The organism is Lysinibacillus alkalisoli, from assembly GCF_014643595.1.
Taxonomy (GTDB): domain Bacteria; phylum Bacillota; class Bacilli; order Bacillales_A; family Planococcaceae; genus Metalysinibacillus; species Metalysinibacillus alkalisoli.
On the sequence record NZ_BMJT01000003.1, the window covers coordinates 173,015 to 230,685 of the forward strand.

Genomic DNA, 57,671 nt, shown 5'->3' on the forward strand with positions numbered 1-57,671 from the left:
AGATCCACAGCGCTTACTGCGAGAGCCTATACAACAATTAGCCCAATTGGAGTCGCGTTTGCCACAAGTATTACATATGAAAAATATGCAATATACTCAGCAAATGGAAAGATTGCAATATCGTTTGCAACAACATGGTCCAAAAGCTAAACTAGAACAGGTGAGTCAACAACTCGTTACATTAGGTGAGCGTTTACAGCGCAATATACTTCAGCAAGAAAGTAATGCTAAACAGCGCTTTGACGGTGCAGTGCGTGCTTTAACGACATTGAACCCTATGCAAACCTTGACGAGAGGTTTTCAAGTCACATATAAAGATGAAGCAATTGTGTCCTCTGTGACAAAATTACAAAAACATGATACAGTACACATTCAATTTAAAGATGGAAAAGCGACAGCACAAATTATAAATATAGAGGTGGAAGATAAATTATGACAACGTCATTAACGTTTTCTGAAGCGATTGAAGCACTTGAAAAAGTCGTTGCACAACTTGAAAGTGGCGAGGCAACATTAGAGGAAGCTGTTGACTTGTACACACAAGGCATGAAGTTATCTAAAATCTGTCAAGAAAAGCTACAAGTAGCCGAAAAGAAGATTGCTTCTATTATTGATGAAAATGGTAACGAACAACCGTTTGTGGAAGGGGAATAAGCATGACAACATTACAATCTTTTATGACGCAACACATCCCAATGATTGAAGAGACGATGTACGGGGAAGTAAAAAGACTAGATATACCAAAAAATTTAAAAGAAGCGATGCTTTATTCTTTAGAAGCAGGCGGCAAGCGAGTGCGACCATTATTTGTGTTAGCGGTTTTAGACTTGTTTAATAAAACATATAAAACCGGCTACACAGTAGGTGCTGCATTAGAAATGGTACACACATATTCGTTAATTCATGATGATTTGCCAAGTATGGATAACGACGATTATCGCCGAGGTAAATTAACGAATCATAAAGTATTTGGCGAAGCATTAGCTATTTTAGCAGGTGATGCGTTGAATACGTTAAGTTTTGGTGTGATTGCCCGCATGCCAGAGTTGACACCGCAGCAAAAGGTAGAGCTTATTCATCTATTTAGTGAGGCAGCGGGTGCTGAAGGTATGGTAGGTGGTCAAGTACTTGATATTGAAGGCGAACAAAAACAGCTAACATTAGCAGAACTTGAACAAGTGCATATTCATAAAACAGGTGCTCTATTACGTTTTGGCATTGAAGCGGGTGCTATTTTAGCAGATGCCACAGCAGAAGAACGCAGTCACCTTGTTGATTTTGCATATCATATTGGATTAGCCTTCCAAATTAAAGATGATATTTTAGATGTGGAAGGTACTACAGAAGAGTTAGGCAAAACAGCAGGTAAAGATGAAGCTAGTGATAAGAGCACATACCCTGCTTTATTAACGTTAGCAGGAGCTAAAGAAAAATTAATAGAGCATTACGAGGCTGCTCTGCAAGCATTAGCACAAATTAACAAAGATGCAGTTGTATTGGAAGAATTAACAAATTATATTGTGAAACGTAACAAATAATTCAAGACATTAATACGTGTTTCAAAGCAATACTATGCTAAAATATGTGAGTATCCTATCAATATGAGGGTTTTATTTTGTACCAATCAATAACGCTGTTATAATGTTGAAAACGGTGAATACATTTATGAAAAGGTGTGTGAGGAAGGTGGATTTAACGACAATTACGAGTCCATCCTTTTTAAAAAGTTTATCGAAATCAGAGCTAGAAACATTGGCACAAGATATTCGTACTTTTTTAATTGAAAAGTGTTCAATAACGGGTGGTCATATTGGGCCAAACTTAGGTGTTGTTGAACTTACGATTATGTTGCATAAAATGTTTGATAGCCCAAAAGATAAATTTTTATGGGATGTGGGCCACCAAGCTTACGTGCATAAAATTTTAACAGGTCGTGCGAGTCAATTTGATACACTACGTCAGTTCAAAGGGCTTTGTGGTTTCCCAAAGCTTGTGGAGAGTGAACATGATGAGTGGGAAACAGGTCATAGCTCGACGTCTCTTTCTGCCGCAATGGGTATGGCAGCTGCACGTGATATAAAGAAAGAAGACAATTATGTTATTCCAATCATTGGTGATGGTGCATTAACAGGTGGTATGGCGTTAGAAGCGTTAAATCATATTGGACATGCTAAAACAAATATGATTGTGATTTTAAATGATAATGAAATGTCAATTGCGCCAAATGTTGGTGCACTGCATAGTATTCTAGGCCGTTTACGTACAGCTAAAGAATATGCTAAGGCAAAGGAAGAGATGGAATCTTTAATCCATAAAATCCCTGTTGTAGGTGGTAAATTAGCACAAACAGCTGAACGTGTAAAAGACAGCTTAAAATATCTAGTGGTATCAGGTGTGTTCTTTGAGGAGATGGGCTTTAAATATCTAGGCCCGATTGATGGGCATGATTTTGAGGCATTAGAAACGACATTGAACTATGCAAAAAATGTAGAAGGCCCCGTATTAGTACACGTACTAACGAAAAAGGGTAAAGGGTATAAACCAGCTGAAGAAGATACGATTGGTACATGGCATGGTACAGGTCCTTATAAGATGGAAACAGGTGATTTTGTAAAATCAGCTGTCAAAGGTCCTGCTTGGAGTAGTTTAATTGCAGATACTGTGACGAAAATAGCAACAGATGATAATCGTATTGCTACGATTACACCAGCAATGCCGGTTGGTTCTAAATTAGAAGGGTTTGCGAAAGCGTTCCCAAATCGTTTCTTTGATGTAGGGATTGCTGAGCAACATGCCGCAACAATGGCAGCAGGTTTAGCCACACAGAAAATGAAACCGTTTTTAGCGATCTATTCTACTTTTTTACAACGCGCATATGATCAAGTATTGCATGATATTGCACGACCTAATTTAAATGTGTTTATCGGAATTGACCGAGCAGGTTTAGTTGGGGCAGATGGAGAGACTCATCAAGGTGTCTTTGATATTTCATTTTTGCGTGCGTTACCAAATATGGTTATTATGATGCCTAAAGACGAAAACGAAGGACAACATATGGTAAAAACAGCAATTGATTACGATGGTGGTCCTATCGCTTTGCGTTATCCGAGAGGTAATGGTTTAGGTGTACCTATGGATAAAGAGCTTAAAGCTTTGCCAATCGGCAGTTGGGAAGTATTGCGTGAAGGTAAAGATGCCGTTATCTTAACCTTTGGCACTACAATTCCGATGGCGCTTGAGGCCGCAACACAATTAGCTACTGAAGGCATTGATGTTGAAATAGTGAATGCACGCTTTATTAAACCATTAGATGAAGAGATGCTGCATCGTATTATGCGTGAACAAAAGCCTGTTATTACGTTAGAAGAAGCGGTTTTAGCAGGTGGCTTTGGCAGTGCTGTACTAGAGTTTGCTGCTGATCATCATTACACGGCGACAATAGATCGCATCGGGATTCCTGATGAGTTCATTGAGCATGGTAATGTGAATCAATTATTAGAAGAAATTAATGTAACAACAGATGAAACAATGGCACGAGTACGTAAACTTGTACCATTAAAGAAGTAGGATGACTATGACAAAACAACCAAAGGAACGTGTGGATGTTTTACTAGTAGAACGTGGCTTGTGTGAAACACGTGAAAAAGCAAAGCGTCATATTATGGCAGGTCTCGTTTTCTCCAATGAAGTGCGCATTGATAAAGCAGGTGAAAAAATAGCGATTGATGCGCCACTTCAAGTAAAAGGTTCAACATTAAAATATGTGAGCCGCGGTGGTTTGAAACTAGAAAAAGCGTTAACGTATTTTGATGTTACTGTACAAAATAAGCTAATGCTAGATATTGGTTCATCCACAGGTGGCTTTACAGATTGCGCATTACAAAACGGTGCCAGTCATTGTTATGCTTTAGATGTTGGCTCTAATCAACTTGCGTGGAAGATACGGTCAGATGAGCGAGTTACTGTGATGGAACGCACGAACTTTCGCTATACAACACCGAGTGATTTAACAGAAGGGCTCCCGCATTTTGCTACAATAGATGTCTCATTTATTTCATTATCGCTTATTTTACCTGTGTTGTATCAAATTTTACTACCGCAAGGCGATGTGATTGCTTTGGTAAAACCACAATTTGAAGCAGGTAAAGAACATGTAGGAAAAAAGGGCATTGTACGAGATGCTGCTGTGCATCTTATGGTATTAGAAAAAACAGCACAAATGGCAGCTGAAGTTGGCTTTGTTGTAAAGAATGCCACCTATTCACCGATTACAGGTGGTGAAGGTAACATTGAATTTTTATTCCATTTAGTGAAACCTAATGAAGCGCAAAATATCACAGCCTTTACTGACTTTAATATGCTAGTTAAAGAGGCTCATCAACAACTAAAGTAAAACACGTTCAGTACGCTGAACGTGTTTTTTCTTGTACTTTTATGCATAAAGTGTTAGTGTATTTATACAAATCATTAATTATTTATAAGAGGTGGATAATATGAATAAAGGCCAACGTCATATCCGGATTCGGGATATTATTGCTAATCACGAGGTTGAAACACAAGACGACCTAGTCGAACATTTGAAAAATGCCGGCTATAATGTGACGCAAGCAACCGTGTCGCGTGATATTAAAGAATTGCATTTAGTGAAGGTACCGCTACAAGATGGGCGTTATAAATATAGTTTACCTGCTGACCAACGTTTTAATCCTATCCAAAAACTACACCGTGCATTAGCTGATGCATTTGTGAGTATTGATGGGGCAACGCATTTTTTACTAATGAAAACATTGCCTGGTAACGCCAATGCCATTGCCTCTTTACTCGATCATTTAGACTGGGAAGAGATTATGGGGACCATTTCAGGGGATGACACAATCCTTATTATTTGTCACAATGAAGAAGAGAGAGAACGTATTAAAGAACGTTTACTAGAAATGCTTTAACTTTGAGGTGATGGATTTTGTTAAGAGAGCTTAGTATTCGCAACTTCGCGATTATTGAAGATTTAACCGTTAGTTTTGCTAATGGTTTAACCGTATTAACAGGAGAAACAGGAGCGGGTAAATCAATTATTATTGATGCTGTTCATTTATTAGCAGGTGGTAGAGGCTCACAAGAGTTTATTCGACATGGTGCTAGAAAAGCAGAATTGGGTGGTTTATTTCAAATCACATCACAATCTCATCCTGTTTTTACAAAACTAGAAGAAGCTGGTATTGAAGTTGAAGAAGGCACGATTATTTTACGGCGTGATTTAACAGACGCAGGGAAAAGCATTTGTCGCATTAATGGCAAGTTAGTACCGCTCTCTGTTTTGCGTCATATTGGCGCTTATCTGATAGATATTCACGGGCAACATGAGAATCAAGAATTAATGGATGAAAAACGCCATATTGAATTACTTGATTATTTTGCTGGGGATATGATACAGCCTTTAAAACAAAACTATGTGACGGCTTATGAAAAATATCGGGAGTTGCGACGAGAGCTTGAGGCAGTATCTATTGATGAACAACGTATTGCACAACGTATTGATTTATATCAATTTCAATTAAATGAACTAGAGTCTGCCGCCTTACAACAAGGTGAGGAAGAAATATTACATGAAGAACGAAAAAAACTGATGAATTTTAATAAAATTTATGAGTCTGCTAATATTGCATATGAAGCATTGTCTGGAGAGCAACACGGTCTAGATTTTATTCGGCATGCGATGCAAGCCTTACAAGATGTCGCTAATCTTGACGACCAATTTAAAGAGGCAGCAGAAGCAGTTTCATCTGCATTTTATGCTTTGGAGGATGCAAGTTATCAAACGCAAAGTAATTTAGATACGTTAGAGTTTGACCCCATGCGATTAAATGAGGTTGAAGAGCGTTTAACAACGATCCAAACAATGAAACGCAAATACGGCGCTACTATTGAAGAAATTTTAACCTATGAAGCTCGAATCTCAGAAGAACTACATGAATTATTGCACCATGATGAAACATTGCATAAAAAAGAACAACAAGTGATTGAGATGAAGGAGACATTAACAGAGCTCGCACAAGGTCTTTCTCTTATTCGTAAACAAGCAGCTGGGCAGTTAAGTGAGGCCATTATGAAAGAGCTACGCTTATTACATATGGAGAAGGCTAAATTTGTTGTGCATATTAATGAAGCCGTACAATTTGACCAAAATGGTCTAGATGAAATTGCTTTTTATATTTCCACCAACGTAGGTGAACCACCTAAATCATTGCCTAAAATTGCTTCAGGTGGTGAGTTGTCACGTATGATGCTAGCATTGAAAACGATTTTTTCTTCCAATAATGGTGTGACATCTATTATTTTTGATGAAGTAGATACAGGAGTTAGCGGGCGAGTTGCACAAGCGATTGCTGAGAAGATTGCAGCTATTGCTGTTAACTCACAAGTGCTTTGTATTTCACATTTGCCACAAGTTGCAGCTATGGCAGACCATCATTATTTTATTAAAAAAGAAGTAGAGCAAAATCGTACCTATACATCATTAACGGAAATTGATGAGCAAGCACGAATTGAAGAATTATCCCGCATGATGAGCGGTGCAGAGATTACAGACTTGACACTACAACATGCCAAAGAATTAAGAGAGATGGCAGATGAGCGCAAAAAACAATTGCATATGTAAAAAATCTCCTTTGTTGAAAAATGGGGAATTAGTAAAAAAATGAGGAATTTAAGCTGAAGCGCTGTATTTCTCGTTTTTTTATCGTGATTGAAAGTGTATTACGAGGTGAAAAGTTAGCACTGAACATAGTATAATGAAGATATAACGATTAACGTTATATCGAAAGTTATAGAAAGTGACCATACGTATCTTTATGTCACAATACTCATAGTACCGTTAAATTTAGCCCATTTCTATACAAGCTTTTGTTTGAAAAGACGAAAAATAGGGTATATGGTATGAGAAGGGTTTTGTCATTTTTAGCTATAACATAATTGTTATAGTGAAGGGGGAAATGGATGTGGATCAAATTAAAGTAGTTGTTGCAGATGATAGCAACGAGATAATTGAAGTCTTACAAGAACACTTTCACTCACATCCAATAATTAAAATTGTGGCAACAGCAGCTAATGGCAGAGAGTGTGTGTCGATGATTGAGCAGCATCGTCCACACGTTGTCTTATTAGATAATGTGATGCCCCAACTTGATGGCATGGGTGTGTTAGAGCATATTGCAAACTCTGATGTTACACAAATAGATGAAGTTAAAATCATTATGTGTACAGCGTTTGCTAAAGATGAAATTATCAAACGAGCAGCAAATTATGGCGCGCATTATTTCATTTCTAAACCATTTGATTTGGCGCAACTAGAAAAAGAAATTATCCATAGTATGCAAACTGAAGCGACATCACAACTACTAGATGAACAACAAGTAATGACTTTGTTAAAAAATTTAAGTATCCCATCGCATTTAAAAGGATTTACGTATTTAGTCGAAGCTATTTTACTCGTTTATAAGCATCATCAAATTATTAATGCAATAACGAGAGAAGTTTATCCTAAAGTTGCACTTGCACATAATGCTTCAAGTGATAGTGTTGAACGAGCGATTCGAACTGCTATTACGCAATCTTGGAGCAAACCTACTACAGCAACAAAAAAAGAGATTTTTGGGGACGAAGAGAAACCTTCCAATGCGCAATTTATTGCCAAAGTTAGTACGTATTTAAAATGAAAAAATGCTAATTACGCATCCACACGTAATTAGCATTTTTTAGTATAATATGTAGAAAAATAAATATATAGATAGTCCTAAAGTAGTTTTATATAAAAGAGTGATGGGTATATAAGACTTAAACAAATGATAACGACTAAACAAACAGTCATAGATTGATTATACTAAGAGAAAAGAGGAAAGGAGTGTACATATGACAATAATAGAAAATGATTATTTTACTTTAGCAGAACAAAATGAAAAGGTGCAAATTAAAGTAAAAGTAAGTGGTTTTTCACTTAAGCAATTTGATGTCATACTGCGTGCTAATCCGCGTGTGAAATTGACTAATTTTTCGATTTTAAAAAATGCATTAGAGCAAGCAAAAGATGAATGGCTAGATGTTGGCACATGGTTACCTAATATCGAAGTAGATGTGGCGCGTGACAAAATGTCTGCGACCATTACTGTGCACGAAACGCTGCAAACGCTAATAGAAGAAGAAACCCGCATTCAACAGCAAATTACAACTGCTCTTCAACAACATAAAATTACATATGGTATTAAACAAGTTCCGATGTCCATGATTGTACCAAGTAAAGCGGTACTCATTGCACAAGGAATAGAGCCAATTAATGGCAAAGACGCTAAGATTACATATTTACCTAAACCAGAGCGTAAACCCGTAATTAAAGAAGATGGAAAAGCAGACTATTATGATATGAACTTTATTATGGAAATTACAGAAGGTAGCTGGTTAGGTGAGAAGGAGTTAGCTACGGAAGGTGAACCAGGTTACAACGTATTTGGTGACGCTATCCCTGCAAAAAAGGGGCGCGACTTACCAATACGTTATGATAAAAAATCTTCTTATGAGGTAGAAGAAGACGGGAAAATTGTTATACGCTCTAAAATTTCGGGTATTTTAGATGATGAGAAGGGTATGATTAAGGTGAGTCATCACCTGCCAATCGCTGGTGATGTTGGTGTTGAAACAGGCAACCTTCAATTTGATGGTTCAATTGCGATTCGCGGCACAGTGAGTTCGGGTTATCGAGTAATTGCGAAAGGTGATATTTCAATTGAAGCAGCAGAAGGCGTGAGCGGAGCTGAATTAATCAAATCACTAGAAGGAGATATTTATATTCGAGGTGGTATTTTTGGCCTAGGTAAAACACAGATAGAAGCAGGTGGCAGTATTTTTGTTAAACATGTGAATGAAGCTAACTTAATAGCAGGTGAAGAAATTAATATTGGCGCTTATGCTTTAGGTTCCAATCTGAAAGCGCATACGATTACAATGAATGAGCATAAAGGCAAAATTATGGGTGGTGAAGCCATTGCTAAAAGTAGCATTATCACAGCAATTTCTGGTAATCATCTTGAAAGACGTACCAATTTGATTATTGATAGTGTCAATAAAAAAGAAGTGTATGCCAAAATTCAAGAACACGCACAACATTATAAAGAGCAACAACAAAAATTAGCAGAATATGAAAAAATCCTGATTAATTTTGAAGCGATGCCAGCTAAAGATGCTTCTCAACAACAAACATATCAAGAAGTGCAATCTGCTCACGAAGAAATGTTAGATGAGATGATGAGGCAAGATTTTGAAATTAAAGAGATGATGGATAAAGTACGTCAAACTGGTAAAGAAGAAATCACAGTGACAAAAATTGCACATCCCGGCACTTATATACAGATTGGTAAAAAATCATCCCTTTTCACTAAAGAGAAAAAGGGGCGCTTTAAATTGGAATTTGGTGAGTTAAATGTCTAAAAATTTAGATGTCTTTGCACATCGTGGAGGCTCTCAAACGGCGGTTGAAAATACGATGGCAGCTTTTGAAGAGGCAAGGATAATTGGCGCGACGGGTGTTGAATTAGATATACAATTTTCAAAAGATGGGATTCCAGTCGTTTTTCATGATGATACGTTATATCGTATGACAGGAAAACGTATGGCTGTTAATGCGTTAACCGTTCAACAACTACTCGCATTAAAGCAAGGAGGCTGCTTGACCCGGCGTTTTGTGGGGGATCGCATTACAACATTTAAAGAAGTGCAAGAGTGGGCTATACAATATGCATATCCATTAAATGTTGAATTGAAGAAAGAAACATTACTACAAGAATCAGCGCTGAGAGCGTTAGTTCGAGAGATGGTGTTGCCAAGAGGAAGTCATATTTCTACATTTAGTGAAGAAATCGTGCATATCGTTCACGATGAACGACCAGATATTGACTTAGCTTTACTTGTCGTAAAAGATACGGATTGGTCAACCCTTCACACATTGCCAATTCGTTATGTACATGCACACCGAAAATATTATAAAGATGATTTATTAAATCAAGCAGCAGATGCTTCTTTAGGTGTGCGTTTGTATCACATTACAGGAGATGAAACCTACCTTGCTCGTCCACATCGTGCTATCATTGGCTATATTACAGATTATCCAGAAAAGGTAGGACAACGAATTTTATGAAGATTGCATTATTTGGTGTAGGTCGCACAGGTCGACAAGTAATAGCACAAGCAAGTGAAAAGCATACTATACAGGCGCTTGTGCGTTCTGAGCGTGCAGGAAATGCCCATATGATTATAGGAGATGCTACAGATTCAAAAGCCGTTAATGAAGTAATACAAGGTTGTGACGTTGTGATTAGCGCACTAGGTACAGATCAAAATAATGTATTGCAAAAAAACATGGCACTTGTTGTCCAGGCGATGACAGCAACAAATGTACAGAGAATTATTGTTGTAAGTACAGCCGCTATTTTAAACAGTAAAGAAAGTCCGCAATTATTACGTTATCAAACTGGTGAATCCAAACGTAGGAGTACAACAGCGGCTGAGGACCATCACACGATGTTTACGATTTTGCAAGAGAGTACATTAGATTGGACATTAGTGTGTCCGACAGCATTAATAGATGGGGATGCATTAACTTATCGAATGGCGACCGACTATTTGCCTGAAAATCCAGAAAAAATTACTCGTGCAGCTGTAGCGAGTTGTGTGTTGAATATTATGGAAAGCAATGCCTATCAACAAAAGCGAATCGGTATTGCGCGATAACGAGCAAATAAAAAGAAGGAGGCTTAGCCCCCTTCTTTTTATTTTTTTTGAAAGCGCTGTGCCACTTTACCATTTTTTCGGTCTCTGTGAAGTAAAAAGCCAGCGAAGAAACCAAAACCAATCACAAATAAAATAACGCCAATAATAAATTGCAACCATAAGAATGGTAGTGGTGCAATTAATTTTCCAAATAATGTGTCACGCATCAATTTAATGCCACCTGCAGCCATTACTCCAGGGACTAATAAAACGAGAAATGCGGCAAAACGAGCCATTTCCTCTCCTCCTCTAACCTATGCTTAAATTTTACCTGTCATTGTGACAAAGTCAAGAAGACGGCTTGAAGTGTCATAGAAAATTCGGATGCATGAAAGAGGGTTTAAAATATTTCAGTATAATAAAAATACTACATAATGTAGCGATGAAGCGCATGAATACAATAATTAAAAGAATTTTCAGTAAATTTAAAAAAGTATTATTTACATAAAAATAAGCAGAAAAGAGTTGCGTTTATACGTAAATATCAGTAATGTAAAAATTAGAGATACAGTATCGTAAGCGCTTACGAAATGCTGTATATACTAAAAATGAATAATAATAAGCATGAATTAAAGGGGATGTCGTTATGAAAATTTTTGAGTATATGAACAAGTATGACTATGAACAGCTGATTTTTTGTAATGATGAGGCATCAGGTTTAAAAGCAATTATTGCCATTCATGATACAACATTAGGGCCTGCACTAGGTGGAGCACGTATGTGGTCTTATGCAACAGAAGATGAAGCTATTGAAGATGCATTGCGTTTAGCAAGGGGTATGACGTATAAAAATGCAGCAGCAGGTTTAAATCTTGGTGGCGGAAAGACAGTAATTATTGGAGACCCATTCCAAGACAAAAATGAAGAAATGTTCCGAGCATTAGGTCGTTTTATTCAAAGTTTAAATGGTCGTTATATTACAGCAGAAGATGTGGGTACAACTGTGAGTGATATGGATACTATACATGAAGAAACAGATTATGTAACAGGGATCTCACCTGCGTTTGGTTCGTCAGGAAATCCATCACCTGTAACAGCATATGGCGTCTATTTAGGGATTAAAGCTGCAGCGAAAGAAGCGTTTGGCACAGATATGCTAAAAGATCGCACAGTAGCTGTCCAAGGATTAGGTAATGTAGCGTCTCATTTATGTGATTATTTACATAAAGACGGGGCAAAGTTAATTGTGACAGATATTAATCAAGATGCGGTAAAACGTATTGTTGAAGCATATGATGCCACTGCCGTAGCACCTGATGAAATTTACGCACAAGAGGTTGATATTTTTGCACCTTGCGCACTAGGTGGTATTATTAATGATGAGACATTAGAAATGTTACAAGCAAAAGTTGTCGCTGGCTCAGCTAATAATCAATTAAAAGATTCTAAACATGGTGACAAATTACATGAGCTTGGTATTGTATACGCACCCGACTATGTCATTAATGCAGGTGGCGTTATTAATGTAGCAGACGAATTATATGGTTATAACAGAGAGCGTGCCATGAAACGAGTAGAAACGATTTATACAAGTTTAGAAAAAATCTTCGCTATTTCAAAAGAGAAAAACGTGCCAACTTATGTAGCAGCTAACCATTTAGCAGAAGATCGTATTGCACGTATGGCAAAGTCTCGCAGCCAATTCGTGAAAAACGAAAAAAATATTTTACACAAACGTTAATGAACAAAGCTACCCTTACAAACGAATAGCATTCGCGTGAGAGGTAGCTTTTTTAGAAAGGAGAATGGCAATGACAAATGAGTATGATTTAGTCATTATTGGTGGAGGTGCTGGCGGTTATGTCGCAGCAATTCGTGCGGCACAGAGTGGTTTGAAAACAGCGATTGTAGAACATGTAGCAATGGGAGGCACATGTCTTCATCGAGGTTGTATTCCAAGTAAAGCCATGTTAAGAAGTGCAGAAGTTTACCGCACACTTAAGCAAGATGCAGCAGGTTACGGTGTAGAAGCAACAGGTGTATTTTTACATTTCAATCGTGTGCAAGAACGTAAACGTGCTATCGTTCAACAATTATATTCAGGTGTACAAGGTTTAATGCAAAAAGGTCATATTGATGTATATGAAGGTTTTGGGCGTATACTAGGCCCTTCTATTTTCTCACCAATGCCAGGGACTGTCTCAGTTGAAATGGTGGATGGCTCTGAAAATGCGATTTTGATTCCAAAGAACGTAATTATTGCTACTGGCACAACACCACGTGTATTACCAGGCATTCCCGTAGACGGTGAGTATGTGATGACATCGGATCATGCATTAAACATTCAAGAGTTGCCTAAATCTATTTTAATTATTGGTGGCGGTGTTATTGGTGTAGAGTGGGCTTCCATGTTTATTGATTTTGGTGTTGAAGTAACAGTTTTAGAGCAAGGTGACCGCTTATTGCCACAAGAAGATACAGAGATCTCGAAAACATTATCAGCTGAACTTAGAAAGCGTGGGGTTAATTTAATTACTGATGCAGTCGTTAAAACAGACTCATTTACACGCGAGGGCGAACATATGACATTACTAGCTGAAGTAAACGGCGAGGTACAGTCATTTGAAGGCGAGCGTATTTTCTTAAGTATTGGTCGCACGGGTAATGTTAATGATATTGGCTTGCAAAACACAGAAATTGAAGTGGAGCATGGGTTTATTAAGGTGAATGAAAACTACCAAACAAAAGAGTCACATATTTATGCGATTGGCGATGTCATTGGTGGCGTTCAATTAGCACATGTTGCTTCTAATGAAGGTATGGCAGCTGTTGAGCATATTATTAAAGGTGAAACGACATATATTAATGGATTAGATGTACCACGTTGCATATATTCGTACCCAGAAGCAGCAAGTATTGGTTACTCCGAATCACAAGCTAAAGAGGCAGGCTTTGATATTAAGGTAGGTAAATTCCCATTCCAAGCGAATGGTAAGGCTTTAGTTTATGGTGAGTCAGTTGGTTTTGTAAAAGTGATTGCAGATAAAAATACGAATGATTTATTAGGTGTGCATATGGTAGGGCCTCATGTGACAGATATGATTTCAGAAGCGGCATTAGCCAAGGTGCTAGACGCTACGCCATGGGAAATTAGCTTAGCCATCCATCCACATCCAACGTTAAGTGAGGTTTTTGCAGAAGCTTCAATGGCGATTGATGGATTAGCGATTCACAAGTAAGGGGGATTTGGGATGAAAGAACATATTGACTATAAAGCGTTAGGACTTACAAAAGAAGATGTACTAGCCATGTACGAAACAATGCTGATGGCTAGACGATTAGATGAGCGCATGTGGCTTTTAAACCGCGCAGGTAAAATACCATTTGTTATTTCATGTCAAGGGCAAGAAGCAGCGCAAGTAGGAGCAGCATTTGCACTTAATCAACAAAAGGACTATGTGGCACCTTATTACCGTGACTTAGGTGTTGTGTTGCATTTCGGTATGACAGCTAAAGATTTAATGCTATCTGCTTTTGCTAAAGCCGAAGACCCTAACTCTGGTGGGCGTCAAATGCCAGGGCATTTTGGTCAAAAGAAAAACCGTATTTTATCAGGTTCTTCACCTGTAACTACTCAAGTACCACATGCTGTAGGTGTAGCGCTAGCAGGTAAGATGAATAAAGAAGACTTTGTATCGTTTGTTACATTAGGCGAAGGGTCATCTAACCAAGGCGATTTCCATGAAGGGGCTAACTTTGCTGGTGTGCATAAATTACCAGTCATTATTATGGTTGAAAATAACCAATACGCGATTTCTGTACCACTTGATTTACAACTTGCTTGTGAGAATGTATCCGACCGTGCAGTAGGCTATGGTATGCCAGGTGTTACAGTAGATGGCAAAAATCCATTAGCTGTTTACCAAGTAGTGAAAGAGGCAGCAGATCGTGCGCGTAATGGCGAAGGGCCAAGTTTAATTGAAACAAAGACGTATCGTTTAACAGCACATTCTTCAGATGATGACCAACGTCAATACCGCACCAAAGAAGATATTGAGGAAGGTTTTATTAAAGACCCCATTCATTTATTTGAAAATTATTTGCGTGACGAACAACTTGCAACAGATGAAGATTTAACAGCAATCAATGAGCGCGTAATGGCAGAGGTTAATGAGGCAACAGAATATGCCGAAGCCGCTCCTTATGCTAAAGCAGAAGACTTATATACCTATGTTTATGCAGAGGAGGGGGAAGCATAATGGCTGTAATGTCTTATTTAGATGCTATTACATTAGCAATGAAGGAAGAAATGCAACGTGACGAGCGCGTTTTTATTTTAGGTGAGGATGTAGGGCGTAAAGGTGGCGTGTTTAAAGCAACTGCTGGTTTATTTGATGAATTTGGACATGATCGTGTATTAGATACACCACTTGCTGAGAGTGCTATTGCGGGTGTTGGTATTGGTGCTGCTATGTATGGCATGCGACCTATTGCAGAGATGCAGTTTGCCGACTTTATTATGCCTGCTGTCAACCAAATTGTATCAGAGGCTGCAAAAATGCGATTCCGCTCTAACAATGATTGGTCGTGTCCAATGGTAATACGTGCCCCATTCGGTGGTGGCGTACACGGAGCCTTATACCACTCTCAATCAGTTGAAGCTTTATTTGCAGGGACGCCTGGTTTAAAGATTGTGATTCCTTCAACGCCTTACGATGCAAAAGGCCTGTTGAAAGCCGCTATTCGCGACCCCGACCCTGTGTTGTTTTTTGAACATAAGCGAGCATATCGTTTAATTAAAGGTGAAGTGCCGGCAGATGACTACACATTACCTTTAGGTAAAGCAGATATTAAGCGTGAAGGTGAAGATTTAACGGTGATTACGTACGGTTTAGCTGTGCATTTTGCACTGCAAGCTGCCGACCGTTTGGCGAGTGATGGGATTGATGCTGAGGTGGTTGATTTACGCACAGTATATCCACTCGATAAGGAGACGATTATTCAATCTGCTAGTAAAACAGGCAAAGTATTACTTGTTACAGAAGATAATAAGGAAGGCAGTATTATTAGTGATATTGCTGCGATTATTGCAGAAGAATGTTTATTTGATTTGGATGCGCCAATTAAACGTTTAGCAGGACCTGATGTACCTGCGATGCCATATGCACCAACGATGGAAAAAGAATTTATGATTAGTCCAGAAAAAGTAGAACGCGCTATGCGTGAACTAGCGGCGTTTTAAGGGGGATACTCATGACACAAAATATTTTAATGCCACAACTCGGTGAGAGTGTTACAGAAGGTACAATTGACCGCTGGCTAGTAAAACCTGGCGACAAAGTAAATAAATACGATGCACTAGCTGAAGTAACAACAGATAAGGTAACCGCTGAAATTCCATCTTCTTTTACAGGCGTTATTGGTAAACTAGTAGCAGAAGAAGGCGAAACATTGCCTGTTGGTGCTGTTGTATGTACAATTGAGGCAGAAGATGTACCTGCACCGCCAGAAGAGAAAAGTTCCGCGGTGAGCGCAGCGATTTTAAATGCAGGTACAAAAACTACAGAGCAAGCACCAGCGCCTCAAAAGATTGAACAGCCAAAAGGCGAAGGCATGAAGGCACGTTATTCGCCAGCTGTGTTACGTTTAGCACAAGAACATGATATTGACTTAACATTACTTACAGGTTCAGGAGCGGCAGGGCGTATTACACGAAAAGACGTCCAAGCGGTTATTGATGGTAAATTTACAGTGACAGCATCAACACCAGCGCCAACACCAGCACCAGCTGCGTCAACATCAGGTACGAATGTTGAAAAGACAACAACAGCGCCCGTAGAGGAAGTTACAACTGCAGAAGGTGATGTAGTAATCCCTGTCTCTAAAGTACGCAGTGCCATTGCTAAAAATATGCAACGTAGCGTAACAGAAATCCCGCATGCCTGGATGATGATGGAAGTAGATGTCACAGACTTAGTAGCCTATCGCGATAGTTTAAAAGCAGAATTTAAAGCACGTGAAGGTTTTTCATTAACGTATTTTGCCTTCTTTGTTAAAGCTGTAGCACAAGCTTTAAAGGAATATCCAATGTTGAATTCAACATGGGCAGGGGACAATATTATTCAAAAGAAAGCTATTAATTTATCCATTGCTGTAGCAACAGACGATGCACTATTCGTCCCTGTCATCAAAAATGCAGACGATAAGTCTGTAAAAGGGATTGCCAAAGATATTTGGGAGCTTTCTCAAAAAACAAAAGCAGGTAAATTAAAAATGGATGATATGACAGGCGGTACATTTACAGTCAATAACACAGGTTCGTTTGGCTCAATGCAATCGATGGGAATTATTAATCATCCTCAAGCTGCTATTTTACAAATAGAAAATATTGTTAAAAAACCTGTGATTTTAGAAGGTGGAATGATTGCTGCACGTGATTGTGTAAATTTATGTTTATCACTTGATCATAGAATTTTAGACGGTTTAGTATGTGGTAAATTCTTAAGTAGAGTCAAAGAAATTCTCGAAAATACAAATAAATCAACAATGTCCGTATATTAGTAAAACGATGAGAAGCCTGTTATAACAGGGCTTCTCATTTTTTGTACTTTTCGCAAAGTGCTTTGTAAGGTAGAATAGTTGTAGAAACTACTAAGGGGGGAAGCTGTTTAGCGTCCACATGTCAAAAAACATGAAAGATATTCAATTCGACACTGTCACTTATGACAGCTGGAAAGAGCAGGCAATAAAGGCGCTCAAAGGTAAACCATTTGAGTCACTATTTACTAAAATTAGTGAAGGTATTACGTTAGAGCCGCTTTACACAAAGGAAATGCTTTTTGAAAAATTGGGAGAGCAGCTCGACAAACAAGTGTCTACGATTCGTTCCCTACGTGAAGACACCACGTTTAAAATTGCTCAACAAACGTATGCAACAAGTAGTGAACAATTTTTAGCAAGTATAAAAGATAGTTTATCCCGTGGTAATGAAGTGATTACAATTGATAGCCGTATGAGTTTTGATTGGGATGAAACGACATTGCGTGAGCTAGCGCAATATTTTACTGAATATTCATTTAAAATCACGGTACAAAATGAACAAGACCCATTATTGCGAGTATTTGAATTTGCATCAAAGGATAGTAAAGGTTGTATTATTAGCCCTGTGCCTATTACGTTAGCAAATTTTGATCAAGTGCGTACTATTTGTGCTAATACGATTCATTATCACAATGAAGGAGCCAATGCAGTACAAGAGTTAGCATTAGCATTAGCATTAGCAGCAAAATATGCAGATGAGGCAGATTGCTTTGATACATTCGTTAAGAAATTCTTTGTTACATTTGCAGTTGATACACAATTCTTCATTGAAATCGCTAAAATTCGTGCTTTCAGAGTATTATGGAAAGCGTTCACATCAGCATATGGTGTGACAGACGATGTAATTGTGCCAATTGTGGCAGAAACATCTATTCGCAGTAATTCAAAATTAGATGTTTATGTTAACTTATTGCGTTCAGGTAATGAGGCATTATCGGCAGCAATAGGTGGCGCTGACTATTTCACTGTACACCCGCATGATGTTTTAACTTCGCCGACCGAGCAGTCGGTTAGGATTGCACGTAACGTATCATTAGTATTAAAAGAAGAGACACATGTATTACGTGTGACAGACCCAGCAGGTGGTTCATATTTTATTGAGTCACTTACAGCTGATTTTGTAAATGAGGCATGGGCATTATTCTTAACGATACAAGACCAAGGTGGTTTTGATACTTTTGAACAAAATGGTCAACTCAAAGCGATGCTTACAGCGTCTTATGAGGCACGTATTACAGAAGTAGCAACACGTAAAACATCACTGATTGGTACAAACATCTATGCCAATCCAGAAGATGAATTACCAACAGTTGAAAATGAAATTTATGCTACTGTTAAACGTTTAGCGTTGCCATTTGAGCAATTACGTGAGCAATACGTTACAGCACAACCAAAAATCGCTATTTTAACATATGGTGCTTTAAAGGACTTTAAGCCGCGCGCAGATTTCGTATCTGGCTTTGTTAATACAGTCGGAATTGTTGCTACACAAAGTGGTGCTATAGAAAGTATCGAAGAAGCTAAAAAATGGCTTGCAGAAACAGATGCACAGTATGTAGTGTTAGCTGCAACAAATGAAGCAACAGCCGAACTCGTACCAGCATTATTAACGGTGAAGCCCGCTCATGTGTTACTAGATGTAGCAGGAAAATTCACACAACAAGAGGACTGGATCACGAGTGGATTGAATGGTGCTGTGTATGCAGGGCAAAATATTATTGATAAATTACAAGCTGTTTTACAAAGCATAAAGGAGGTTCACTAATTATGAAACCTAATTTTAATGCCGTTAATATTGCCGATATTTTAGCAACACAACAACCACAGGCTTCGGAAGAAACATTTTTAACAAATGAAGGCATACCTGTGAAAGATGTCTATGTAAAAGAAGATGTTGCACAAGCGAAACATTTAAACGACGTTTCAGGTATTGCACCAAATACGCGTGGACCATATCCTACCATGTATGTAGCAAGACCTTGGACAGTGCGTCAATATGCAGGTTTCTCTACAGCGGAAGAATCGAATGCCTTTTATAAACGTAACTTAGCGATGGGGCAAAAGGGATTATCTGTTGCCTTTGACTTAGCGACTCACCGTGGTTATGATTCCGATCACCCACGTGTGACAGGTGATGTTGGTAAAGCAGGTGTAGCTATTGATTCAATTGAAGATATGAAAATTTTATTTGATTCTATCCCACTAGATCAAATGTCTGTATCTATGACGATGAACGGTGCTGTTTTACCTGTTTTAGCCTTTTATATTATTGCAGCTGAAGAGCAAGGTGTAACACCAGATAAATTAGCAGGTACTATTCAAAATGATATTTTAAAAGAATATATGGTGCGTAACACTTATATTTACCCACCAGCGATGTCCATGCAAATTATTGCGGATATTTTCGAATATACAAGTAAATTTATGCCAAAGTTCAACTCGATTTCTATTTCTGGTTATCATATTCAAGAAGCAGGTGCTACTAATGATATTGAGTTGGCCTATACATTGGCAGATGGGCTGGAGTATGTGCGTACGGGCTTAAAGGCAGGCATTGATATTGACTCGTTTGCGCCACGTTTATCTTTCTTCTGGGCAATTGGGATGAACTATTACATGGAAGTAGCTAAAATGCGTGCCGCACGCCGTATCTGGGCACAAATGATGTCAACATTTAATCCGAAAAATTCTAAAACATTAGCATTGCGTACACACTCGCAAACATCGGGCTGGTCATTGACAGAGCAAGACCCATTCAACAATGTGGCACGAACATTATTTGAGGCAAATGCTTCTTCTATGGGGCATACTCAATCCCTTCACACGAATGCACTTGACGAAGCGATTGCTCTCCCGACGGACTTCTCTGCTCGTATTGCACGTAATACACAATTATTCTTGCAAGAAGAAACAGGCATGACAAAAGTGATTGACCCATGGGGTGGTTCGTATTATGTTGAGAAGTTAACAGAAGAAATTACAAACTCTGCTTGGGAACTGATTGAGGAAATTGAAGATTTAGGTGGTATGGCTAAAGCGATTGACACAGGTCTACCAAAAATGAAAGTAGAAGAAGCTGCGGCAAAACGTCAAGCTAAAATTGACTCTAAAACAGAAACGATTGTTGGTGTGAACAAGTACCGCTTAGATGTGGAAGAACCGATTGACATTTTAGATATTGATAATACATTAGTACGTCAAAAACAAATTGAACGTTTAGATAAGATGAAAGCAGAACGTGATGAAGCAGAAGTACAAAAACATTTAGCACGTTTAACAGAAGCGGCAAAAACAGGCAAAGAAAATTTATTAGCAGTAGCTGTAGATGCTGCACGCGCGCGTGCTTCGTTAGGGGAGATTTCAGACGCAGTGGAAGAAGTTTCAGGTCGCCATAAAGCAGTGATACGCTCAATTTCTGGTGTGTATTCTTCTAACTTCTCAGATGAGGAGCAACTGGAAGAAATTAAACAGATGACAAAAGAATTTGAAGAAAATGAAGGTCGCCGCCCACGTATTTTAGTAGCTAAAATGGGACAAGATGGACATGACCGCGGGGCTAAGGTAATTTCAACAGCTTATGCTGATATGGGCTTTGATGTGGATATCTCACCATTATTTATGACGCCTGCAGAGACAGCGCAAATGGCAGTAGAAAATGACGTTCACGTAGTAGGTGTATCATCACTGGCAGCAGGTCATAAAACGTTAGTGCCTGAGCTTTACGGTGAGTTAGATAAGTTGGGTAGAAGTGATATTGTCATTGTTTGTGGTGGGGTAATACCCGCACAGGACTATGATTTCCTTTACCAAGCAGGCGCTTCAGCCATTTTTGGACCAGGTACTGTAATACCAGTATCCGCACAAAAAACATTAGAGGAAGTTTATCGTCGCCTAGGCTACGAGGAAGTGTCTCAATAATGAAAAAGGATAAAAGTGCATTATACGTTATGGACGGGGTTAGTATTAACCACGATGGCATGCAAGCGAGTGCACCGAAACAATTCCGCAAGAAAAAACAACAAGCGCTTGATATACCTGCATTAGCAGAAAAAGTACGTTCGGGTTCACGTTTAGAGTTGGCGAAAGCGATCACATTAATTGAAAGTTCAAATGCCACACATAAAGTACAAGCACAAGCTTTATTACAAGAGTTGTTACCTCATACAGGAAATAGTATCCGTATAGGGATTACAGGTGTGCCTGGAGCGGGGAAAAGTTCTTTTATTGAAGCATTTGGTACGATGTTGACTGATATGGGTAAAAAAGTGGCAGTATTAGCTATTGATCCAAGTTCTTCTTTATCAGGTGGGAGTATTTTAGGAGATAAAACACGTATGGAAGAGCTTGTAAAGCAGCCTAATGCTTTTGTTCGACCTTCACCATCAGCAGGGACATTAGGTGGTGTGCATAAGAAAACCCGTGAAACTATGCTAATTTGCGAATCCGCAGGTTATGATGTCATTTTAATTGAAACAGTCGGCGTAGGGCAGAGCGAAACATATGTGAGAGGTATGGTTGACTTCTTCCTTCTGCTTGTATTAACAGGTGCAGGGGACGAGTTACAAGGCATGAAGAAAGGTATTATGGAGTTGGCAGACGCTATAATCGTACACAAGGCAGATGGCGATAACGTACGTCTTGCCAAACGTACAGTAGCAGAGTATAAACAAATTTTACACTTCTTGCAGCCAGCGACACCAGGTTGGATTACGACAGCAATGCCTGTTAGCTCTTATGAAAAGAAGGGGCTTGATACAACTTGGGAGACCATTCAAGACTTCCAAAAAACTGTGCAAGCTAATGATGTATGGTATACAAGACGTCAAGTTCAAACAAGAGATTGGTTCCGCTCTATGATTACGGATCATCTCATTGATACGTTTTATGGAGACGCAGAGCGAAAATCAACTGTAGAGCAGTTAGAAAGACAAATTTTACAAGGTAAATTAACAGTGACACAAGGTGTAGATACACTGTTTAATAAAAACGAAAACTTTTAAGCATTCACTAGGCAAATTCATAGTAGAACTGCTATGATAAAGTGGAACTTGAAAGGAGCTAATACAAAGATGAACATGGATTATAATTTAATTATGCAAGAAATTACAGCTACAGCACGCGCTGAAATGGAGGCGGCTGGTTATGAACAACTAACCACACCAGAAGCGGTTGAAGAAGCATTTGCACGCAAAGGGACAACATTAGTGATGATTAACTCTGTTTGTGGCTGTGCGGGTAGTATTGCACGTCCAGCAGCGGCACAAGCGGTACATTATGACCGACGTCCTGACCATTTAGTAACTGTATTTGCAGGGCAAGATAAAGAGGCAACGGCAGCAGCACGTTACCACTTTGGTGAAGATCATTTACCATCATCACCATCATTTGTCTTATTAAAAGATGGTGAAGTCATTGCAGATGTAGGTCGTTATGAAATTGAAGGACACGCTGTTGTATCAGTAGTGACAAACCTTCAAGGCAATTTTGAAGAGTTTTGTGAAGAACTGTAAAACCTAATACCCCGAAAATTTTCGGGGTATTCCTTTCATTAAATGCAGTTAGAATTTTTGCAATTTTAACGCTTTATCTTAGGAGGCTTAACAGTGAAACGCTTTTCAATAGGCTATCGTACGTTAAAGACAGCGATTGGTGCAGCCCTTGCGATTGCATTGGCATCCTATTTTTCATTAGATTATTATGTATCTGCTGGTATATTAACCATACTCTGTGTTCAACAAACAAGAAAGAAATCTCTACATGCAGTATATACGCGCTTTGTAGCAAGTATAGTAGGCATGTTATTTGGTTATATGTTTTTTGAGGGGATTGCATATCATCCAATTGTATTAGCAATTATGTTACTTGTATTTATTCCCACTCTTGTATCATTACGTGTTTCGGCAGGTTTTGTCTCGAGTGCGGTTATTATATTGCATCTTTTTGATGCTAAAAACTTTACATTCGCTCTCTTGCAAAATGAGTTAGCTTTAATGGCGATTGGCTTTGGCACAGGACTTGCCGTTAATATGTATATGGGAGATATCACGAAAGAATTAGAACGTTATCGCCTACGCATTGAGGCGCTATATGCTACAATCTTCAAAGAAATCGCCAAGTATTTAAGAGAAGGTGATTCACTATGGGATGGTAAAGAATTGTTAGAAGCAGAGAAAATGCTAGCACAAGCTAAAGCACTTGCTTATAAGGATGTCGAAAATCACCTAACACGCCGAGAAAACGATTATTATAAATATTTTGATATGCGAGAGAAGCAGCTCGAGATTATTGAGCGAGTTTTACCAAAAATCACAACGCTTCCTGTTATAGTACAAGAAGCTCAACTTGTGGCAAATTTTTTAGATGAGCTGTCACAAAATGTTCATTCGGGGAATACCGCAAGTTTATATCGCTCGCAGTTAGATGCTGTGCGACGAGATTTTGCTAAGTTGCCATTGCCTAAAAATCATAATCAATTTTTAGCGCAAGCCGCGTTATATCAATTTATTGAGGAAATGGACGTCTATTTAGCGATTAAAATGGGGTTTAAGGGGTTAAAGATAAAAAAATAACACCTGATGAGTCAGGTGTTAGAGAATCATAGCAAGGCCCATGCCAATTGTAGACAACAGCATAATAGCTACCATAGAATAAATAACGACTTTTTGGAATTTTTTATTACTCATATGCTCGTTCGCTCCTTCTTTTCTTACTTATTAGTTTATCAAATTTGAAAAAATTCGCAAGGAGTAGAATTTTCGTAAAAAAATAGGTACTATAGTAGATGTACCATAACAGAAGGAGATGTCTCGATGGAGAAAGTAGATCACATTGGTATTGCGGTGCGCAACCTAGATGAAAGCGTTACATATTACACTGAAACATTAGGGTTAACTCTACTAAAAATTGAAGAAGTTGAGTCTCAAAAAGTACGTGTTGCTTTCATTGATGCAGGCAATGTCAAAATAGAATTATTAGAGCCAATGGCTGAAACAAGCGCAATTCACGGTTTTATTGAAAAACGTGGCGAAGGTATTCATCATGTTGCTTTTGGGGTAACAGGGATTCGTGAAAGAATGTCGGAATTGCGTGAAAAAGGGGTACGTCTTCTTTCTGAAGAGCCAGGACCAGGTGCAGGCGGAGCAGAGGTAGCATTTTTACATCCGAAAAGCTCTTACGGTGTGTTATATGAGTTATGTGATAAAAGTGGAAAAGGGGAATAGGGATAATTATGGATATGTTTGATAAAATTCACGAATTATATGATCGTAAAACAGAGATTGAGCTTGGTGGCGGTTATGACCGTATTGAGCGTCAACATGATAAAGGGAAATTAACGGCGCGTGAGCGTATTGATTTATTATTAGATGAGGGTACTTTCTTTGAGATTAACCCATTCATTACACATAGAACAGTCGATTTTGGTATGGAGAATATGGAAGGGCCAGGAGATGGTGTAGTTACAGGTTACGGCAAAATTAAAGGTCGTCCCGTTTACTTATTCTCTCAAGACTTTACCGTTTTTGGTGGGGCATTAGGTGAGATGCATGCTAAAAAAATTGCTACAGTAATGGATTTAGCAGCAAAAAATGGCACACCATTTATTGGTATCAATGATTCAGGTGGTGCACGTATTCAAGAAGGTGTATTATCATTAGATGGGTATGGACATATTTTCTATCGTAACTCCATTTATTCAGGTGTGATCCCACAAATTTCTGTAATTATGGGGCCATGTGCGGGTGGTGCAGTTTATTCACCAGCCATTACAGACTTTATTTTAATGGTGGATAAAACATCTCAAATGTTTATTACAGGACCAAAAGTAATTGAAACGGTGACAGGAGAGAAGATTTCCGCCGAAGATTTAGGTGGTTCTAAAGTGAATAATGCAGTGAGTGGTAATGCACATTTCCGTGCACCTAATGAGGAGACAGCTATTCAACAAATCCATCAATTATTAAGTTATTTACCACAAAACAATAAAGAGAAAACACCGCGTCAACCAGCGCCAAAAGGTGATGATTACCGCGCTGAGATTATTGATGCATTACCAATCGACCCAACGCGTCCATATGATGTACGTAAAGTATTAGAGCATGTTGTAGATCCAGATACTTTCATGGAAGTACATGCAGAGTTTGCGAAAAATGTTGTTGTTGGCTTTGCACGTATTGCAGGTGAGACAGTTGGTTTAGTTTGTAACCAACCTAAAGTATTAGCAGGTGGTTTGGATATTGACTCATCTGACAAAGCAGCACGTTTTATCCGTACATGTGATGCTTACAACATTCCAATCATTACATTTGAAGATGTTTCTGGTTTCTTCCCAGGGGTTAAGCAGGAGCACGGCGGTATCATTCGACATGGTGCTAAAATTCTTTATGCTTACTCAGAAGCAACAGTACCAAAAATTACTGTAATTCTACGTAAAGCTTATGGTGGAGCGTATGTGGCATTAAACTCGAAAGCGATTGGTGCAGACCTTGTATTCTCTTGGCCAAATGCAGAAATTGCAGTAATGGGTGCAGCTGGTGCAGCTAACATTATTTTTGCGCGCGAAATTGCAAAGTCTGATGACCCTGAAGCAACGCGTGCAGCACGTATTGAAGAGTACAAGGAGAAATTTGCTAACCCTTACGTAGCAGCATCGCGCGGTATGGTTGACGATGTTATTGACCCACGTGAGACACGTATTAAATTAATGCAAGCACTTGAAATGTTACAAAATAAACACGAGGATCGACCAGCTAAAAAGCACGGCAATATTCCTCTATAATAAGTATTGGGCAAATTCGTATATTACGGATTTGTCCTTTTTTATTATAAGTCATACATTTTGCAGTGAATTAACTATGTTACTTGGAGCAGTCATAGTTGCATTTTTACTATACTATTTGCGATAAGTAAGCATTTACAAGTTATTGCGCGGTTTTATTTGTGTTTTTGTTTAAAAATGGTAATATATAAGTGTAAGAAAATTGCAGTGAGAGGATGATAATAATGTTTGGATGCAGTAGTTTAACGTTACAATCAAAAGACCAGAAACACTTCTTCGCACGTACGATGGATTTTACTAAAACGTTAGGAAACGATATTGTATTTGTACCAAGGAATTATACCATTGTGGCTACCGAAAAAAATCCTCAACCAACACAAACAACATATGCTATGTTAGGGATGGGTAACACTGAGACACCTATGCCAGCTTTATTTGATGGTCTCAATGAAGTTGGTTTGATGGGGGCGGTATTGTATTATCGCGACCATGCTCGTTATTTTGACGAAGTAGAAGAGGGTAAGACAGCAATCAATCCATTATTTGCGATTACAAATATTTTAGCGAGTTGCAAAACAGTAGATGATGTTGTTCAATTTTTTGAGAGCCATACTTTAATTAATGAGATGGTTAGTGTGATTGACTTTATCCCACCACTTCATTTTACATTCTCAGACCGTACAGGTGAATCTATTATCATTGAGCCTAATTTACATGGGATTACAGTACATCGTAAAACAGTAGGCGTTATGACAAATAGTCCTAATTATGAGTGGCAAGAAAAAAACCTATGGAATTATGTAGGAATTAGCCCTTATGATGTTAAAGGTATTGTAATGAACGGGGTAGAGTTAAAACCGCTCTCTTTAGGGACAGGTGGCTTAGGTTTACCAGGGGACTTTACACCACCATCACGGTTTGTACGTGTAGCGATGGTAAGACAATATATTGAAGAGGCACAAAATGAAGATGAAGCTATTCGTAATATTTTTCATATTTTATCGTTAGTAAATGTGCCTAAAGGTATGGTCATTAATGATGAAGGCTTAGTGGATTATACATGTTATACAGCAGCGATGTGTAGCGAGTCTTTAACATATTATTGTCATACATATGAAGACCGTCAAATTGCTGTCATTAAATTAGAAAATGAAAACTATGATGCCACAACATTGAAAACATATCCTATTAGTACGAAGCAAAGCTATAACATGATAAATGAATAAGGTAAAGCCACATTGAAATTACGATTCAATGTGGCTTTTTTTGAGCCAATGTTCAGCGATGCCTGAGCCAAAGATTACACCTGCAATGACGAGTAGTAAGCCAAGGTAATGTGGCCAACCAACAGGCTCACCTAATAAAATGGCAGCACTCGCGAGTGCAAAAAATGTATTTAAATTAATAAAGATAGCCGCCTTTGTGGGTCCAACTTGTCCAACTGCATAATTATATAACATATGACCTAATGCTGTTGCCACTGCGCCTGAGCCAATTAACACAGCAACAAATGTTAGATTGTTAAAAGGAATGGTGGCAAATCCATTAGGTTCTAAAATAACACCAGAAATCGCTAGCATAATAGCACCTACTAAAAACATATATGCGGTTAATAAGCGCGGGTCGATTGTCCGTTTAGCTTTTAAAATCACAATAAAGCTTAATGCTTGAGATGTGATAGAGAAAAAGATAAAGGCATCTCCCCAAGATAAATGCTGTGTACCGTCTCCAGAGAAAATAACAGCAATCGCAATACCAGATAACCCTAAAACTAAACCAATCCACTGCAAGGCATTTGGTACGGTGCGTAATAAAAAGCTACTCAACACAGCTGTAACCAGTGGCGTTGTACCAATAATTAAACTTGTATTTGCCCCAGAGGTTAAACTGAGACCAGAAGACATAAGCGCATGATGTAATGCTACATTAAGTAATCCGCCTAACCAGACATACCCCCATTCTTTTGTAGTAAGCCTACGCACTAAGCCAAAAGGTTTAAGCAGTAAGAATACAACGATAGAGGCTAATAAAATACGGATGGCTGACATCGAGATGGGGGCAGCATCCATCGTTAAATACTTCATTGCCGAAACATTAACACCCCAAACAAACATGACAAAAAGTAAAATACCATAAATTTTTGACGATTTCATTGGCGATACACTCCAACTTCTACGATTAGTTAGTATCTATTCATTATCGCCAATAATCGCATTAAAGCCAACACTATTATGACATAATGTCAGATTGATGCCATGCTGTTATGAAATCAGGGTCTTTTATTTTCAATTGTTCAAGTAATTGAATGTACTTAAAGCTTTGAATCGCCTGCGTGACTAGCGCAGGATGCACAGATTCTACAGCGGACGGTATAACATGTTCATCTAAGCTACCTGTAATGATTTTCCGATGATCAATAATGATCGTGAATGTTCTAATCGCACCATGATTTAAAGGATGCAACGTGACATGTTGTAATGTCGTAGCGAGCTGCTCATCTGTTTGTAATGTAACTTGAATGCCTTCTGTTTGAATGTATTCTAAAGTTGGTAAAAAATAAGTGATATCAGCCTTGGCAATTTGCACAAGCACATGATGGTGTGCTCTTGCTATGCTGCGTTTGACGATAGACATCACACTATCGAAACCTTCTGTATTAAACACACGGTATTGTTTTTTTTCACGATTTTGAATGGCACGTTTTAAGAAGATAGCTGATTCTCGAAACTCTAATTTTTGTTTGGCAATAAAATCGTCAATAGAAATGGCGGAATAGGTTGTGCTTGAACCTTCAGCTGACTGACAAATCCCTTTTTGATGCATCGTTTTTAGCGCAGCATACACATTAGAGCGAGATGCCCCTAACATTTTGGCAACTTCATAGCCTGTTTGGTCAGGTTTTTCGTTTAGCGCAATATAACATCTTGCTTCTAGTTCGGTTAAACCTAGCTTTTTTAAATGTTCAATCATGAAAATCTCTCCTCTACATTAAGCGAATTGTGCCTCATATAAAGTATGATAATTACCTTTTCGTGCCATAAGTTCTTTATGTGAGCCAGACTCGATAATTTCACCTTTATCCATTACATGAATCATATCAGCATGATGAATCGTAGACAATCGATGGGCAATGACTAATGTTGTTTTCTCCGCCATTAAATGTTGAAGTGAGCTTTGAATAAATCTTTCTGAGCTATTATCAAGTGCTGCAGTTGCTTCATCTAGAATTAAAATAGGAGCATCCTTTAAAAACACACGCGCAATAGAAATACGTTGCTTTTGTCCACCTGATAATTTAATTCCACGCTCGCCAACTTGTGTTTGGAAACCATTAGGTAAGTCTTGGATAAAATCTAAAAGTTTTGCTTTTCGAGCAGCTTCATAAATCTCTGCTTGTGAAGCTTGCGGTGAGCCGTATTGAATATTCTCTTCAATCGTGCCATCTATTAATTCAACATCTTGTGAGACAATCCCAATTTGATGTCTAAAATCAGTTAAATGAAATTGGTGTATAGGGGTATCATCCCATAAAATCTCTCCTATTGAGGGGTCATACATGCGAGCTAACATACGAGTGATAGTCGTCTTACCAGAACCAGATTCACCAACTAATGCTGTGACTTTACCCTTTGGCAACGTCACATTTATAGCCTGTAAGACATCCTGTTCAGCGAAATAATGAAAGCTGACATTACTAAAGGTAATGCCTTTTGTTAAAGGTGCAATCGGTTTCGGATTTTCAGGTGAGACCACAGTTGGCGCTACCTCATACACATCCATAATGCGCTCATATGAGACAATCGCTTGTTGTAAACGACTGACAATTGCGCTAAAAGAGCGAATGGGATTTTGCAATAATTTTAAATACGCTAAGTACGTCATAATTTCCCCTATGGTCACTTGCCCTTTCATAGCTTGAGTTGCGCTATAACCAAGCACAATAATCATCCCTACATAGTTGATGAATTCAATAGATGGTGAAAAGCCTGCTTGTAACTTAGTCGCAGCAATCACATTATTTTTATTGACTTCGTTAACCTCTTCAAATTTTTTCTCTTCAAAACGCTCTGTAATAAAATTTTTAATTAATAAAATAGACGTTAAGCTAGTTTGTAAATGATTATTAATTTGAGCTGTCGATTGTCTGACACGTCGGAAAGCTTGTTTAATATGTTTACTAAAATAACGATTTAAGAAGTATAAAGCAGGGAAGGTTAATGCGATTAATACTGTTAGCTTCCAATCTGTCACAAACATAAAAATAAAGATAAATATAAAGGTAAGTACATTGCCAATAAGATTAAGCGTATTCGGTGAAATTAAGTCTTGGATTGTTCGGATATCCGAACTAAAGCGCGTCATCAAGTCACCTGTCTTTTGATCCTCAAAAAAACGATAATCTTGTTTTAAGACATGTTTGAAAAAGTCTACACGCAAATCTACAATCGCAGTTTGGCTAACTTTACTAATTAAATACGTCGAAAAATAATTAAATACACTTAATAAAATGGCGAGCGCTAAAATCCCGCCTAAATAAGTGAATAATAACGACATGGATTGTTGCGGAATGGCAATATCAATAACACGTTGGATCAGTTGTGGAATACTAAATTGAATAGCGGCCACAATGGCAAGCAACGCCATACTACATAACAAAATCCCTTTTTGATGGGCAACACGTCGGTACATAAAAAGTAACATATCAGAAATAGTACGGTTCATATCCTCACACTTTCTTTATAGTAGTTCTTTAAAAAACTACTATAAATCAAAAATATGATTTTTGTCAAATTGAAAAACTTGCGTAAGGCAAATGATTTTAAAATGCCAATTTACCACTAATATTAGGTTTAAATTTAAAATATTGGTTTTAAAATAGGGTATTTTTGCTACAATAGAAAGATAAAGGAGGCATTAATGTGGCCATTTGTATTCCAGAAACGATCCCAGCAAAAGCAATGCCTGGAGAACGTTTATTATTTACAACATTAAAAAAATATTTGAATGATGACTATATTGTTTATTATGAACCGCAAATTAAAGGGAGTAGGCCAGATTTCGTTATTATTGGTCCTATGTTAGGGATTGTGGTGCTTGAGGTAAAAGATTATTTAGAGCAAACCATCATGTATTTAAACGCTAATGATTGTCAATTGTTAACGAAAGAGGGTAAGCAAATTACTCAGAAAAATCCTTTATTACAGGCGCGTGAATATGCTTTTACAATAATAAATATGTTAAAGAGAGACAGCGATTTAACGCAGCGTGAAGGGGCATATAAAGGAGGGTTACTATTTCCAGTAGGTTATGGTTGCGTTTTTACACGTATGCACCAAAAATATTTTGTGGAGCAAGGTTTTTACAATATTATTGAACCTCAATTTTGTTTAATGCGTGATGAAATTGATGCTAAACATGACAACTTCGAGCAAGATATTTTAATAGAGAAATTAAATAATATGTTTAATATGGGATTTAGATTAAGAGAGCCATTGACGACTGAGCAAATTAATCGTATTCGGTTCCATCTGTTTCCAGAAGTAAGAATTAGTGCTGATATGGCAACGCCCTATAACGAAAATACCTTACTTAATTTACGTAATATTAAAACAATGGATTTACATCAAGAGAATTTAGCTAAGCAATTGGGAGATAAACACCGTCTAATTAGGGGCGTTGCAGGTAGCGGTAAAACATTAATATTAGCAAGCCGTGCTAAGTTATTAAGTAAGGCGCATCCAGAATGGCGTATTTTAGTATTATGTTATAATATTGCGCTTAAACAATTTTTAGAACAAATGATCGAACGTATGATGAATGAGCCAGATGAATATGGAAAAGAAGTAAATAAAAAAGCACATAATATTACAGTGAAAACCTTTAATTCTTTGTTGTACTGGGACTTTAAGACTCAGGATGTGGCAGCCATACTCAACGAAATTCGTGCAGGAAAGCGTGACGTGCCACAATATGACGCGATATTAATTGATGAGGGGCAAGATTTTGAGGATAGTTGGTATCAATTGATTACGTATTTATTAAATCCTAATACAGCTTCCCTTTTATTAGTAGAAGATGGTGCACAAAATATTTATGAGAGACCGCGCTCATATATCGAGGCGACCGGTTTGGATTTTAGGGGGCGTTCTAAAGTATTAACGATTAATTATCGTAATTCAGCGCCTATAGTGTCTTATGCATGGGACTTTTATAGTCATTTTTTATTGCAACAGCCCAATGAGACAACAGCTAAAGATATTTTAGTGCCACAAAAGACATTGCGTCAAGGCAGAGAACCAGTAATTGTGCAATCAAAAAATGATAAAGAAGAAATGCAACAAGTTATAGCTATGATTAGAAACTTACATGATAACTATAAAGTGCCATATGCAGAAATAGCAGTCTTACATTATACGCATAGAAGTGCAACATCTTTTTGTGCAGCCTTAAAGCGTACAAAAATCCCTCATTATGATGTAACTGAAAGTTCAACAGCGAAAAGAAATTATCAACGTTCTGCTGATGAAGTTACAGTCTCGACGATTCATAGTAGTAAAGGATTGGACTTTCAAGCTGTAATTATTAGGGGGGTGGAATATTTATCTATTTATAAGATCGAGGATTCAAAAGCTTCATTATTGTACATTGCTATGACACGGGCAAGAGACTATTTATATTTATCTCATTGTAAGGAGTCTGCTTATACCAATTATTTTAAAAAATTAAACGAAGTGTAAAGACACTTCGTTTTTATACGTGGTAGTAATGGTAAAAGGAAATAGATGATTTTATCAACATTTTTATCACAACAAAGCTATTATCTTATTGTAAGATTATTTTGTATTAAATGTCTCGATTCTGATTAATCATATATCATGATTTCCATTTCTAAAATGTTAATTGATTTATAATGTAATGCATCTTTACCAAGAGATGTCATACCAAAAAGTTATTATTTTAGCGTTAACAGGCTGTTTAAGCCTGTTTTTTATGAAGGGGTTGGATGGATATTGCGCATGAATGGGAGGATAATTATGGGGAAATATCTTAAAAAAAGATATAAAAATTATGTAAGCATAGCTTTAGGATTATTAATAGGGTTTATAGGAGCAGCCATTTTATTTGATAAACCCGATTATAAGACTGGGGTTTTCTTCATTTTACTAGGATTAATCGTGGGAGAAATAATCCTCTTTACAAAATGGTTTAAAGAACAGAAGGAATAGATAACCCATCATTAAGTGTGTTAAATTGGAAGTCATTTTTAATGAATTTTTAGATAATCGAAAGAAAACCATGTATTTGTTTGTGGAAAGGTATAGGAAGGAAGTCGAGATATGGATAGATAAAATTTTATGTTTAAAAAGATTCATATTATGGGCGCTATAGGGAGCGGCAAAACTACTTTAGCGAAAAGGCTTCATGAACAATTAAATATTCCTTATTTTGAATTGGACAATATTGTTTGGGAAAGGCTAGATAGTGATGATATTCGACGAAATAAATAAGAAAGAGACAAGTATTTAAGTGAGATAATAAGTACTGAATGTTGGATTATCGAAGGAGTTCATTATAAGTAGGCTATGCCTTGCCTACAAAATGCTGACCTAATCATATTTCTTGATATTAATCTTTTAACAAGAAGGGTTAGGATAATGGAAAGGTTACTAATGCAAAAAATAGGAATTGAAAAAACAAATTATAAACCAACATTATTTATGAAAGTTATTCCAGTTTCCTTTCTCTTTATTGTTATCGCGGAGCAATGGCTTAAAGATGCATTTTACTTAAAGAATATACTGTATCAATGGACAAAAGTGCCGATGATCGAATTATATGCAGCGCTATGTTTATTAGTTATCAGCATTAGTTTACCGATTGTTTATTGTATGCGTCAGCAAAATAAAGATCTGTTGAGATAATTGTCTTTGTCTAAAGCTGTATGCTATTTTGAAGGGTAAAAAACCTTGATTAATGTATTTCTTCTTGCATCAAAAAAACGCTAGACCGACGATTTATTTCGGTCTAGCGTTTTTATTTTAATACTCGTCAAGGCTTAGTTCGGCTTGATAGGTTTGTTGTAAGATCGCAATGGCTTCTTCTTCACTTGTTACAATAGGGAAAACTTTGTCGCATTGTGAGATGGTGAAGAGTTTTTGGATGAAGTCATCTACAATAATAATCGCTACCTTTTTTTGTTGTAGTGCGACTTTTTTGGCTAAGTTAACCATCATGCCAAAGCCTGTGCTATCAACATTTTTGACATGTGTTGTGTTGATAATACAGTGCTTATTGGCAAGTAAGACGTTATCTTGTAATTCTTTTTTTAAAGATTCAATTAGTCCGTATTCTAAATAACCCGTAAAATGAATGATTGCATACTGTGTTTGATCAATGATTTGCATTGATGCACTTTTCTGCTCCATGCTGTCGACACTCCTTTATGATAATTTAAATTTATTGACCTCTTGTTTTAATGTAGTGGCTATTTCAGCAAGTTGCTGTGCATTATTGGAAATATCGGCGACTGTTGCGTATTGTTCTTCAGAGGCAGCGGCAATTTCTTCAGCTGATGCAGCAGATAACTCAATAATAGCAGCAATTTCTTGTGTCGCTTGTTGTACGTCCGTAGCTGTTACATTAACAGTCTGGAATCCTTCGCGCATATGATGTACACCGTCCTCTGTATCTTGGGCTTGATTGACGATAATTTTTAATGCCTCGCCACCTTTATTGATGATAATCACTTGTTCTTTCACAGCGGCTAAATTGCTTTCCATCGTGCGGACGGTAACGGATGTTTCGGCTTGTATATCATTAATTAAATCTGTGATTTGTTGGGCGGCTTGTTGTGATTGCTCGGCTAAGTTACGCACCTCAGAGGCTACAATGGAGAAGCCTTGTCCATGTTCACCAGCCCTTGCTGCCTCAATTGCAGCATTTAATGCAAGTAAATTTGTTTGCTCAGCAATTTCAGTGATTACAGTGATAATGCCACCAATCTCTTCAGAACGCATACCTAATTTTTGTATAGAATCTGTGGCATAACTGACAGTGTCTGTGACATTGCCTAAATGTTGAATAGCCTCATTGATGGCTTGTTCGCCTTCGCGAGCTGTTATAGTAGAATGTTCAGCTACGGTTAAACAGTCTTGTGCTTGAATTAAATTCGTATTAACTTGTTCTTTTGTATTATTCATCATTGTTACAACTTGCTCCACTTGCTCAGCTTGTGTTGTAATGCCACTTGCCATATCATTCATAGTTGTAGCAATTTGACTCGCCACTTCATTCGTTTGAGAGGATGACGTAGCTAATAGTTGAGAGGCATTTGCAATCTCTTTAGCATTGTCTGCAACGTTTGACACTGTAGCAATTAATTTATCTCGCATTTCTTGAAAGGCGGTAGCTAGTTCAGCAATTTCATCGTTTCCTTTAGCATGTAATAATTTTGTTTGCAATTGTAATTGAGAGAGGGCGCGGGCATTGTCTCGTAAAATATGAATCGGTGTAATCAATTGTCTTTGCATGAAAAAACTAATTAAAATAATGATAAATATTGTAATAATCAAGGAGTATATCATGGTTTTAATGGCGGCATCCGTGGCGATTGCTGTATAAGGCGCAGTCGGCACAGCCACTGCCCAAATGCCAATCACATCCCCATTTTTATCGAAGATGGGGTCATAAGCGGCTTGATGTTTTTTACCTAATACTTCGGCAGTTCCGAGAAATTGCTGTTTATCTTGTAGCACAACTTTGACCACTTCATCTGACACTTTGGTGCCTAACATGTACTCGCCATTTTCTTTAATATTAGTTGAAATTCGTGTGTCATTTTGAAAGATTGACATAGCATTGCCGTTTGTTAATTCGCCAATCTCATTAGGGATGGTAAAGTTGTCTGCCATGTTTTCATTGCCTTTATGTAAAGTATTCTCTTTGATTTGCCACTCACCAGGGTGCAGTGCGTCTAAAGCATATAAACTCATTTGCACATCCGATAATAACTTCTCGTTTGCGCTTTTTAATAAATCACGCTCTGTCATATAAAAATTAATCCCACTTAAAATAACTGCTAATAATAAAATACATGAAAAAAGCACAAGATTGACTTTTTTACGTATGGTCCACTTCATGATGACAACTCCTCACTCTAAATTCTTTGTAATACCTACTAAAAATTGTTGTGATTGTAATTGCTCAAACCACAAATCATCCACCATATGTTGAATAAAATAAAAGCCATGCCCACGTTCTTCAAGTGATGGTTCTCTATGTGTATTTTGTAAAATCAGTTGCTGTTGGTGTTTGGAGATACCAACACCATCATTAATCACCATAATGTGTAAGGATGTATGCTCAAGGATTAGCTTAAATTCAATGAGGGCATTTTGGATAGGAGCAGCCTCAACCGCATTAATCAGCAGTTCATGCGTTACGAAACAAATTTCTTTTGCACAGGAGAGCTGATAATCCTCAACAAATTGTTGCATCATATGGTCTATAAAGTGAATACTTTGCGTTGTTGGTTGAACATGTAAGTGAATCTTCATTACTAAACACCACACTTATAAAGTAATTGTAATGGAAACAATGGTGACGTCATCTTCAAAATATTGATAAGATAATTCGTATTTTTCCGAAAATTTACGCAATGCATAATGATTAGGTAAGGATGCATATTGATAAAAGAATGAAAAAATAGCATGTTTATTTTGTTGGATATGTAACAAACCATCTGTATATAAAATAATGCGATGCCAACCCGTTAATCGAATGGTTTTGGCTTGCGTTTTAATGGTAGGGAATAGACCGAGAATAGCTGTATTTGATGTTAATGTAACAGTCTCTCCATATTTACCAAATAAAATACCAGTTGTGTGAGAGGCATTGACATATTGTAAAGTTTGATTTTTACGGTCAATTAATAAGTAAATTGCGGTGACTAAAAAATCATCAATATCATCCGTTGTGAATAATTCGTGAATTTGCCGATTTAACTCGTTAATAACAGCGACGGGGTCAATGAGCTTAGTCATAATGCCCTTTAACAAAGAACGAATAGACATGGTGACTAAGGCAGCGGCAACGCCATGTCCCATAACGTCATATAACATAATGGCTGTTAAGTCGTCATTAATCCGATACCAACAATACATATCACCACCCAAAGATTGAGAAGTGACGTACATTCCGTGGCACTCTACCACATTGTTAACAAGCGGTGGTGTTAGGGCATTTTTTTGTATGTCTTTGGCGATAGCTAAATCTTGTTTTAATTTATGTTCATGTTGTTTACGTAAAGCAGCTTCTTTAGCATATTGTAATGCCACTTGTACGCGAATTTTAACATGCATATAATCAAACGGCTTTAAGAGGACATCAAAAATACCAAATTCAAATATGCGGTCTAATAAAATAGGTTGATGATACGTTGTTGATAATAAAATAGGTGCTTGAAAATGAGCGATGAGACGTTCGATTTCTCTGCCGTGTTGTTCTAAATTTCTTGTATGTAGGTTAGCATCATAAACAATAAGTTGAACAGATGCATAAAACGATGTTGTATGTTGGGTGAATAACTCATCACAATCTATGTAGTAGTGAACGCCTGTTAGTGTCATTCTTTTAAAAAATTGCTGTAGTCGCCACGTATCATTGTTGATTGAGCCAATTAATAATACCGTCATATGTGCTTACACTCCTGCGCATTAGATAAAAAGAAAGGACTTTTAGATGATAATTTATTTTGTTACATAATTAATTTTTACCATGTTAAGCGAAAATATACAAGATTTTTTCTTTATTTAGCGAAAAATGCGCATTTCGTTAAGTGCGATAAAATAAAAAGAAGTGGTAAGGGAAAGTTAGCTACCTCCCTACACCACTTTTTCATCATGACAATTAAGTGCGATTACGACGTCCAGCGCTAAGCAAAATCTCTTCGGCGGTAAGAAAGGAAAGCAAAAAGTAATAAAAGAACACTCGCAAAAAATAGCAGGCTAACAGGATACCAGTTCATCTTTTCAAGTGGCAGCGCTGGCAAGTAATAAAAGAGTGAGATATGGCGTAACCATTCAGGTAATTGTAGCAAGTCACCAAAGTAGTCTATGAAAAAAACAATAATCAGGTAGTACCAAATCACACTTTTGAAACGAGGCAGAGCACCTAATAGTAAAGTGGCTAATGCAACACAACAAATAATAGCGGGTAGATGTATAAGTTGGCTTTTTAGGATAGTAGTAAAGGTCATAGGGTTTGCCATATTACGACTTCCTAAAAATAAACCCGTTGTTGTTAATATCAAAAAAATCATGCCGCTACCGCCACTAATGACAAGGCGTTCACCTAACAGTTGCATGCGAGACAATGGGCGAGATAACCATAAATCTAACCGACCTGTGACTTCATCCTTATGGAGCCGGAAAATGAGCTGAATTATTGCTACGGTTGTTAAAATCGCCATGATGGCACCAATCATCGCTAAAAAGTGATAAGCTAATTGCTCAGCAGAAGGGGTTGCTAACATTTGTTGTAGTAACTTATTCTTTTCAAAAAAACGATCTAATTCATTAAAAACGGATCCATAAGATGCACCTAATAATAAAAAAGCCACGCCCCAACTTATAATTGCTACATATTGTAATCGTAGCTGCCATCCAAGTGACTGACGTAGAAAATAAGAAGCATTTTTATGCCCCGTTCGTGGACGAATGAAACCTTCACCAATATCACGTTTAGCATTTAGCCAAAAAGCAATACCGATAAAAACACTACTACAAATTAGTAGATATACAATAGGAAGCCACGTATTAGTAACATAGCTATTTGTAAGATAACTCCAAGCTAATGGCGATACGATAGATAATTTCTCATTGCTAATATCAGTGATACCACGCCATACATACATGACACCCAGTAAGGCAAGAGCACTGCCAACAGTGCCACGTGCTGTTGTCACAAGTTGAGCAATAACAGTAGTTAGAGTGGTAAATAATAAGCCAATTCCTGATAAACTAAAGCTATATAAGGCGTTGCTTGCTACATCCATAGATGGAATGTGTAAGAACGTTAAACCAAGTGTTGTAATGATCGCAAGTAGAATAAAAAACAACGTAAGTTGGCACAACGTGATGATAAGAGGTAGTGATGTTGCAATGGGTCTTGCTCGTAATAACTCTAGTTGACCGTCCTCTTCTTCTTCACGTGTCTGATTTGTCGTTAACAGAATGGCACATATGGCATAAATGATCGCTGTAAACAGCATCATTTCATGTGCAAACATAGCGCCAGACGTGTAATGCTCAAACCCTTGTGAAGGCCCAATCATAGCAATCATGGCAGGGTTTTTTAAAGCAGCAACTAAACCGTTGCGTTCTTGCATAGTAGGGAAAAGCTGATATAAAGCAGCGGCTACACTGATAGATGTTACACTTAAAGCGACTAACCAAATCGTATACCGCCATTTATTGCGTTGCAATTGTAAACGTAAGAGAAGATGCCAATTGTTCATGATTAATCGCCACCTTTTTCATAATGTGCCATAAATAAATCTTCTAAAGTAAGTGGCATACTTGTAATACTCACAATGTGATGCATAGCTAAATAGGTCATAACATGTGGTATAGCACTGTTATCAACATAAAATGTATAACGCAAGCCGTCCTGTTGAATATCAAATACACCCGCTTGTTGGTAAAGGTCATCTAATGGTTTTTGTACGTCAACTGTGTAAAGCGCGCGCGTAACATGTTGCATAGTTTGGAGTGATCCGGTTTCAATAATTGTCCCATCTTTAATGATCGCAATTTTGTCGCATAATCGCTCAACTTCCGATAAAATATGGCTAGATAACAAAATGGTCTTTTTATGATGTTGCAATTCTTTAACACATTGTTGAAAAACACGCTCCATTAACGGGTCAAGACCTGATGTAGGTTCATCAAAAATATAAAGGTCAGCCTCTGTAGCAAGTGCAGCAATTAAAGCGATTTTTTGACGATTTCCTTTAGAATAGGTTTGGCATTTCTTTGTTGGGTCTAACTGAAAAAGTGTGATAAGTTCATCTCTTCGCTGTGTAGGAATGGGGCCATTCATTTGTAATAAAATATCGATGACTTGACCACCTGTTAAGTTAGGCCATAATGTAACGTCTCCAGGGACATAAGCCATTTTTTTGTGTATAGGAATGGCTTGTGTAAAAGCATCTTTATTAAAAATACGCACGCTGCCACTAGAAGGGCGCAATAAACCTAATAAGATACGAATTGTAGTCGATTTACCTGCACCATTTGGGCCAATAAAACCTACAACTTCACCTTGATTTACGGTCAAATTAACATTGTGTAGCGCAGTAAATGAACCAAATTTTTTTGAGAGATTAGCAATTTCTATAATGGGCATAGGAAGCACTCCTTTTAATTATGAACTATTTATGTCTTGGTAGTTCATAATATAACATTGATTTTAAAAGTAAACAATAGTTATGAACTTTAAATTATTTTTTAGTTCATATTTTAAGGTGGTAATCATAATGAATGGATTTGAAAAACGAAAGCAACAAAAAGAACAACATATTTTACAAGTGGCGACAGATCGCTTCATCAAAGATGGTATTGCTTTAGTGACAGTTGCAAGCATTGCAAAGGAAGCACAAGTATCACAAGTTACGATTTATAAGTACTTTGACACAAAAAAACAATTATTAAACGCAACTTTACAGTATTATTTAGCAGAGGAGTTTGCCAAGTTTGAACAATTGATTGTTTCTCCGTTAACTTTTCAAGAAAAGCTATTGCAATTAGTACAGCGTAAACAAGTTTTTTCCCAGCAAATCCATCCGGAATATTATGCTTTTATGATGGAGACTTATCAAAATAACCCAGTGGCATTTGCAGATGATATGACGAGAAGTTATGCGTTATATCAACAGTTTTTTGAACAAGGGAAAGCTGAAGGGGTTGTGAGTAAGACATTGTCAAATGAAGCGTTAGTGATGTATTTAGATATGGCGGTACATTATTTTGAGAAAGATGGCGTTGCCAATCAAATAAGACCTTATATTGATGAATTTACAGAAATTTTCTTTCATGGGCTTGCTGGTAAGCCAACCGTATAAGCTATGTAATATAAAAGATAGGATTAATCCAATAGAGACATTAACCTTGCGTTTGCAGATTTTCATAGTGATATAAAGTATTATGTGTAGTGTATAAATGTGTGATGGCTGACGGAGTGGTATAAATTATACTAGAAGGTTTTGTTGGTGTTAGGTGAGATTTGCAGTATAAAAAAGTGGTAAAGGAAATCTCTCTTCCCTTTACCACTTACGTTCAAATAAAAATTGTAAACGTTTAAACAAGAGCTGACTTGGAATGAGTGGAAAGACTTGATTGCGAAAGTGAACAGCAGATTTAGAGTCCCATTGTGCAGCCCAGCCAATTTGGCGAGATAAGGTAGTAACTTTATGTGTATGTTTAATACGTGCTTGTTCGTATTTTTGTAAGGCGCGTCTTAATGGGTAACGTTTAATGGCATTGACTAATGTCACTGCATCCTCAATCGCTTGCCCAGCTCCCTGTCCCATATTTGGCGTTGTAGCATGAGCGGCATCGCCTATTAATACAACGCGCCCATACACAAAATGACGCAATGGTTTAATATCATAAATATCATGATGTAGTACGTGCTGTGGTGCGGTTTTTTTTATGAGCTGTGTCACTGCTTGAGGGAATTTTTTAAAGTGAAAAGCAAGTTCCTCTGTTGTGAGTTGTTGATAAAAAGTGTTGTTCGCTTTGCTATTCACACAAGCAAACCAGTATACCGTATTATCTTGTAATGGAGCGTAGCCAAAGCGTCCGCTAGCATCCCAAACCTCTGTAGATGTGTTTGTCGCGATTAAGCCGTCATTATGTGCTAGACCACGCCAACATGTGTAACCTGCATAACGAGGTTTACTATTGTCTTGTAATTGTTGGCGGATAGGGGAGTGGATGCCGTCTGCCGCAATAATGACATCGGCTTTTACAGAGATCCCATCTGAAAATACAGCAATTACGCCATTATGATGCGTCGAAACATGTTCGCATCGACGATTGTAAGCAATTGTTTTTGGTGGTAAGGCATTGACTAAAGCTTTATGTAAATCAGCACGATGAATGGTAACGTTTTCAAATCCGTATTTGCGTTTGAACAAAGAGAAATCAATTGTATTTAAAATATGCCCCTTAGCATCTTGAAAAATTTGAGTTGTGAGTGGGGTAGCATTAGCCATAACTTCTTCTTCAATCCCCATCTCTTGCAAAGCTTGCATAGCGTTTGAACCAATGCCAATACCAGCACCGAGTGGCGAGAATGTAGCACTTTGCTCATATACTTTTACATCAAAGCCATTTTTATGTAACATCACAGCAGTAGCTAATCCTCCGATTCCGCCACCAATAATTATAATTCGCATGGTAATTCACCTCTTACTATAAGTATAGCAAAGTTCGTTAAAAATATGGCAATAGTATACAACATAAGAAAAAAACCTCGTAATATTACGAGGTTTTGGTTAACGTTTTGCCAGTCCACCCAAAGAATAACGTAAGAATAGGCCCTAGCAAACAAAAGAAGGCGAATGGGAAGTATTCGTAAGTCGAGACGCCTAAAACAGTTGTGATAAAAATACCACATACACTCCAAGGTACAAGCGGATTAACTACTGTACCTGCATCTTCCATCGCACGTGCTAAATTTTTCTTATCTAAGCCTACTTTTTCGTATTGCGCACGGAATGCTTCACCTGTTAGTAATATGGCTAAGTATTGCTCGCCAATTAAGGTATTAATCCCAATCCCTGTAATTGCCGTCCCTGTAATGACGCTACGTACGGAATTTAAACTAGCTGCCATTTTGTTGAAAATACTTTGCACAATACCGAGTGTAAACAATAGTCCACCCATGCTAAGTGCTAATAAAATGAGGGTAATAGTAAAGAACATACTTGTAATCCCTCCACGCTTTAACAAAGCATTAACTTCTTCATTAGGCGTGTTAGGTTGATAACCGTCAAATAAAATCGCTAAAATGTCTTTCATAACGAGTGGCTCTACGATATAGGACAGCAAAATGCCAAGCATTGAGCCAATCGCTAAAGTCAGTAGTGCAGGTACTTTTTTAATGGATAAAATAATTAACACCACAAGGGGCAAAAGCGTGTACCAATGTACTAAATTTGTAGCGAGCAACGTTTCTTTAAATGTATCAATACTTGCTGTCGAAACATTTGCATCCTTTGGTGAGAGTATAGCATAAGCCACTAATGAGATAATGAATGCAGGAATAGTTGTTAATGCCATATTTTTAATGTGTGTAAATAAATCAATGCCAACAATGCTTGAGGATAAATTTGTTGTATCAGATAGTGGTGACATTTTATCGCCAAAGAATGCGCCTGACACAATGGCACCTGCTGTAATAGCTAAGGACACGTCCATAGCATTAGCCATGCCGATAAAGGCAACACCAACTGTAGCTACCGTTGTTAATGAACTACCAATAGTAATCCCAATAATGCATGTGATGACAAATACAATAGCAAAAAAGAAGCTCTCTGTAATAGTAGAGAAGCCAATATACATCATGGTAGGGATTGTACCGCCAATAATCCAACTGCTAATGAGTAAGCCAATAAAAAAGAAAATAAAAATGGCACCTAACCCTGCATAAGCGCCTTGAACCATGCCTTGTTGTAAAGTATCAAAGCGCAATTTTTTGCATAGGCCGTAGAGGATTAATAACATGATGTTACATAAAATTGGCATATGTGGTGGTGTTTCAAACATGATAATAGAAACACTCATAATAACAATCATAAACGTAACGATAACCAAAGCTTCCCAAAAAGCAGGCATCGTTTTTGCTTCAATGCGAAACATAAAATCCTCCTCGAGTCACTCTATGATGATAATATTTTGTTACTGCAACGCGGTGAAGTAACAGAGTAAGTATAGCACAATCCAAATTGTAAAGAAATAATAAAAAATCAAAGACAACACGTCACCTTTGTTAAGGTAAAGACAGGAGGCAATCAAATGAATGAAAAATTGTTGTTGATTGAAGATGATAGAGAAATTGCCCGCATTATTCGCGATACATTGACTAAGGAACACTATGAGGTAACGTGGGCAACGACAGGTTTAGAGGGGTGGGAGGATTTTCAAAACACTACTTATGACCTAGTATTAGTTGATTTAATGTTGCCAGAAATGGATGGTTTTACGGTTATTAAAAATATTCGACTAAAAAGTGAAGTACCTATCATTATCTTGTCAGCAAAGAAAGAAGATATGGATAAGGTAGAAGGTTTTACACAAGGTGCAGATGATTATATGGCAAAACCTTTTAGCTTAGTAGAGCTGAAAGCGAGAGTGGCTTCTCAGATAAGGCGTTGGCAGCGTTATCAAGGTGTGAAAGAACCTACTACCATCATACAATACGAGCATCAACTCACAGTAGATTGGCAAAATGAAATTGTGACTTTACATGGTGAGCGATTGTCACTCACAACGATTGAATTTGATTTATTTACACTCCTAGCGCAACATCCAACACGTACATTTACTAAAGAAGAGCTATACGAACATGTTTGGCAATTAGCAGCAACGAAAAGTGATTTGCATACAGTAACTGTGCATATTAAGAGTTTGCGTGAAAAATTGCATGATCCTGTCAAAACACCCCATTATATTCAAACGGTTTGGGGAAAAGGTTATCGATTTATTGGTGAGCGCATATGAAGTTACGCACCTGGTTATTAATTACATATGCCCTCGCCATGATCCTCCCTTTAATTGCAGGTTATATTTTATTTGCATGGATAAGTCACTATAATCAGCAACAAACCGTAGATGAAGTATTGCTATCTAAACTAGAACTTACGACAGTAGAACGTGTTGTAAATGATCCTGCATTATATCAAAGACAGGCTGATCGAGCGAAGGTGGAGGCACTCGTGAATGATCAAAGGATGATTGTGCTCTACGATGCAGAGGGGCGCGTATTATTTAATCCAAGCCCACTTAAGCTGTTTGAAAGTGAAGGCGCTCAACAAAAAATTTATGAAAATTTATATCAATTAAAGCGCAATTATAAAACATATCACTATCGTGCACCCGTATTAGTTAATAGGCAAGTCGTTGGCTTTTACGAAGTTATCTTTTATCGCAGTGATTGGCAAGAAGGCGTGGCCAATCGTACCTGGTTAGTTGTTGGCATTTTTAGTGTAATCATACTTAGTGTTTTTAGTGCTATTTTCTGGCTGTCCAATCGTAAATTCACCTATCGTTTACAAAACTTACAACAACAAATGTTAGCTTTTGGTCAAGGCAAAGTAATAGATAAACCTAAAACTAAACCAGATGAAATAGGGCAGTTAGCACGGAGCTTTTATCAAATGCAAAATAAAATTAGAGATACACAACAAAGCCTACGTGAGGAGCAACAGCAAAAGCAAATGATGATGGCAAGTCTATCGCATGATTTAAAGACACCATTAACCTCCATTCGAGCCTATACAGAGGCAATTCAACATAATGAATTGTCCAAACAAGAACAGGCAGAATACACAACGATTATTATTGAAAAATCACAATACATGAAACAAATGTTAGATGACTTAACGACATATGCGACATTACAGTCCCCGCAATTTATGATGGATAAAGTAAGTGTGGATGGTGAAGAGTTTTTTGATATGCTGTTATCGGATTATGAGACATTGTGTCAGGAAAGACAATTGCAATTACGCACACGTAATTATGCACGTAGCATTTATGAAGTGAATCCTAAACAAATGATGCGAGTTATGGATAATATGATGATGAATGCCATTCAACATGCGGAGCTTCACATCATGGCGCTCGTTGCAGAACAGGCACAAGCCATACAAGAAATGCCGTTATCGCTACATCCTTATTTTGAGGAGGAGCTATTATATGTTGTGGTTCAAAATGATGGGACGCCGATTCAAGAAGAAGTCATTACCCAAATTTTTAATCCGCTCTATCAAGCGGATTTGGCGCGCACTAAAGCGGGCAATCGAGGCAATGGCCTAGGATTAAGTATTACAAAACAAATTATTGAAAAACATGGTGGCACAGTACAAATCGTGTCAAATGATGTTGTAGGAACTGTACTGATTTGTGCCTTACCTAAAGGAGAATGACAGATGAAATGGTTAAAAACAGCAAGTTTATTATTAGCAGCAAGTGTAGCATTAGGTGCATGTAGTAACACAGAGGTTAGCCAGTACTCGCCTGAACAAGTGATTGAGAATGCATTACAGCATAAAGAGGAAATCACCACATATTACGGCGAATACGATATGAAGATGGAGGATGAGACAGTCAAAATTAAAGAGTGGCGAGACGGCAAAGATGTGCGTATAGAAACGGCTATGGGTAAAGATGAAGCCGTTAGTGTTATGAAGGATAATGAAATGCGGTTGTACGATAAGACTAAAAATGAGTTAATCACCATGGATATTAGTGCTGCTAATGACGAGTTGCCCTTTTCTGCTCAAAAAACGATTGAAACAACATTAAACATGATTAAAGATACCCATGATATTACGTTAGTTGGCGAGGAGAAGTATTTAAAACGCGATACCTATCATATTAAAGCAATCGCTAAAAAAGAAGGTTTAATCGGCGATAGTGAATTATGGATTGATAAAAAAACATGGGTACCATTAAAGTCATTGAGTGAGGCTGCGGGTGAGACCATTACGATTAACTATACAACTTTTGAACCGAATGCAAAAATGCCAAGCGATATTTTTACATTAGATGTCCCTAAAGATGTGACAGTTAAAGAAATCCCAACTGAGATGGCAGAAGAGGAATTAACATTAGAACAAGCGCAAGAAATTTATCCTACGATGTTACTTTCTCAACAAGAGAACGTTACGATTGAACGTATTACGGTTTTACCATCAGTGAATGACCGTCAAGAAGTAACCATCGACTATAGTAAGGATGGTGCGCCATATATGTCGATTACTACATTTAAAGATGAGGTAATTAATGACGAACCCCTAATGGAAGGCGAAGAAGAAGTGACAGTGCAAGGCGTAGCAGGCACATATGTTGCGTTAAAAGAATTTAAAGTGCTTACCTTTGCCAAAGATGCTTTACATTATAGCGTTATGCCTTTAACGAGTGATGCTACCAAAGAAGACATCCTACAGTTTAGTAATGAGCTGCAATAATACTATACAGTCATTTATGGAACACTACGAAGATTTTTTCGTAGTGTTTACTTTTTTATTAAAAAGATGTGACGCTTTAACTATAATTAACGTCTATAAGGTGACAAGGAGGCGAAGTCGGTGGATTTAGGAGAAATTATGGCGCAACATGGGCATTATTTAGTGAGAGTTGCGTATTTATATATGAAGGACGAGATGTTAGCCGAGGATATTGTACAAGATGTTTTCATCCAATTTCATCGCAAGTCGCATCAATTTGAAGAAAGGGCATCCGTAAAAACCTATTTAGTCAAAATGACCGTCAATCGGTGCCACGACGTATTACGTAAACAGGAAAGAAGGCAAGAAAGCTTATTTGCTAAAATTTTTAAGACAACTAAAAAGAGCCCTGAACACATTACAATGCATAAACAAACAAAAGGAGAGATTACAGATGCGCTCTTTCAACTATCATTACCGTATCGTGAGGCAATTATATTATTTTATTATGAAGAGATGACGAGCGTTGAAATAGCAGAGCTTTTAGGTGTGACAGAGTCAGCAGTGCGCATGCGTTTAAAAAGAGCACGTGAACAATTACGGCAGCAACTAGAAGATTTTGAATGGGGGGATGAATGATGAAAGAGCAATTAAATGAAGAATTAAAACATGTAACATTTAGTAAAGACAGACAACAAGCTGTACAACAAAGTATAAAAAAGCGCCAACCACATACTAAACAGTGGGTAGCAGTTGCATTTGTACCATTGTTACTTTTATTTATGGGTACTATTCTTTTTAACGAACCACTGAAACAAGCTACCACACAAGTGAAGCAGTCTGAGCATACGATTTGGCGCATGGTATTTAATGACTGGACTTTGATGATACTCATTACTGGACTTGTTGCTCTTTGGGCTTACTTTATTCGTAGGCATCATAAACCAACCGTATGCCCCCATTGTGGTCACATTCATACTAAAAAAGAGCGACGTAAACTTGTATGGTCAGGTATGAATAAAGCACTCATATGCCCACACTGTCACCAACGTTACTATAAAAACTATAAACAAAACTCATTTTGGTCCATATTCCCAGGTATTTATCTTATTATTTTTTTACCGAGTCGCTTTTTCGACGATATCTGGTTGATGTTAGTCACTATACTCACTAGTTTGGTGATTTATCTTACAATGTTAAGTCATGTACAAATTAGTTTACAAAAGACAGACCCGCTAACAGAACCAGTGAAGCCATTATGGTAACGTGCTGATGGATACAGTTATTATCCCTTTAAAGCGTTAACCTAATGAAAAAACTAATTGACAAACATTATCTCTTAGCGTAACTTTAAGTAAACTACATTACGATTATTGTTTACAAAGGGGAGAAACGCTATGCAACAAACAAAGACATTACACTATGTGCTGGCGGCATTAGGAGCAGCAATTATTGCTGTGTTAGCTCAATTATCCATTCCACTGCCATTTTCACCAGTACCTATTACAGGGCAAACATTTGCTATTGGTTTAGTCGTTACGATTTTAGGTTTGCGAACAGGTTCATTATCTGTCTTATTATATATTTTAATTGGTGCAGCTGGCGCACCTGTTTTTTCACAAATGACAGGTGGTTTAGGAATTGTTGTAGGGCCTACGGGTGGTTATATTGTAGGGTTTTTACCAACAGCGATCATTATGGGCTATTATATGAATAAACTAGGTTACACATATTGGCATTCTTTAATTGCCAACTTAATCGGTATGGTCGTTACATTAGCCTTTGGTACAGTGTGGCTAAAGATTGCGGCAGATTTAACATGGTATAAAGCTTTTATGGGTGGCGTTTATCCATTTATCCCACTAGGTATTGTAAAGGCGGCATTAGCAGCATGGCTCGGGATTGTTGTGCGTAATCGTTTAAAAAGTGCTCGTCTATTATCGGAGGTAGCTTAATATGGCAACGCTTTGGCACGGGGGTACAATTTATACGATGAATGCTGAAGATGATAAAGTTGAAGCGCTCCTGGTGGAAGATGGCAAAATTATAGCCATAGGTGAAAAGCTATTATTACAACCACATGCACAACAAGAGGTCGATTTAGCCGGGGGCGTATTATACCCCGGCTTTGTTGATAGTCATATTCATTTGATTGGGTATGGTGAGAAATTAATGCATCTTGACGTCTCTCATATGACAAGCAAACAGCAAATGATGCATGCTATACGTGAGCGTATGCAACAAGTGGCACCTGATGATTGGGTCATTGTTATTGGCTATTATGAAGCGCAATTTGATGATGATACATTTCCTACATTGCAGGAATTACATGCTTTAGGAGATGCGCATCTTGTGATTAAAAGGCGCTGTCATCACCTTATTATCGCGAATCAAAAGGCGTTAGATTTTGCAGGGATCACAGTCCATACACCTGCTCCTGCTGGTGGAATTATTGACACGTGTGACGGCAAACTAACTGGCGTACTAAAAGATGCAGCATTGTACATGATTGTAAATCATATGCCACACTTGACGCTAGCATATGTCCAAAAAGCGTTGCAACTCGCCATAGACGACTTATTAACGATGGGGGTGACAGGTGCTCATTCTGAAGATTTAAGTTATTTTGGGCCACCAACACAACCTTTACAAGCATTTCAGGCAATTGTCCCTAAACGTTTTAAAGCCCATTTATTACAACATCATACAGTTTTTGAAGAGACAAAAGAGTGGCCATCGACACCATTTATTGAGATGGGCGCTATGAAAATTTTCGTGGATGGGGCATTTGGTGGTCATACTGCTGCACTGCATAAACCATACGATGACAAAGATACAACAGGTATGCTTGTTCATACGACTAAGCAATTATATCATCTTGTTAAACAAGCACGGTTAGCTAAAAGAGAAGTGGCCGTACATGTGATTGGAGACCGTGCTATCGACACCATTTTAGATGTATTTGCTATTTTTCCACCTGTGTATCATTGGCAACATGATCGCATTATTCATAGTTCATTAGTGAATGATACCATTATAAAACGTTTAGCAAACATGCCCGTTATCATTGATTTCCAACCACAATTTGTGGAGGAACCTCAGGCTGTCATGCTTCATAAGTTAGGTGATAACCGCTGTCGTTATTTGAACTTATGTAAAACCTTTATCAAAGAAGGGATTACCGTAGCGGGTGGTAGCGATGCCCCGATTGAGCATCCTAATCCGCTCCATGCGATGTATGCAGCTATGACAAGGCGCTATCAAGATGAAGACGCACAGCAACTAGAGGAGTGTTTAACGCGATATGAAGCGGTTACTTTATTTACTAAAAATGCAGCGAAGGCAATTCATAAGGAGCAAAGTAGAGGGCGTATTGCAATAGGGTATGAAGCTGATTTTACCATTTTAAAGAAAGATATTTTCACTGTTCCATTACGAGAAATCCCACACATTGCTGTGCAAATGACTGTTGTAAATGGGCAAATTGTTTATGATTATCGCATGTCAGAGCCTGAGAAGATGTCACGCTAATCTCATCTATTTTTGAGGCGCATAGAGAATAATAAAGGTGAAGCGATTTGTAAAAAAACGCTTCACCTTTTTATATTGGCATTGTCCCATGTTAATTAAGCATTAGGATAAATCATCGTTTTAGGATCCACCCATTTGTCAAACTGTTCTTCTGTTAAAAGTCCACTAGCAAGCGCCGCTTCTTTTAATGAAGAGCCTTGTTCATGCGCTTGTTTAGCGATTTTAGCTGCATTTTCATAGCCGATATGTGGGTTTAAAGCTGTTACTAACATGAGAGAATTTTCTAGGTTGCGTGTTAAAACTTCATAATTAGGTTCAATACCAACTGCACAATGCGCATCAAATGATTTCATCGTATCAGCTAATAAGCGTGCAGATTGTAGGAAGTTATAAATAATAACAGGTTTAAACACGTTTAATTCAAAGTTACCTTGGCTTGCAGCAAAACCAATGGTAGCGTCGTTACCGATTACTTGCGTAACAACCATCGTCATCGCTTCACTTTGTGTAGGATTTACTTTACCAGGCATAATGGATGAACCAGGTTCATTAGCTGGTATGATAAGTTCACCAATCCCACTTCGAGGGCCACTTGCTAAAAAGCGCACATCATTAGCAATTTTCATAAGGTCGGCGGCTAATGCTTTTAACGCCCCGTGCGCTGTGACCACTTCATCATGGCTTGTTAAGGCATGGAATTTATTCTCAGCGGAAGTAAAAGTAATGCCTGTTTCTTCACTAATAAAGGCTGCCACACGGTCACCAAAATCAGGGTGAGCGTTAATGCCTGTACCAACAGCTGTGCCACCAATTGCAAGCTCTTTCATATAAGTAATATTTGCTTTAATCATCGCTTCTGATTTCGTTAGCATATGCACCCAACCACTAATTTCTTGTCCTAGTGTGAGTGGTGTAGCGTCTTGTAGATGAGTACGTCCAATTTTAATAATATCTTTAAATGCTTGTTCTTTTGCTTGTAATGTTTGTTTAAGGCCACGTAAGCGAGGTAGTAGATAGTTTTCCACTTTTAATACACCAGCTACGTGTAATGCTGTAGGGAATGTGTCGTTTGAACTTTGGGACTTATTAACGTCATCATTTGGATGAACACGATCTGCTTCATCAGCGTTTTGTAAAATCTGGTTAGCACGATTGGCAATGACTTCGTTTACATTCATATTTGTTTGAGTACCACTACCTGTTTGCCATACAACAAGTGGGAAGTGGTCATCCCATTGCCCATTAATGACTTCGTCAGCGGCTTTAATAATAGCATTCGCTTTAACTTCGCTGATTCTTTTTAATGAAATGTTTGCTTGTGCAGCACTTTTCTTTAAAATTGCCATAGCATGAATGATTTCAATCGGCATAATCTCTTCACCAATCTGGAAGTTCATTTTACTACGTGCTGTTTGAGCACCCCATAATTTATCAGCAGGGACTTTCATTTCACCCATTGTATCTTTTTCAATGCGATAATCCATAACAACATCTCTCCTTAAACTATATGCTTAACATTAATGATAACAATTCTCAATGATTGGCGTCAAGGAATATGCTGTACTACTTGTACTATTAACAGATAGGAGCAGTATTCTTATAAATCTTATAGTATAATAGACGGCTGAGGATGGTGAAAATAGTGCAGTATAAAACATTATTATTTGACGTAGATGACACATTATTAGATTTTAAAAAGGGTGAATGTTATGCGCTCTCTGAAATCTTTTCAACATATGGTATAACCCCATATGAGCGGGGATATGCAACATACCAAGCCATTAATAGTAGTTTATGGCGTGCAGCTGAAGAAGGTGAAATTACAGTAGATGAAATTTTTCTTGTGCGCTTTGTCCGTTTTTTAGAAGATTTACATATTCAAGACGATGGTGTAAAACTAGACGAGCGTTTTCGTAACTATGTAGCTGAAAAAGATTTTAGTTTTGATGGTTGTTATGATCTGTTGGCGCGTTTAGCCCCACACTATGAACTCGCTATTGTGACAAATGGTCATAAAACTATGCAAGAGCCACGTTTAAAAAAAGCGCATCTCTATGACTTCTTCTCTCACATTTTCATCTCTGCTGATATTGGTGTTCAAAAACCTGATATTCGCTTCTTTGAAGCTGTAGAACAAGGTATGCCAAACTTACAGCACGAGACAACATTAATTATTGGTGACTCCTTAACGAGTGATATGGAAGGTGGGAGGCGTTTTGGTATTGCTACATGTTGGTACAACCCTAACCATTTACCATTACCGAAAGAACCTGTGGACTATATTATTGCCAATTATGATGAGTTAGAACAGTTACTATTATGGCAAGACGAAATGCGTATAGCGATTGCACAAGACAATTCAACTGAATGTCTTTACTTTGTTGGTGAACTACAAGAGTTGCCAAAGCTAGCCGTTGATTTTAATGAAGCAGTAGCCGAAATAAAAGCGCTTGGCTTTTTACCAACAACAAAACAAATTTGTGATTACACAATCACTTTGCAAGAGCAAGTACGAATATAAAGTAGCGATAACTACATACATCACTTATCAGTTTTGTAACTATGTTTTAAAATGAAGTTATCTGTTCGCTTTTTTTACGTTATACTTTAGAAGTAAAGTTAGAGGAGTGTGAGGTATGACAAACCAAGTAGACGAAACGTATTTAACGTTGGGCCGACAAATTTTAACGAATGGTGTGCAAAAAGGTGACCGCACAGGCACTGGTACCATTAGTACATTTGGCTGTCAATTGCGATTTGATTTACAAAAGGAAGGTTTCCCAATTATGACAACGAAACGCGTTGCTTTTAAGCTAATTGCGAGTGAGTTGTTATGGTTTTTAAAAGGCGATACGAATATTCGCTACTTATTGCAAAATAATAATCACATTTGGGATGAGTGGGGCTTCAAGATTTGGGTGGAGTCGGATGAATATACGGGACCTGATATGACAGATTTTGGATTACGTTGTCAAACAGATGCGGATTTTAATCGCCTATATCAAGAGCAAATGAAGATTTATCAAGATAATGTTTTACAAGATGATGCATTTGCAAAAAAGTTTGGTGATTTAGGTAACGTTTACGGCAAACAATGGCGCAAATGGCAGGGCGCAGATGGTCAAGAATACGATCAAATACAATATATTATTGATGAGATTAAACGCAATCCAGATTCACGTAGATTATTAGTATCCGCGTGGAGTGCGTCAGAGATGGCATCACAGGCATTGCCTCCATGTCATTATGCATTCCAATTTTATGTTGTGGATGGTAAATTGAGCTGTATGTTTAATATGCGCAGCGTAGATTATTTTTTAGGTTTGGCTTTTAACATTACGTCATATGCATTACTTACTTACCTTATTGCGCATGAATGTGGATTAGCAGTGGGAGAGTTAGTTTTTACAGGGGCAGATGTGCATATTTATGCGAATCATATTGAACAAGTGAAAGAGCAATTAAGTCGCACGCCCAAAAAATTGCCAACCTTACAATTAAATAAAGAAAAATCCTCTATTTTTGATTTTGAATTAGCGGATATTACATTACTAGGTTATGAGCCCCACCCCACCATTAAAGCACCTGTAGCTGTATAAAATAAAAGATATCTTTTACGACATAAAGTTGGTGAAAGGTATCTTTTTCTAGGAGGTAGTGTATGGATTTTCAGAAGGTTGTACAGTCTTTTGGCTTTACATGTGATGAAGCACCTATAAGCATCTATCCTTTTTCACCTGTGTTTCATGTTAAGTTGTGCGAGCAACAATTCATTATTAAATGCACACAAACCAATCCAACATCTTTAGTACATTATCTTAATATGTTAAAACAGCATAATATAAAAGTGGTAACTCCAGTGCCACTTGATGTGCCAAACCCACAAAAAATCGGAGATAACACTTTTATTGTTTATCCTTTTATTGAAGGAACCTCATATCAAGGCACAGATGAGCAACTAATCGCAGTTGGTGAACATTTAGGTAAAATCCATGCTGCATCTCCGCCTACGAATGTATGCGAGTTACCTGTTTACGATGTGTATGACTTTTATAATCATGAAGTAGAAGATGCTATAGATGTGTTAAGTGAGTATAGTCAAGCGAATCAAGTCATGTTAGACATACAACAAGTCAAGCAACTATGGTTAGCCGCTATCAAAAATCAAGAGGCACTACAGCTGCTCAAGTTGCCACATGTGGCAACACCTCATGATTATAAAGCAACTAATATTGTTATGACGCCAACGCCCTTTTTAATCGACCCTGATAATGCTAGTTTTGTACCTAGAATTTTTGATTTAGCCTTAACTTTATTATTGTTTCATAATGAACAAAGTCAGGCTCCTCACCATGTATTCACCGTACAAGAGTGGCAATTATTTTTAACGGGGTATAGTAAGTATATAAAGTTAACACAAGTTGAAATCGAGTGGTGGGAAGCGGCTAAACAACATGTATTTTTAGATGATGTGATGTGGCTAATGACAGCGAATGAAGAGGATTGGCGTAACCCTGCACAACAAACCTTATTTCAAAGCATCGTACAAGTGATGACGCATAGTGAGGCATATCAACTTTTTCTGAGGTAGGTATTGCATAATACAATAGATATACAAAAAAGAATCAAATGGTATAAATCTATTGCTATATGCTATAAAATATAAAAAATAATAAAATAGGTATATTTCCTTGTTTTAGTCAAACACCTTATCTTATGAAAGCGCTTATGACAGCGTTTGCGTATTATTACATATGCCCTACAAAGTCTTACGTTAAATTCGCTTCATATGAGTAGCCCCTAATTTATACAAGTGCAATGCTATTAACGCGTCAAGAGTACGTCCAAAAGCAGTGTAAGTCAAATGGCATGGTATCTACAAAAAAGAATGAAAAAGTAGGTAAAATGTGAAAAAAAGATAAATTTAGCGATAAATTTGTTAAAATAGACGTATAGAATAAATGAAGAGGTGTTTGCATGAATATTGAACAATTTGAAGCATTTATTACACATGCTCAGCTACATGAGTTACGTCAACTTATGACTTATCGGGATACATTATTACAAACATATGAGCAATCACCAACTTTAGACGTATTGGCTCGTTACGAATTGCCGAAAATGATTGACGTTTATTTAACTTATGATGTGGAAGATTATTCAGCCTCATCAAATGAAACACAGACAATAGCAAGGAAAAATAATCAGCTTGAAAAACAAGCGCAGGCATTATGGCAACAAGAAATAGCGAAATTAACGCATATAATAGAAGCAATAAAAAAAGAGCAAGCAGAAAAGCCGCGATAACGCGGCTTTAACTCCCTGACATAGCAAGTACAAAAATAGACCAAAATGAAAAGATTAAACAAGTAAAAATAGCAATAATGAGATATACAATTACAATAAAAGTAGGTAGACGATGTCTAGCACGTAATAGTACGTAAGGGATTGCTACAAAGCAAGCAATGCCTGCTAAAGTATAAAAAGTCAAGTAATGCATATAAGAGAAAAAAGGGAGTATTTTTATACTCCATTCACTTAAATGTTGTGCATACGCACTTAAGAGAGAGCCGATTAATAGTAGGGTAAAATAGCGTACATGCGGCATACTTTTCACATCCTTTCTTTTACTATACGTTAGAATATATGATTAGCAAAGTGAGAAGGAGGTGGGCAAATGAACGTAGCATTTGTACATAATCAAACTGGTGAAGAAATCTTGATTACACACACGGATGATATAGCAGGTTTATTAGCAGCAGCGCAAGGAAGTGCAATTACTTTTCCAGTAGGGCGTTTTAAATATGATTATCACACATTAGACTACTATGCAGAGGAAGGCATTATGATGCATGAACTTGTCATCTATGTCGAAGCGATATAAAAGTCGCATAAGGCTTATGTTTTACTGGCAATTTTGCTCGGAAACACTTGATAGAGATAGTTTATTCGCCTTTTTTCTCTATCTGAAAAAGGTGGAAAATTGGATAAAGTGTAAGCGAGATTTGTCGTTTTAAAAAAACAAAAAGAAATGAGCTGAAACCGTTTACAGCAAGCATAAAGTTTAGTAGTATGTAGTCATATTCAGCTATGTTATTACAATTTGAGGAGAGAGAAATAATGTCAAACACATATCGTGTTGAGCGAGATTTTTTAGGCGAGAAACAATTACCAACAGAAGCATACTACGGGATTCAAACGTTGCGTGCAACAGAAAACTTCCCGATTACAGGTTATCATATCCACACTTCGTTAATTCGTGCAATGGGTACTGTAAAAAAAGCGGCAGCTATGGCAAACCGCGATGTACATTTACTTGATGCAGCATTGGCAGAAGCTATTATTAAAGCGGCAACAGAAGTTGAAGAAGGCATGTGGGACCAAGCATTTATCGTTGACCCAATTCAAGGTGGTGCTGGTACTTCAATCAACATGAATGCAAACGAAGTGATTGCCAATCGTGCGCTTGAGATTTTAGGTGAGGATAAAGGAAACTATGCGGTAATTAGCCCAAACTCACACGTTAATATGTCACAATCAACCAATGATGCATTCCCAACGGCTATTCATATTGCAGTTTTAAAACAAATTGATGAGTTATTAACTGCAATGGAGCAAATGGAGACGGCTTTCCATGACAAAGCAGAAGAATTTAGCGGTGTTATCAAAATGGGACGTACCCATTTACAAGATGCTGTGCCTATTCGTTTAGGTCAAGAGTTTGAAGCATTTGCACGTGTAATTGCACGTGATATCACACGTGTTCGTCGCACAAAA

At 37.6% G+C, this 57,671-nt stretch carries 57 protein-coding genes (2 of these 57 running past the window's edge); 42 read left to right on the top strand and 15 right to left on the bottom strand.

Features of this window, described 5'->3' with window-relative positions; translation table 11 throughout:
- From xseA to IEW44_RS05370, 11 genes are all read left to right on the top strand, one after another.
- Window positions 1-436: the final stretch of an exodeoxyribonuclease VII large subunit gene (gene xseA, locus IEW44_RS05320; protein WP_308421626.1), read on the top strand. Its footprint begins 914 nt before the window's first position; the window shows 436 of its 1,350 coding nt (coding positions 915-1,350); the start codon falls outside the window, past its left edge; its stop codon occupies window positions 434-436.
- Window positions 433-654, top strand: coding sequence for an exodeoxyribonuclease VII small subunit (xseB, locus tag IEW44_RS05325; RefSeq protein ID WP_188614003.1), 222 nt, complete (start codon window positions 433-435; stop codon window positions 652-654). Before xseA ends, xseB begins: the two co-directional genes overlap by 4 nt.
- Window positions 655-656: 2 nt before the next feature.
- Window positions 657-1,538 (top strand): polyprenyl synthetase family protein, encoded by an 882-nt coding sequence (locus IEW44_RS05330; RefSeq protein ID WP_188614004.1) that lies wholly within the window; start codon window positions 657-659, stop codon window positions 1,536-1,538.
- A gap of 148 nt (window positions 1,539-1,686) precedes the next feature.
- Complete coding sequence (gene dxs, locus IEW44_RS05335; protein ID WP_188614005.1) at window positions 1,687-3,567, top strand: 1-deoxy-D-xylulose-5-phosphate synthase; 1,881 nt, start codon at window positions 1,687-1,689, stop codon at window positions 3,565-3,567.
- Window positions 3,568-3,574: 7 nt separating this feature from the next.
- Window positions 3,575-4,393 carry a TlyA family RNA methyltransferase gene (locus IEW44_RS05340; RefSeq protein ID WP_188614006.1) on the top strand — a complete coding sequence of 273 codons (819 nt, stop codon included), beginning with the start codon at window positions 3,575-3,577 and terminating at the stop codon, window positions 4,391-4,393.
- A 100-nt stretch (window positions 4,394-4,493) separates the two neighbouring features.
- On the top strand, window positions 4,494-4,943 hold the full coding sequence (gene ahrC / locus IEW44_RS05345) for a transcriptional regulator AhrC/ArgR (protein WP_188614007.1): 450 nt from the start codon (window positions 4,494-4,496) through the stop codon (window positions 4,941-4,943).
- Between the two features lie 17 nt (window positions 4,944-4,960).
- Entirely contained in the window at window positions 4,961-6,655 is a 1,695-nt protein-coding gene (gene recN, locus IEW44_RS05350) for a DNA repair protein RecN (RefSeq protein ID WP_188614008.1), read from the top strand.
- A 340-nt stretch (window positions 6,656-6,995) separates the two neighbouring features.
- Window positions 6,996-7,712, top strand: a complete 717-nt coding sequence (gene spo0A, locus IEW44_RS05355; protein WP_188614009.1) for a sporulation transcription factor Spo0A — start codon at window positions 6,996-6,998, stop codon at window positions 7,710-7,712.
- A 193-nt stretch (window positions 7,713-7,905) separates the two neighbouring features.
- Window positions 7,906-9,474: a flagellar assembly protein A gene (locus IEW44_RS05360; RefSeq protein ID WP_188614010.1), complete on the top strand. Its 1,569-nt coding sequence runs from the start codon at window positions 7,906-7,908 to the stop codon at window positions 9,472-9,474.
- The gene (locus IEW44_RS05365) at window positions 9,467-10,180 is read left to right on the top strand and encodes a glycerophosphodiester phosphodiesterase (protein ID WP_188614011.1); all 714 of its coding nucleotides are present in this window, start codon (window positions 9,467-9,469) and stop codon (window positions 10,178-10,180) included. The genes IEW44_RS05360 and IEW44_RS05365 overlap by 8 nt, the downstream gene beginning before the upstream one ends.
- Complete coding sequence (locus IEW44_RS05370; RefSeq protein ID WP_188614012.1) at window positions 10,177-10,773, top strand: NAD(P)-dependent oxidoreductase; 597 nt, start codon at window positions 10,177-10,179, stop codon at window positions 10,771-10,773. Before IEW44_RS05365 ends, IEW44_RS05370 begins: the two co-directional genes overlap by 4 nt.
- Window positions 10,774-10,811: 38 nt before the next feature.
- Here IEW44_RS05370 and IEW44_RS05375 read toward each other — a convergent pair whose 3' ends face one another.
- Window positions 10,812-11,048, bottom strand: a complete 237-nt coding sequence (locus IEW44_RS05375; protein WP_188614013.1) for a DUF2627 domain-containing protein — start codon at window positions 11,046-11,048, stop codon at window positions 10,812-10,814.
- 350 nt (window positions 11,049-11,398) lie between these two features.
- On the opposite strand from IEW44_RS05375, the gene IEW44_RS05380 reads away from it, so the two are divergent.
- The 10 genes from IEW44_RS05380 to IEW44_RS05425 all read left to right on the top strand — a co-directional run bounded on the left by IEW44_RS05380 (window position 11,399) and on the right by IEW44_RS05425 (window position 23,921).
- On the top strand, window positions 11,399-12,493 hold the full coding sequence (locus IEW44_RS05380; RefSeq protein ID WP_188614014.1) for a Glu/Leu/Phe/Val family dehydrogenase: 1,095 nt from the start codon (window positions 11,399-11,401) through the stop codon (window positions 12,491-12,493).
- A gap of 70 nt (window positions 12,494-12,563) precedes the next feature.
- Window positions 12,564-13,991 carry a dihydrolipoyl dehydrogenase gene (gene lpdA / locus IEW44_RS05385; protein WP_188614015.1) on the top strand — a complete coding sequence of 476 codons (1,428 nt, stop codon included), beginning with the start codon at window positions 12,564-12,566 and terminating at the stop codon, window positions 13,989-13,991.
- Between the two features lie 12 nt (window positions 13,992-14,003).
- The gene (locus IEW44_RS05390) at window positions 14,004-15,011 is read left to right on the top strand and encodes a thiamine pyrophosphate-dependent dehydrogenase E1 component subunit alpha (RefSeq protein WP_188614016.1); all 1,008 of its coding nucleotides are present in this window, start codon (window positions 14,004-14,006) and stop codon (window positions 15,009-15,011) included.
- Window positions 15,011-15,994 carry an alpha-ketoacid dehydrogenase subunit beta gene (locus IEW44_RS05395; RefSeq protein ID WP_188614017.1) on the top strand — a complete coding sequence of 328 codons (984 nt, stop codon included), beginning with the start codon at window positions 15,011-15,013 and terminating at the stop codon, window positions 15,992-15,994. The genes IEW44_RS05390 and IEW44_RS05395 overlap by 1 nt, the downstream gene beginning before the upstream one ends.
- An 11-nt stretch (window positions 15,995-16,005) precedes the next feature.
- Window positions 16,006-17,313 carry a dihydrolipoamide acetyltransferase family protein gene (locus IEW44_RS05400; RefSeq protein WP_188614018.1) on the top strand — a complete coding sequence of 436 codons (1,308 nt, stop codon included), beginning with the start codon at window positions 16,006-16,008 and terminating at the stop codon, window positions 17,311-17,313.
- A gap of 118 nt (window positions 17,314-17,431) precedes the next feature.
- On the top strand, window positions 17,432-19,117 hold the full coding sequence (locus IEW44_RS05405) for a methylmalonyl-CoA mutase family protein (RefSeq protein ID WP_188614019.1): 1,686 nt from the start codon (window positions 17,432-17,434) through the stop codon (window positions 19,115-19,117).
- 2 nt (window positions 19,118-19,119) lie between these two features.
- Window positions 19,120-21,270 (top strand): methylmalonyl-CoA mutase, encoded by a 2,151-nt coding sequence (gene scpA / locus IEW44_RS05410; protein ID WP_188614020.1) that lies wholly within the window; start codon window positions 19,120-19,122, stop codon window positions 21,268-21,270.
- Window positions 21,270-22,352, top strand: a complete 1,083-nt coding sequence (meaB, locus tag IEW44_RS05415) for a methylmalonyl Co-A mutase-associated GTPase MeaB (protein WP_188614021.1) — start codon at window positions 21,270-21,272, stop codon at window positions 22,350-22,352. The genes scpA and meaB overlap by 1 nt, the downstream gene beginning before the upstream one ends.
- 69 nt (window positions 22,353-22,421) lie before the next feature.
- Window positions 22,422-22,862 (top strand): BrxA/BrxB family bacilliredoxin, encoded by a 441-nt coding sequence (locus IEW44_RS05420; protein ID WP_188614022.1) that lies wholly within the window; start codon window positions 22,422-22,424, stop codon window positions 22,860-22,862.
- A 93-nt stretch (window positions 22,863-22,955) separates the two neighbouring features.
- Window positions 22,956-23,921 carry an aromatic acid exporter family protein gene (locus tag IEW44_RS05425; RefSeq protein WP_188614023.1) on the top strand — a complete coding sequence of 322 codons (966 nt, stop codon included), beginning with the start codon at window positions 22,956-22,958 and terminating at the stop codon, window positions 23,919-23,921.
- 18 nt (window positions 23,922-23,939) lie between these two features.
- Here the strand turns inward: IEW44_RS05425 and prli42 are convergent, their stop codons facing one another.
- Complete coding sequence (gene prli42, locus IEW44_RS15985; RefSeq protein ID WP_188614024.1) at window positions 23,940-24,035, bottom strand: stressosome-associated protein Prli42; 96 nt, start codon at window positions 24,033-24,035, stop codon at window positions 23,940-23,942.
- 126 nt (window positions 24,036-24,161) lie between these two features.
- On the opposite strand from prli42, the gene mce reads away from it, so the two are divergent.
- The 3 genes from mce to IEW44_RS05445 all read left to right on the top strand — a co-directional run bounded on the left by mce (window position 24,162) and on the right by IEW44_RS05445 (window position 27,354).
- Complete coding sequence (gene mce / locus IEW44_RS05435) at window positions 24,162-24,572, top strand: methylmalonyl-CoA epimerase (protein WP_188614025.1); 411 nt, start codon at window positions 24,162-24,164, stop codon at window positions 24,570-24,572.
- A gap of 8 nt (window positions 24,573-24,580) precedes the next feature.
- Window positions 24,581-26,128, top strand: coding sequence for an acyl-CoA carboxylase subunit beta (locus IEW44_RS05440; RefSeq protein WP_188614026.1), 1,548 nt, complete (start codon window positions 24,581-24,583; stop codon window positions 26,126-26,128).
- Between the two features lie 224 nt (window positions 26,129-26,352).
- Window positions 26,353-27,354 carry a choloylglycine hydrolase family protein gene (locus IEW44_RS05445; RefSeq protein WP_188614027.1) on the top strand — a complete coding sequence of 334 codons (1,002 nt, stop codon included), beginning with the start codon at window positions 26,353-26,355 and terminating at the stop codon, window positions 27,352-27,354.
- 18 nt (window positions 27,355-27,372) lie between these two features.
- On the opposite strand, the gene IEW44_RS05450 is transcribed toward IEW44_RS05445, so the two are convergent.
- The 3 genes from IEW44_RS05450 to IEW44_RS05460 all read right to left on the bottom strand — a co-directional run bounded on the left by IEW44_RS05450 (window position 27,373) and on the right by IEW44_RS05460 (window position 30,850).
- The gene (locus IEW44_RS05450) at window positions 27,373-28,281 is read right to left on the bottom strand and encodes a DMT family transporter (protein ID WP_188614028.1); all 909 of its coding nucleotides are present in this window, start codon (window positions 28,279-28,281) and stop codon (window positions 27,373-27,375) included.
- Between the two features lie 76 nt (window positions 28,282-28,357).
- Window positions 28,358-29,098 (bottom strand): TrmB family transcriptional regulator, encoded by a 741-nt coding sequence (locus IEW44_RS05455; RefSeq protein WP_188614029.1) that lies wholly within the window; start codon window positions 29,096-29,098, stop codon window positions 28,358-28,360.
- 18 nt (window positions 29,099-29,116) lie between these two features.
- Complete coding sequence (locus tag IEW44_RS05460; protein ID WP_188614030.1) at window positions 29,117-30,850, bottom strand: ABC transporter ATP-binding protein; 1,734 nt, start codon at window positions 30,848-30,850, stop codon at window positions 29,117-29,119.
- A gap of 197 nt (window positions 30,851-31,047) precedes the next feature.
- On the opposite strand from IEW44_RS05460, the gene IEW44_RS05465 reads away from it, so the two are divergent.
- The 4 genes from IEW44_RS05465 to IEW44_RS05480 all read left to right on the top strand — a co-directional run bounded on the left by IEW44_RS05465 (window position 31,048) and on the right by IEW44_RS05480 (window position 34,050).
- On the top strand, window positions 31,048-32,865 hold the full coding sequence (locus IEW44_RS05465; RefSeq protein WP_188614031.1) for a 3'-5' exonuclease: 1,818 nt from the start codon (window positions 31,048-31,050) through the stop codon (window positions 32,863-32,865).
- A 297-nt stretch (window positions 32,866-33,162) separates the two neighbouring features.
- Window positions 33,163-33,354 carry a DUF554 family protein gene (locus tag IEW44_RS05470; protein ID WP_188614032.1) on the top strand — a complete coding sequence of 64 codons (192 nt, stop codon included), beginning with the start codon at window positions 33,163-33,165 and terminating at the stop codon, window positions 33,352-33,354.
- 129 nt (window positions 33,355-33,483) lie between these two features.
- Window positions 33,484-33,636, top strand: a complete 153-nt coding sequence (locus IEW44_RS16110) for an AAA family ATPase (RefSeq protein WP_188614033.1) — start codon at window positions 33,484-33,486, stop codon at window positions 33,634-33,636.
- Between the two features lie 147 nt (window positions 33,637-33,783).
- A complete protein-coding gene (locus tag IEW44_RS05480) occupies window positions 33,784-34,050 on the top strand; it encodes a hypothetical protein (RefSeq protein WP_188614034.1) in 267 nt (88 codons plus the stop codon).
- Window positions 34,051-34,167: 117 nt separating this feature from the next.
- Here IEW44_RS05480 and IEW44_RS05485 read toward each other — a convergent pair whose 3' ends face one another.
- From IEW44_RS05485 to IEW44_RS05510, 6 genes are all read right to left on the bottom strand, one after another.
- Window positions 34,168-34,554, bottom strand: a complete 387-nt coding sequence (locus IEW44_RS05485; protein WP_188614035.1) for an STAS domain-containing protein — start codon at window positions 34,552-34,554, stop codon at window positions 34,168-34,170.
- Window positions 34,555-34,569: 15 nt separating this feature from the next.
- On the bottom strand, window positions 34,570-36,267 hold the full coding sequence (locus IEW44_RS05490) for a methyl-accepting chemotaxis protein (RefSeq protein WP_188614036.1): 1,698 nt from the start codon (window positions 36,265-36,267) through the stop codon (window positions 34,570-34,572).
- Between the two features lie 12 nt (window positions 36,268-36,279).
- Window positions 36,280-36,684, bottom strand: coding sequence for an ATP-binding protein (locus IEW44_RS05495; protein ID WP_188614037.1), 405 nt, complete (start codon window positions 36,682-36,684; stop codon window positions 36,280-36,282).
- 15 nt (window positions 36,685-36,699) lie between these two features.
- Window positions 36,700-37,821 carry a PP2C family protein-serine/threonine phosphatase gene (locus IEW44_RS05500; RefSeq protein WP_188614038.1) on the bottom strand — a complete coding sequence of 374 codons (1,122 nt, stop codon included), beginning with the start codon at window positions 37,819-37,821 and terminating at the stop codon, window positions 36,700-36,702.
- A gap of 239 nt (window positions 37,822-38,060) precedes the next feature.
- Window positions 38,061-39,644, bottom strand: a complete 1,584-nt coding sequence (locus IEW44_RS05505; RefSeq protein ID WP_188614039.1) for an ABC transporter permease — start codon at window positions 39,642-39,644, stop codon at window positions 38,061-38,063.
- Between the two features lie 2 nt (window positions 39,645-39,646).
- Window positions 39,647-40,534 (bottom strand): ABC transporter ATP-binding protein, encoded by an 888-nt coding sequence (locus tag IEW44_RS05510; protein ID WP_188614040.1) that lies wholly within the window; start codon window positions 40,532-40,534, stop codon window positions 39,647-39,649.
- 130 nt (window positions 40,535-40,664) lie between these two features.
- On the opposite strand from IEW44_RS05510, the gene IEW44_RS05515 reads away from it, so the two are divergent.
- A complete protein-coding gene (locus IEW44_RS05515; RefSeq protein ID WP_188614041.1) occupies window positions 40,665-41,249 on the top strand; it encodes a TetR/AcrR family transcriptional regulator in 585 nt (194 codons plus the stop codon).
- Between the two features lie 201 nt (window positions 41,250-41,450).
- Here IEW44_RS05515 and IEW44_RS05520 read toward each other — a convergent pair whose 3' ends face one another.
- Entirely contained in the window at window positions 41,451-42,587 is a 1,137-nt protein-coding gene (locus tag IEW44_RS05520) for an FAD-dependent monooxygenase (protein WP_188614042.1), read from the bottom strand.
- Window positions 42,588-42,672: 85 nt separating this feature from the next.
- On the bottom strand, window positions 42,673-44,052 hold the full coding sequence (nhaC, locus tag IEW44_RS05525; RefSeq protein ID WP_188614043.1) for a Na+/H+ antiporter NhaC: 1,380 nt from the start codon (window positions 44,050-44,052) through the stop codon (window positions 42,673-42,675).
- Between the two features lie 156 nt (window positions 44,053-44,208).
- On the opposite strand from nhaC, the gene IEW44_RS05530 reads away from it, so the two are divergent.
- From IEW44_RS05530 to IEW44_RS05560, 7 genes are all read left to right on the top strand, one after another.
- Window positions 44,209-44,913, top strand: coding sequence for a response regulator transcription factor (locus IEW44_RS05530; RefSeq protein ID WP_188614044.1), 705 nt, complete (start codon window positions 44,209-44,211; stop codon window positions 44,911-44,913).
- Window positions 44,910-46,340 carry a sensor histidine kinase gene (locus IEW44_RS05535; RefSeq protein WP_188614045.1) on the top strand — a complete coding sequence of 477 codons (1,431 nt, stop codon included), beginning with the start codon at window positions 44,910-44,912 and terminating at the stop codon, window positions 46,338-46,340. The genes IEW44_RS05530 and IEW44_RS05535 overlap by 4 nt, the downstream gene beginning before the upstream one ends.
- A 3-nt stretch (window positions 46,341-46,343) precedes the next feature.
- Entirely contained in the window at window positions 46,344-47,384 is a 1,041-nt protein-coding gene (locus IEW44_RS05540; RefSeq protein ID WP_188614046.1) for a LolA family protein, read from the top strand.
- Window positions 47,385-47,504: 120 nt separating this feature from the next.
- Window positions 47,505-48,002 (top strand): RNA polymerase sigma factor, encoded by a 498-nt coding sequence (locus tag IEW44_RS05545; RefSeq protein WP_229704169.1) that lies wholly within the window; start codon window positions 47,505-47,507, stop codon window positions 48,000-48,002.
- Window positions 48,002-48,628, top strand: a complete 627-nt coding sequence (locus tag IEW44_RS05550; RefSeq protein ID WP_188614047.1) for a hypothetical protein — start codon at window positions 48,002-48,004, stop codon at window positions 48,626-48,628. The genes IEW44_RS05545 and IEW44_RS05550 overlap by 1 nt, the downstream gene beginning before the upstream one ends.
- A 132-nt stretch (window positions 48,629-48,760) precedes the next feature.
- Entirely contained in the window at window positions 48,761-49,318 is a 558-nt protein-coding gene (locus IEW44_RS05555; protein ID WP_188614048.1) for a biotin transporter BioY, read from the top strand.
- Between the two features lies 1 nt (window position 49,319).
- Entirely contained in the window at window positions 49,320-50,894 is a 1,575-nt protein-coding gene (locus tag IEW44_RS05560) for an amidohydrolase (RefSeq protein WP_188614049.1), read from the top strand.
- A gap of 95 nt (window positions 50,895-50,989) precedes the next feature.
- Here the strand turns inward: IEW44_RS05560 and fumC are convergent, their stop codons facing one another.
- Window positions 50,990-52,378, bottom strand: a complete 1,389-nt coding sequence (gene fumC / locus IEW44_RS05565) for a class II fumarate hydratase (protein WP_188614050.1) — start codon at window positions 52,376-52,378, stop codon at window positions 50,990-50,992.
- A 158-nt stretch (window positions 52,379-52,536) separates the two neighbouring features.
- Between fumC and IEW44_RS05570 the strand changes: the two genes are divergently transcribed.
- The 4 genes from IEW44_RS05570 to IEW44_RS05585 all read left to right on the top strand — a co-directional run bounded on the left by IEW44_RS05570 (window position 52,537) and on the right by IEW44_RS05585 (window position 56,201).
- Complete coding sequence (locus IEW44_RS05570; protein WP_188614051.1) at window positions 52,537-53,415, top strand: YjjG family noncanonical pyrimidine nucleotidase; 879 nt, start codon at window positions 52,537-52,539, stop codon at window positions 53,413-53,415.
- A 115-nt stretch (window positions 53,416-53,530) separates the two neighbouring features.
- Window positions 53,531-54,493: a thymidylate synthase gene (locus IEW44_RS05575; RefSeq protein WP_188614052.1), complete on the top strand. Its 963-nt coding sequence runs from the start codon at window positions 53,531-53,533 to the stop codon at window positions 54,491-54,493.
- Between the two features lie 62 nt (window positions 54,494-54,555).
- The gene (locus IEW44_RS05580) at window positions 54,556-55,485 is read left to right on the top strand and encodes a phosphotransferase (protein WP_188614053.1); all 930 of its coding nucleotides are present in this window, start codon (window positions 54,556-54,558) and stop codon (window positions 55,483-55,485) included.
- A 386-nt stretch (window positions 55,486-55,871) separates the two neighbouring features.
- Entirely contained in the window at window positions 55,872-56,201 is a 330-nt protein-coding gene (locus IEW44_RS05585; RefSeq protein WP_188614054.1) for a hypothetical protein, read from the top strand.
- A 7-nt stretch (window positions 56,202-56,208) separates the two neighbouring features.
- Here the strand turns inward: IEW44_RS05585 and IEW44_RS05590 are convergent, their stop codons facing one another.
- Window positions 56,209-56,502 carry a hypothetical protein gene (locus IEW44_RS05590; RefSeq protein ID WP_188614055.1) on the bottom strand — a complete coding sequence of 98 codons (294 nt, stop codon included), beginning with the start codon at window positions 56,500-56,502 and terminating at the stop codon, window positions 56,209-56,211.
- A 69-nt stretch (window positions 56,503-56,571) separates the two neighbouring features.
- Between IEW44_RS05590 and IEW44_RS05595 the strand changes: the two genes are divergently transcribed.
- The gene (locus IEW44_RS05595) at window positions 56,572-56,778 is read left to right on the top strand and encodes a thymidylate synthase (protein WP_188614056.1); all 207 of its coding nucleotides are present in this window, start codon (window positions 56,572-56,574) and stop codon (window positions 56,776-56,778) included.
- Window positions 56,779-57,014: 236 nt separating this feature from the next.
- Window positions 57,015-57,671, top strand: the beginning of a protein-coding gene (aspA, locus tag IEW44_RS05600) for an aspartate ammonia-lyase (RefSeq protein WP_188614057.1). Its footprint extends 765 nt past the window's final position; the window shows 657 of its 1,422 coding nt (coding positions 1-657); its start codon is at window positions 57,015-57,017; its stop codon lies beyond the right edge, outside the window.

Excerpts from the sequence above, each read along its gene's own strand:
- IEW44_RS05450 (WP_188614028.1), bottom strand. The coding sequence starts at position 28,281 with ATGAAATCGTCAAAAATTTATGGTATTTTACTTTTTGTCATGTTTGTT.
- IEW44_RS05365 (WP_188614011.1), top strand. The coding sequence starts at position 9,467 with ATGTCTAAAAATTTAGATGTCTTTGCACATCGTGGAGGCTCTCAAACG.
- IEW44_RS05470 (WP_188614032.1), top strand. The coding sequence starts at position 33,163 with ATGGGGAAATATCTTAAAAAAAGATATAAAAATTATGTAAGCATAGCT.
- IEW44_RS05590 (WP_188614055.1), bottom strand. The coding sequence starts at position 56,502 with ATGCCGCATGTACGCTATTTTACCCTACTATTAATCGGCTCTCTCTTA.
- ahrC (WP_188614007.1), top strand. The coding sequence starts at position 4,494 with ATGAATAAAGGCCAACGTCATATCCGGATTCGGGATATTATTGCTAAT.
- scpA (WP_188614020.1), top strand. The coding sequence starts at position 19,120 with ATGAAACCTAATTTTAATGCCGTTAATATTGCCGATATTTTAGCAACA.
- IEW44_RS05510 (WP_188614040.1), bottom strand. The coding sequence starts at position 40,534 with ATGCCCATTATAGAAATTGCTAATCTCTCAAAAAAATTTGGTTCATTT.
- IEW44_RS05535 (WP_188614045.1), top strand. The coding sequence starts at position 44,910 with ATGAAGTTACGCACCTGGTTATTAATTACATATGCCCTCGCCATGATC.
- IEW44_RS05405 (WP_188614019.1), top strand. The coding sequence starts at position 17,432 with ATGTCAAAAAACATGAAAGATATTCAATTCGACACTGTCACTTATGAC.
- IEW44_RS05550 (WP_188614047.1), top strand. The coding sequence starts at position 48,002 with ATGAAAGAGCAATTAAATGAAGAATTAAAACATGTAACATTTAGTAAA.
- IEW44_RS05505 (WP_188614039.1), bottom strand. The coding sequence starts at position 39,644 with ATGAACAATTGGCATCTTCTCTTACGTTTACAATTGCAACGCAATAAA.
- IEW44_RS05560 (WP_188614049.1), top strand. The coding sequence starts at position 49,320 with ATGGCAACGCTTTGGCACGGGGGTACAATTTATACGATGAATGCTGAA.
- IEW44_RS16110 (WP_188614033.1), top strand. The coding sequence starts at position 33,484 with ATGTTTAAAAAGATTCATATTATGGGCGCTATAGGGAGCGGCAAAACT.
- fumC (WP_188614050.1), bottom strand. The coding sequence starts at position 52,378 with ATGGATTATCGCATTGAAAAAGATACAATGGGTGAAATGAAAGTCCCT.
- IEW44_RS05460 (WP_188614030.1), bottom strand. The coding sequence starts at position 30,850 with ATGAACCGTACTATTTCTGATATGTTACTTTTTATGTACCGACGTGTT.
- xseB (WP_188614003.1), top strand. The coding sequence starts at position 433 with ATGACAACGTCATTAACGTTTTCTGAAGCGATTGAAGCACTTGAAAAA.
- IEW44_RS05445 (WP_188614027.1), top strand. The coding sequence starts at position 26,353 with ATGTTTGGATGCAGTAGTTTAACGTTACAATCAAAAGACCAGAAACAC.
- IEW44_RS05330 (WP_188614004.1), top strand. The coding sequence starts at position 657 with ATGACAACATTACAATCTTTTATGACGCAACACATCCCAATGATTGAA.
- IEW44_RS05540 (WP_188614046.1), top strand. The coding sequence starts at position 46,344 with ATGAAATGGTTAAAAACAGCAAGTTTATTATTAGCAGCAAGTGTAGCA.
- IEW44_RS05585 (WP_188614054.1), top strand. The coding sequence starts at position 55,872 with ATGAATATTGAACAATTTGAAGCATTTATTACACATGCTCAGCTACAT.
- meaB (WP_188614021.1), top strand. The coding sequence starts at position 21,270 with ATGAAAAAGGATAAAAGTGCATTATACGTTATGGACGGGGTTAGTATT.
- IEW44_RS05515 (WP_188614041.1), top strand. The coding sequence starts at position 40,665 with ATGAATGGATTTGAAAAACGAAAGCAACAAAAAGAACAACATATTTTA.
- nhaC (WP_188614043.1), bottom strand. The coding sequence starts at position 44,052 with ATGTTTCGCATTGAAGCAAAAACGATGCCTGCTTTTTGGGAAGCTTTG.
- lpdA (WP_188614015.1), top strand. The coding sequence starts at position 12,564 with ATGACAAATGAGTATGATTTAGTCATTATTGGTGGAGGTGCTGGCGGT.
- mce (WP_188614025.1), top strand. The coding sequence starts at position 24,162 with ATGGAGAAAGTAGATCACATTGGTATTGCGGTGCGCAACCTAGATGAA.
- IEW44_RS05375 (WP_188614013.1), bottom strand. The coding sequence starts at position 11,048 with ATGGCTCGTTTTGCCGCATTTCTCGTTTTATTAGTCCCTGGAGTAATG.
- IEW44_RS05520 (WP_188614042.1), bottom strand. The coding sequence starts at position 42,587 with ATGCGAATTATAATTATTGGTGGCGGAATCGGAGGATTAGCTACTGCT.
- IEW44_RS05380 (WP_188614014.1), top strand. The coding sequence starts at position 11,399 with ATGAAAATTTTTGAGTATATGAACAAGTATGACTATGAACAGCTGATT.
- IEW44_RS05575 (WP_188614052.1), top strand. The coding sequence starts at position 53,531 with ATGACAAACCAAGTAGACGAAACGTATTTAACGTTGGGCCGACAAATT.
- IEW44_RS05555 (WP_188614048.1), top strand. The coding sequence starts at position 48,761 with ATGCAACAAACAAAGACATTACACTATGTGCTGGCGGCATTAGGAGCA.
- IEW44_RS05395 (WP_188614017.1), top strand. The coding sequence starts at position 15,011 with ATGGCTGTAATGTCTTATTTAGATGCTATTACATTAGCAATGAAGGAA.
- IEW44_RS05500 (WP_188614038.1), bottom strand. The coding sequence starts at position 37,821 with ATGACGGTATTATTAATTGGCTCAATCAACAATGATACGTGGCGACTA.
- IEW44_RS05360 (WP_188614010.1), top strand. The coding sequence starts at position 7,906 with ATGACAATAATAGAAAATGATTATTTTACTTTAGCAGAACAAAATGAA.
- IEW44_RS05530 (WP_188614044.1), top strand. The coding sequence starts at position 44,209 with ATGAATGAAAAATTGTTGTTGATTGAAGATGATAGAGAAATTGCCCGC.
- IEW44_RS05490 (WP_188614036.1), bottom strand. The coding sequence starts at position 36,267 with ATGAAGTGGACCATACGTAAAAAAGTCAATCTTGTGCTTTTTTCATGT.
- IEW44_RS05420 (WP_188614022.1), top strand. The coding sequence starts at position 22,422 with ATGAACATGGATTATAATTTAATTATGCAAGAAATTACAGCTACAGCA.
- IEW44_RS05455 (WP_188614029.1), bottom strand. The coding sequence starts at position 29,098 with ATGATTGAACATTTAAAAAAGCTAGGTTTAACCGAACTAGAAGCAAGA.
- IEW44_RS05580 (WP_188614053.1), top strand. The coding sequence starts at position 54,556 with ATGGATTTTCAGAAGGTTGTACAGTCTTTTGGCTTTACATGTGATGAA.
- IEW44_RS05340 (WP_188614006.1), top strand. The coding sequence starts at position 3,575 with ATGACAAAACAACCAAAGGAACGTGTGGATGTTTTACTAGTAGAACGT.
- IEW44_RS05485 (WP_188614035.1), bottom strand. The coding sequence starts at position 34,554 with ATGGAGCAGAAAAGTGCATCAATGCAAATCATTGATCAAACACAGTAT.
- IEW44_RS05440 (WP_188614026.1), top strand. The coding sequence starts at position 24,581 with ATGGATATGTTTGATAAAATTCACGAATTATATGATCGTAAAACAGAG.
- IEW44_RS05370 (WP_188614012.1), top strand. The coding sequence starts at position 10,177 with ATGAAGATTGCATTATTTGGTGTAGGTCGCACAGGTCGACAAGTAATA.
- IEW44_RS05495 (WP_188614037.1), bottom strand. The coding sequence starts at position 36,684 with ATGAAGATTCACTTACATGTTCAACCAACAACGCAAAGTATTCACTTT.
- IEW44_RS05390 (WP_188614016.1), top strand. The coding sequence starts at position 14,004 with ATGAAAGAACATATTGACTATAAAGCGTTAGGACTTACAAAAGAAGAT.
- IEW44_RS05400 (WP_188614018.1), top strand. The coding sequence starts at position 16,006 with ATGACACAAAATATTTTAATGCCACAACTCGGTGAGAGTGTTACAGAA.
- prli42 (WP_188614024.1), bottom strand. The coding sequence starts at position 24,035 with ATGAGTAATAAAAAATTCCAAAAAGTCGTTATTTATTCTATGGTAGCT.
- IEW44_RS05480 (WP_188614034.1), top strand. The coding sequence starts at position 33,784 with ATGGAAAGGTTACTAATGCAAAAAATAGGAATTGAAAAAACAAATTAT.
- IEW44_RS05595 (WP_188614056.1), top strand. The coding sequence starts at position 56,572 with ATGAACGTAGCATTTGTACATAATCAAACTGGTGAAGAAATCTTGATT.